51 protein-coding genes (2 of these 51 running past the window's edge) are annotated in these 57671 nt (G+C 67.5%); 29 read left to right on the forward strand and 22 right to left on the reverse strand.

Annotated features, from left to right (window positions below; all coding sequences use genetic code 11):
* The 3 genes from Q8T13_09320 to Q8T13_09330 all read left to right on the forward strand — a co-directional run.
* Positions 1–1519, forward strand: partial view of an ABC transporter permease gene (locus Q8T13_09320; protein ID MDP3717947.1) — the 3' portion only. It extends 1205 nt beyond the left edge of the window; only the last 1519 of its 2724 coding nucleotides appear in the window; its start codon lies off the left edge, out of view; its stop codon occupies positions 1517–1519.
* 69 nt (positions 1520–1588) lie between these two features.
* Entirely contained in the window at positions 1589–2242 is a 654-nt protein-coding gene (locus Q8T13_09325) for a GntR family transcriptional regulator (GenBank protein ID MDP3717948.1), read from the forward strand.
* A 55-nt stretch (positions 2243–2297) separates the two neighbouring features.
* Positions 2298–5234 (forward strand): carboxypeptidase regulatory-like domain-containing protein, encoded by a 2937-nt coding sequence (locus Q8T13_09330; GenBank protein MDP3717949.1) that lies wholly within the window; start codon positions 2298–2300, stop codon positions 5232–5234.
* Between the two features lie 204 nt (positions 5235–5438).
* On the opposite strand, the gene Q8T13_09335 is transcribed toward Q8T13_09330, so the two are convergent.
* Both Q8T13_09335 and pgeF read right to left on the reverse strand, forming a co-directional pair.
* Positions 5439–5894, reverse strand: a complete 456-nt coding sequence (locus tag Q8T13_09335) for a DUF697 domain-containing protein (protein MDP3717950.1) — start codon at positions 5892–5894, stop codon at positions 5439–5441.
* 16 nt (positions 5895–5910) lie between these two features.
* Positions 5911–6612 carry a peptidoglycan editing factor PgeF gene (gene pgeF, locus Q8T13_09340; GenBank protein MDP3717951.1) on the reverse strand — a complete coding sequence of 234 codons (702 nt, stop codon included), beginning with the start codon at positions 6610–6612 and terminating at the stop codon, positions 5911–5913.
* Positions 6613–6822: 210 nt separating this feature from the next.
* On the opposite strand from pgeF, the gene Q8T13_09345 reads away from it, so the two are divergent.
* Positions 6823–7191: a hypothetical protein gene (locus Q8T13_09345; GenBank protein ID MDP3717952.1), complete on the forward strand. Its 369-nt coding sequence runs from the start codon at positions 6823–6825 to the stop codon at positions 7189–7191.
* 37 nt (positions 7192–7228) lie between these two features.
* On the opposite strand, the gene Q8T13_09350 is transcribed toward Q8T13_09345, so the two are convergent.
* The 15 genes from Q8T13_09350 to Q8T13_09420 all read right to left on the reverse strand — a co-directional run bounded on the left by Q8T13_09350 (position 7229) and on the right by Q8T13_09420 (position 25747).
* Complete coding sequence (locus Q8T13_09350) at positions 7229–8971, reverse strand: radical SAM protein (GenBank protein ID MDP3717953.1); 1743 nt, start codon at positions 8969–8971, stop codon at positions 7229–7231.
* Between the two features lie 79 nt (positions 8972–9050).
* Complete coding sequence (gene ftsZ, locus Q8T13_09355; protein MDP3717954.1) at positions 9051–10319, reverse strand: cell division protein FtsZ; 1269 nt, start codon at positions 10317–10319, stop codon at positions 9051–9053.
* Between the two features lie 111 nt (positions 10320–10430).
* Positions 10431–11663 carry a cell division protein FtsA gene (gene ftsA, locus Q8T13_09360; protein MDP3717955.1) on the reverse strand — a complete coding sequence of 411 codons (1233 nt, stop codon included), beginning with the start codon at positions 11661–11663 and terminating at the stop codon, positions 10431–10433.
* Between the two features lie 16 nt (positions 11664–11679).
* On the reverse strand, positions 11680–12549 hold the full coding sequence (locus Q8T13_09365) for an FtsQ-type POTRA domain-containing protein (GenBank protein ID MDP3717956.1): 870 nt from the start codon (positions 12547–12549) through the stop codon (positions 11680–11682).
* A complete protein-coding gene (murC, locus tag Q8T13_09370; protein ID MDP3717957.1) occupies positions 12549–14042 on the reverse strand; it encodes a UDP-N-acetylmuramate--L-alanine ligase in 1494 nt (497 codons plus the stop codon). Before murC ends, Q8T13_09365 begins: the two co-directional genes overlap by 1 nt.
* Positions 14043–14045: 3 nt before the next feature.
* Positions 14046–15143 (reverse strand): undecaprenyldiphospho-muramoylpentapeptide beta-N-acetylglucosaminyltransferase, encoded by a 1098-nt coding sequence (gene murG / locus Q8T13_09375; GenBank protein MDP3717958.1) that lies wholly within the window; start codon positions 15141–15143, stop codon positions 14046–14048.
* Between the two features lie 3 nt (positions 15144–15146).
* On the reverse strand, positions 15147–16256 hold the full coding sequence (ftsW, locus tag Q8T13_09380) for a putative lipid II flippase FtsW (protein MDP3717959.1): 1110 nt from the start codon (positions 16254–16256) through the stop codon (positions 15147–15149).
* Between the two features lie 352 nt (positions 16257–16608).
* A complete protein-coding gene (gene murD, locus Q8T13_09385) occupies positions 16609–17967 on the reverse strand; it encodes a UDP-N-acetylmuramoyl-L-alanine--D-glutamate ligase (GenBank protein ID MDP3717960.1) in 1359 nt (452 codons plus the stop codon).
* Positions 17964–19049 carry a phospho-N-acetylmuramoyl-pentapeptide-transferase gene (gene mraY, locus Q8T13_09390; GenBank protein MDP3717961.1) on the reverse strand — a complete coding sequence of 362 codons (1086 nt, stop codon included), beginning with the start codon at positions 19047–19049 and terminating at the stop codon, positions 17964–17966. The genes murD and mraY overlap by 4 nt, the downstream gene beginning before the upstream one ends.
* Positions 19049–20446: a UDP-N-acetylmuramoyl-tripeptide--D-alanyl-D-alanine ligase gene (gene murF, locus Q8T13_09395; protein ID MDP3717962.1), complete on the reverse strand. Its 1398-nt coding sequence runs from the start codon at positions 20444–20446 to the stop codon at positions 19049–19051. Before murF ends, mraY begins: the two co-directional genes overlap by 1 nt.
* Positions 20446–21957, reverse strand: a complete 1512-nt coding sequence (locus Q8T13_09400; protein MDP3717963.1) for a UDP-N-acetylmuramoyl-L-alanyl-D-glutamate--2,6-diaminopimelate ligase — start codon at positions 21955–21957, stop codon at positions 20446–20448. The genes murF and Q8T13_09400 overlap by 1 nt, the downstream gene beginning before the upstream one ends.
* Positions 21954–23990 (reverse strand): penicillin-binding protein, encoded by a 2037-nt coding sequence (locus tag Q8T13_09405; GenBank protein MDP3717964.1) that lies wholly within the window; start codon positions 23988–23990, stop codon positions 21954–21956. Before Q8T13_09405 ends, Q8T13_09400 begins: the two co-directional genes overlap by 4 nt.
* 14 nt (positions 23991–24004) lie before the next feature.
* Positions 24005–24400, reverse strand: coding sequence for a cell division protein FtsL (locus Q8T13_09410; protein ID MDP3717965.1), 396 nt, complete (start codon positions 24398–24400; stop codon positions 24005–24007).
* Positions 24401–24412: 12 nt separating this feature from the next.
* A complete protein-coding gene (rsmH, locus tag Q8T13_09415; protein MDP3717966.1) occupies positions 24413–25306 on the reverse strand; it encodes a 16S rRNA (cytosine(1402)-N(4))-methyltransferase RsmH in 894 nt (297 codons plus the stop codon).
* On the reverse strand, positions 25307–25747 hold the full coding sequence (locus Q8T13_09420; GenBank protein MDP3717967.1) for a division/cell wall cluster transcriptional repressor MraZ: 441 nt from the start codon (positions 25745–25747) through the stop codon (positions 25307–25309).
* A gap of 232 nt (positions 25748–25979) precedes the next feature.
* Between Q8T13_09420 and Q8T13_09425 the strand changes: the two genes are divergently transcribed.
* The 11 genes from Q8T13_09425 (at position 25980) to Q8T13_09475 (ending at position 36706) form a co-directional block, all read left to right on the forward strand.
* Entirely contained in the window at positions 25980–26840 is an 861-nt protein-coding gene (locus Q8T13_09425; protein ID MDP3717968.1) for a glycosyltransferase family 2 protein, read from the forward strand.
* Positions 26841–26844: 4 nt separating this feature from the next.
* Positions 26845–27579: a polyprenol monophosphomannose synthase gene (locus tag Q8T13_09430; GenBank protein MDP3717969.1), complete on the forward strand. Its 735-nt coding sequence runs from the start codon at positions 26845–26847 to the stop codon at positions 27577–27579.
* The gene (locus Q8T13_09435) at positions 27522–28313 is read left to right on the forward strand and encodes a glycosyltransferase family 2 protein (GenBank protein ID MDP3717970.1); all 792 of its coding nucleotides are present in this window, start codon (positions 27522–27524) and stop codon (positions 28311–28313) included. Before Q8T13_09430 ends, Q8T13_09435 begins: the two co-directional genes overlap by 58 nt.
* Positions 28310–29317 (forward strand): NAD-dependent epimerase/dehydratase family protein, encoded by a 1008-nt coding sequence (locus Q8T13_09440; GenBank protein ID MDP3717971.1) that lies wholly within the window; start codon positions 28310–28312, stop codon positions 29315–29317. Before Q8T13_09435 ends, Q8T13_09440 begins: the two co-directional genes overlap by 4 nt.
* Positions 29295–30407, forward strand: a complete 1113-nt coding sequence (locus Q8T13_09445; protein ID MDP3717972.1) for a DegT/DnrJ/EryC1/StrS family aminotransferase — start codon at positions 29295–29297, stop codon at positions 30405–30407. The genes Q8T13_09440 and Q8T13_09445 overlap by 23 nt, the downstream gene beginning before the upstream one ends.
* A gap of 36 nt (positions 30408–30443) precedes the next feature.
* The gene (locus Q8T13_09450; GenBank protein MDP3717973.1) at positions 30444–31208 is read left to right on the forward strand and encodes a hypothetical protein; all 765 of its coding nucleotides are present in this window, start codon (positions 30444–30446) and stop codon (positions 31206–31208) included.
* 181 nt (positions 31209–31389) lie between these two features.
* Entirely contained in the window at positions 31390–32427 is a 1038-nt protein-coding gene (locus tag Q8T13_09455; protein MDP3717974.1) for a hypothetical protein, read from the forward strand.
* Positions 32428–32480: 53 nt separating this feature from the next.
* Positions 32481–32927 carry a GatB/YqeY domain-containing protein gene (locus Q8T13_09460; GenBank protein MDP3717975.1) on the forward strand — a complete coding sequence of 149 codons (447 nt, stop codon included), beginning with the start codon at positions 32481–32483 and terminating at the stop codon, positions 32925–32927.
* 222 nt (positions 32928–33149) lie between these two features.
* Positions 33150–34742 carry a murein biosynthesis integral membrane protein MurJ gene (gene murJ, locus Q8T13_09465; protein ID MDP3717976.1) on the forward strand — a complete coding sequence of 531 codons (1593 nt, stop codon included), beginning with the start codon at positions 33150–33152 and terminating at the stop codon, positions 34740–34742.
* A complete protein-coding gene (locus tag Q8T13_09470) occupies positions 34739–35929 on the forward strand; it encodes an MFS transporter (GenBank protein ID MDP3717977.1) in 1191 nt (396 codons plus the stop codon). Before murJ ends, Q8T13_09470 begins: the two co-directional genes overlap by 4 nt.
* An 18-nt stretch (positions 35930–35947) precedes the next feature.
* Positions 35948–36706, forward strand: a complete 759-nt coding sequence (locus Q8T13_09475; protein ID MDP3717978.1) for a rhomboid family intramembrane serine protease — start codon at positions 35948–35950, stop codon at positions 36704–36706.
* A gap of 42 nt (positions 36707–36748) precedes the next feature.
* On the opposite strand, the gene Q8T13_09480 is transcribed toward Q8T13_09475, so the two are convergent.
* On the reverse strand, positions 36749–37021 hold the full coding sequence (locus Q8T13_09480) for a hypothetical protein (protein MDP3717979.1): 273 nt from the start codon (positions 37019–37021) through the stop codon (positions 36749–36751).
* 16 nt (positions 37022–37037) lie between these two features.
* Entirely contained in the window at positions 37038–37406 is a 369-nt protein-coding gene (locus Q8T13_09485) for a cupin domain-containing protein (GenBank protein ID MDP3717980.1), read from the reverse strand.
* A gap of 51 nt (positions 37407–37457) precedes the next feature.
* Here Q8T13_09485 and Q8T13_09490 point away from each other — a divergent pair, with 51 nt between their 5' ends.
* Together Q8T13_09490 and Q8T13_09495 are read left to right on the forward strand one after the other, a co-directional pair.
* On the forward strand, positions 37458–39611 hold the full coding sequence (locus Q8T13_09490) for a dehydrogenase E1 component subunit alpha/beta (GenBank protein MDP3717981.1): 2154 nt from the start codon (positions 37458–37460) through the stop codon (positions 39609–39611).
* Complete coding sequence (locus Q8T13_09495) at positions 39598–40635, forward strand: hypothetical protein (protein MDP3717982.1); 1038 nt, start codon at positions 39598–39600, stop codon at positions 40633–40635. Before Q8T13_09490 ends, Q8T13_09495 begins: the two co-directional genes overlap by 14 nt.
* Here the strand turns inward: Q8T13_09495 and Q8T13_09500 are convergent.
* Positions 40632–41132 (reverse strand): hypothetical protein, encoded by a 501-nt coding sequence (locus Q8T13_09500; GenBank protein MDP3717983.1) that lies wholly within the window; start codon positions 41130–41132, stop codon positions 40632–40634. The genes Q8T13_09495 and Q8T13_09500 overlap by 4 nt on opposite strands.
* Here Q8T13_09500 and Q8T13_09505 point away from each other — a divergent pair.
* From Q8T13_09505 to Q8T13_09535, 7 genes are all read left to right on the forward strand, one after another.
* Complete coding sequence (locus Q8T13_09505; protein ID MDP3717984.1) at positions 41107–41703, forward strand: SGNH/GDSL hydrolase family protein; 597 nt, start codon at positions 41107–41109, stop codon at positions 41701–41703. The two genes, Q8T13_09500 and Q8T13_09505, sit on opposite strands and share 26 nt — an antisense overlap.
* Positions 41704–41749: 46 nt before the next feature.
* Complete coding sequence (locus Q8T13_09510; GenBank protein MDP3717985.1) at positions 41750–42403, forward strand: TetR/AcrR family transcriptional regulator; 654 nt, start codon at positions 41750–41752, stop codon at positions 42401–42403.
* A complete protein-coding gene (locus tag Q8T13_09515) occupies positions 42400–44712 on the forward strand; it encodes a 3-hydroxyacyl-CoA dehydrogenase NAD-binding domain-containing protein (protein ID MDP3717986.1) in 2313 nt (770 codons plus the stop codon). Before Q8T13_09510 ends, Q8T13_09515 begins: the two co-directional genes overlap by 4 nt.
* Positions 44713–44714: 2 nt before the next feature.
* Positions 44715–45497 carry an alpha/beta hydrolase gene (locus Q8T13_09520; protein MDP3717987.1) on the forward strand — a complete coding sequence of 261 codons (783 nt, stop codon included), beginning with the start codon at positions 44715–44717 and terminating at the stop codon, positions 45495–45497.
* The gene (locus Q8T13_09525) at positions 45475–46116 is read left to right on the forward strand and encodes an alpha/beta hydrolase (protein MDP3717988.1); all 642 of its coding nucleotides are present in this window, start codon (positions 45475–45477) and stop codon (positions 46114–46116) included. The genes Q8T13_09520 and Q8T13_09525 overlap by 23 nt, the downstream gene beginning before the upstream one ends.
* A gap of 8 nt (positions 46117–46124) precedes the next feature.
* The gene (locus Q8T13_09530) at positions 46125–47303 is read left to right on the forward strand and encodes an acetyl-CoA C-acyltransferase (GenBank protein MDP3717989.1); all 1179 of its coding nucleotides are present in this window, start codon (positions 46125–46127) and stop codon (positions 47301–47303) included.
* A 76-nt stretch (positions 47304–47379) separates the two neighbouring features.
* Complete coding sequence (locus Q8T13_09535; GenBank protein MDP3717990.1) at positions 47380–49170, forward strand: acyl-CoA dehydrogenase family protein; 1791 nt, start codon at positions 47380–47382, stop codon at positions 49168–49170.
* Positions 49171–49181: 11 nt separating this feature from the next.
* Here the strand turns inward: Q8T13_09535 and Q8T13_09540 are convergent, their stop codons facing one another.
* Positions 49182–51665, reverse strand: coding sequence for a sulfatase-like hydrolase/transferase (locus Q8T13_09540; GenBank protein MDP3717991.1), 2484 nt, complete (start codon positions 51663–51665; stop codon positions 49182–49184).
* Positions 51662–51979, reverse strand: a complete 318-nt coding sequence (locus Q8T13_09545; protein ID MDP3717992.1) for a hypothetical protein — start codon at positions 51977–51979, stop codon at positions 51662–51664. Before Q8T13_09545 ends, Q8T13_09540 begins: the two co-directional genes overlap by 4 nt.
* A 169-nt stretch (positions 51980–52148) precedes the next feature.
* On the opposite strand from Q8T13_09545, the gene Q8T13_09550 reads away from it, so the two are divergent.
* The 5 genes in view from Q8T13_09550 to Q8T13_09570 are tightly spaced (at most 14 nt apart) and all read left to right on the forward strand, a layout consistent with a single transcriptional unit that may run on beyond the window.
* The gene (locus tag Q8T13_09550; GenBank protein ID MDP3717993.1) at positions 52149–53237 is read left to right on the forward strand and encodes a glycosyltransferase; all 1089 of its coding nucleotides are present in this window, start codon (positions 52149–52151) and stop codon (positions 53235–53237) included.
* Positions 53234–54520, forward strand: a complete 1287-nt coding sequence (locus Q8T13_09555) for a polysaccharide pyruvyl transferase family protein (protein ID MDP3717994.1) — start codon at positions 53234–53236, stop codon at positions 54518–54520. Before Q8T13_09550 ends, Q8T13_09555 begins: the two co-directional genes overlap by 4 nt.
* Positions 54517–56409 carry an asparagine synthase-related protein gene (locus Q8T13_09560; GenBank protein ID MDP3717995.1) on the forward strand — a complete coding sequence of 631 codons (1893 nt, stop codon included), beginning with the start codon at positions 54517–54519 and terminating at the stop codon, positions 56407–56409. Before Q8T13_09555 ends, Q8T13_09560 begins: the two co-directional genes overlap by 4 nt.
* Positions 56410–56423: 14 nt before the next feature.
* The gene (locus tag Q8T13_09565; protein MDP3717996.1) at positions 56424–57356 is read left to right on the forward strand and encodes a hypothetical protein; all 933 of its coding nucleotides are present in this window, start codon (positions 56424–56426) and stop codon (positions 57354–57356) included.
* 4 nt (positions 57357–57360) lie between these two features.
* On the forward strand, positions 57361–57671 hold the 5' end (the start) of the coding sequence (locus Q8T13_09570; GenBank protein MDP3717997.1) for a class I SAM-dependent methyltransferase. The gene runs 466 nt beyond the window's last position; only the first 311 of its 777 coding nucleotides appear in the window; the start codon lies at positions 57361–57363; the stop codon falls past the right edge of the window.

Raw genomic sequence — 57671 nt, forward strand, 5'->3', positions numbered from 1 at the left:
ACTGTTTGCCGAGGCCCTGGTGCTGACGTCGATGGCGGCGGTCATCGGCCTGGCCGTGGCCTATTTCGGCCTGCTGTGGGTGATGCAGGTCGTGGCCGAGGGCCAGGGGCAGCGCACCTGGTTCTGGTGGAATGACCAGCTGTCGCCGGAGACCTTCGCATATGCCGCGCTGCTGGCGATCGTCGCGGCGGTGATGATCGGCGTGGTGCCGGCGCTCAAGGCCACGGGCCCACGGGTGCAGGATCGGCTGAAGCACGCCACCGGCGGCTCGGCCCCCGGACTGAAGTTCGGCGGCATCTGGACGGGAGTGATCGTCTCGCAGGTCGCGCTGACGGTGGTCTTCCTCGCCGTGACCGGCACGCTCGGCTGGGGCCTGTTCTTCCAGAATGCCGGCGACCGGGAGCTGACCTTCTGCGCCGACCAGTACGTAGTCATGCGTCTCAACATGGACCGGGAGGTGCCGAATGGGCCGGCGACTGATCCCGAGGAAGACGCGCGTTTCCGGCGCCGATTGGGTGCACGGTACGACGACTTCGCGCGGCGCGCGACCGCGGAACCGGCGGTCCGGGGCATTTCATATGGGTCGCGCGTGCCAGGGATGAATCACCTTTCGCTGCCGATCGAAGTGGAAGGTCTCGCAGTGCCTGACGAGGGCGTGATCGTGAAAACCGCGGCGACGGGCGTGCGCTTGTTGACCACGTTCAACGCGACCGTGGTCGCCGGGCGGGCGTTTACGGAAGCGGACCTCGCCCCTGGGCGCGAAGTGGCCGTGGTTGACCAGAGTTTTGTTCGCCACGTGCTGGGCGGCGGAAACGCCGTTGGCCGCCGCTACCGCAAGGCGGCAGGCCGGGAGCACGGCGCCGAGGCGGGCCCCTGGGTCGAAATCGTCGGCGTCGTCGGCGACCTGACCTCCGAGACGCACAAGAAGGCGAGCGATGCGGTGGTCTATCGACCGACGCCGGCTGACGCGACCTACCCCCTGTATGTCGCCGTTCATGTCGCTGGCGACACCACACCGGTGATGTGGCGGCTCAGGGTGCTCGGGGCGGAGGTTGACCCTTCACTCCGGCTCGACGAGGTCCAGACCCTCGACCAGCTGAAAGTGGCGGATCGCGTGGCAATCGATTTCTTTCTCCGTTTGTTGGGTGGCATCGGATTGGTGGCCCTCGTGCTGGCGACCGCCGGTGTCTATGCCCTGATGGCCTTCACCGTGTCGAGGCGGACCACGGAGATTGGTATTCGCCTCGCGCTCGGCGCCTCGTCCGGACGCATCGTGATGACGACATTCTCCCGGGCACTGGCGCAGGTCGGCCTGGGCGTGTTGGTGGGCAGCGTGCCAGCGGTCGCGATTGCGGCGTCGCTCGGGCCGGAGGTGGCGGTCAGCGCCAGTGCGACGACGACCGCCGTGATCTGCATCACGGCCGCAGGGGTGGTGGCGGTTGTGACGCTGCTCGCCTGCTACGTTCCTGCTCGCCGCGCGCTCGATATTCAGCCCACCGACGCCCTCAAGACGACCTGAGTGCGATTGCACGTTTTCTGGAACCAATGGCGAAATCAAGCCTGAATCAGCCTGTATACTGGCTGCATTCTGGCTGATACCTCCCAGGTCGACCGCGCCTACGCCAGCATCAAGGCCGCCATTATTGACGGGCGCTACCCGCCGGGTGCGCCGCTTTCGGAACCGGTGCTGGCCGGCAGCCACGGCATGTCGCGCACACCAATCCGAGAAGGCCTGTCCCGCCTGTGGCAGGAGGGGTATCTCGATCGCATCCAGGGACGCGGATACTTTGTCGCGCGGGTCACGCTGCAGACTGTCCACGACAACTTCGATGTGCGCCGCCTGCTCGAAGGCGCGGCGGCCGCCCGGGCGGCCGAACTGGCCACGCCCGATGAGATTGCGCTCTTGCGCGAGCTCGCGGCGCTGCCGGCCCGGGACTACCGCGAGGCGGAAGCGGCCAACGCCCGGTTCCATCTCGCGATCGCCCGCGCGGCCCGCAACACGCTGGCCACCGAACTGATCGAGCGGTGCCTCGGACAAATCGATCGCTTCCTGTCGCTCGGCGTCTCGCCCGGCCAGTTTCAGTCGGGCGCCGCCGAAGCGCACCTCCAGATTGTCCATGCCATCGCCGGCCGCGACGCAGCGGCCGCGAAGGCGTTGATGGAAGACCACCTCGACTGCGGCAGCGATCGCATGAAGCACGCGTTGCTGCGGGGCGAGATTTCCGGCGTCGGCGTGAAGTAGCAGTTTGGATTGTTGTTCTTGGTTGTCCTCCTGGAGGCTTCAAATGAGATCACGAATGTGGATAGGGCTGGCCGTGCTGGTGCTCACGGCAACGACAGCAGCGGCCCAGCAAGGCACGTCCGAACTGCGCGGACGGGTCGTCGATGACCAGGGCGGCGTGCTGCCCGGCGTGACGGTCACGGTCACCAACCAGGCGACCGGCATGTTCCGCGAAACCGTGTCCGCCGGCGACGGCTCGTTCATCGCCAGCGGCCTGGTGCCCGGCACCTACCGCGCCACGGCGGAGCTGCAAGGCTTCAAGAAGTTCGACCGCCAAGATTTGCGACTCGAAGTCGGCCGGACCACCAGCATCGAGGTCACCATGTCGGTGGGCGGGCTCGAAGAGACCGTCAACGTCACTGCGGTCTCGCCGATTGTCGACCTGACCTCGAAGGAACTGGGCGGCAACATCACCAGCGACACGCTGGTCAAGCTGCCCAGCGTCAACGGCAACTTCGTCGGCTTTGTCGGCCTGCTGCCGGGCATCGTGCCCTCGGTCAGCACCGAATCGTTCGGCAGCGACTCGATCTCGGCGAACGGCCAGGATCCGCGCAACAACAACTACATGCTCGACGGCAGCAACAACAACGACGACGTGATCGGGCAGCGAGCGGGCACGCAGGCGCGCACCCCGATCGAGGCGATCCAGGAGTTCCAGGTGATCACCGGCCAGTACGACGCGCAGTACGGCCGTACCTCGGGCGCGGTTGTCAATGCCGTAACCAAGGCCGGCACCAACAACTTCCGCGGCGTGGTGTTCGGGTTCGTGCAGGACACCAAGCTCACCAGCAACCACTTCTTCGCGAAGCAGAACAACCTGCCCAAGCCGGAAACCAAGTACGAGCGCTGGGGCGGCACCTACGGCGGCCCGATCGTGAAGAACAAGGTCCACTTTTTTTCTAGCGTGGAGCGATTCTCGATCGACCGGCCGAACGCCATCAATATCCCCGCACGCCCGGAGTTCAACGGCACCCAGGTGACGGCCGACCGGGTGTGGAACACCATCATTCGCGGCGACCACCAGGTCAGCAACAACACGACCTACAGCATCCGCTGGCTCCGCGAGCAGTCGCCGCAGGTGAACCAGATCATTGGCGCCGTCACGCCGGCAGCCAACCGCGAGGAGTCGGACGTCGACCAGACGGTAGCGGGCAGCCTGAACATGGTGCTATCGAACACCAGGGTCAACACCCTCCGCATCAGCTGGACCCGCGAGAACGTCACCTTCGCCAACAACTGCTTCAACACCAACGGCCGCGACATGACGAAGTGCCCGGTCACGTTGCAGTTCCAGGACTACACCGACCAGCAGAGCAACACCGCTTCGTCGCGGATCAACGACGCCATCCAGGTCGAGAACACCCTCGCCTGGTTTATTCCGGGCCGGGGCGGCGACCACGATTTGAAGCTCGGCGCGCAGTATTCGTACTCGACCGCCTACAACACCAACGATGGCAACCTGAACGGGACCTTCCAGTTCCAGCGCAGCAATGTGCCGTTCAATCCGGGTATTCCGTCAACCTATCCTGATCGGCTGCAGGTTCGCGTCGGGGGGGCCAACATCTTCTACCAGAAGGCGCATTACATCTCGGGGTTCGTCCAGGACAAGTGGCGCCTCGGCAACAACGTGACGCTGAACCTCGGCGCCCGCTACGACGTCGAGTTGATCCCGTTTCCCGATGAAGACGACGACCCGCTGGTCGACAAGCACCCTGTCGACAAGAACAACCTGGCACCCCGCCTCGGCTTCACCTACGACATCGGCGGCAAGAGCGTGGTCCGCGTTGGCCTCGGCCGCTTCTACGACAAGACGCACTTCGAGGTGATTGGCGGCCTCTACACCGGGACACCGTTCACCAGCTCATTCCTCGTGAACTTCCCGACCGCGGCGGCCGACAACGGCCCGCGCAACGGACAGCTGCCGACTGACCCGTTCCTCGTCAACGGCCCGGTGCTCAACCGGGCGCTGCTCGACCAGCTCTACCCTGGCGGACAGCGCCTGCGAAATACCGGCGCCACCTGGGACAACCCCGACCGCCGGACCCCCTACACGGACGAGGTCAGTATCGGCTACGAGCGCCAGCTGCGCGCGGAACTGAGCGTGAGCGCCGACTACATCTACTCGCGCGGCCGCGACCTGCTGATGCAGCGCGTCCTCAATCCGCAGATCCGCTCGAACGCCACGGTGGCGGCCTCGACCCTGACGCGCGTGCCGAGCGCCGACCTCACCGCCGCGGTCGCCGACCTGGCCGCCAAGTACCCCGGCTTCGCCCCGTTCACCACCAACGTGATTCAGTACGTGAACGTCGGCGAGCTCGATTACAACGCGTTGATGCTCCAGTTGAAGAAACGCTTCAGCAACAATTACAGCGCGCAAGTGTCGTACACGCTGGCCAAGTCGAACGGCAACACCTCGGGCAACGGCGCGCCGCAGAGCGGCTTCCAGGTGCGCGACGACTTGCGGCTCGACTTGAACGAGGGTCCCACCGACTTCGACAACCGCCACAACCTCACGATCAGCGGCACTGCTCTCATCCCGCGGACCGGCGGCCTCAACATCAGCTGGGTGGCGCGCGCGTTGAGCGGACGGCCCTTCTCGCTGACCAATGCCAACGTCGATCCCGACCTCAACGGCGTGCAGGCCGAGCCGCTGCCGGCCGGTGACTACAAGGGCAACGGCAACAATGCCTACACGGTCAGCGGCTACACGCCGACGCGCAACGGCGCCCGCGGTCCGGGGTTCTTCGGCCTCGACATGCGCGTCGGCTATGCCTTCAAGGTGGGGGGCCAGCGCAAGCTCGAGATCTCCGCCGACCTGTTCAACCTGACCGATCGCACGAACTTCGCCAACCCGACCGGGAACCAGGCGTCGCCGCAGTTCCTCCTCCTCACGGCGTATAGCACCAGCTATTCGCCCCGGAAAGCACAGCTCGGCGTGCGCCTGGAATTCTAGGGGCCACCGATTAGTCAGTGAACCGCAGAAGGCCGGGATCATTCCGGCCTTCTCAATTTTCATGGCGGGCCCGGAGTTCAAGCTCATCGCTACCAATTCGATGAGTGAGATGTTGATGGCGACGCCAGCCCTGTCGGAGGGCGTGATGTACGTCCGCGCCTTGTCGACGCTGTTGGCGACCGGCAGACGCTGATCGCCCGTCAGTTACGCGGCCGGAGTGTCATGGGCGGCGTGCTGCGCCCAGAAGGCATGGCGCCATGCGCGGTGTAGCTTCTCCATGTCGACATCTGTCAAGGTGCCGCCCGACTCGAAGTGCTCGATCAGGGTTCGGCCCAGGCCGTAGGTGACGACCGCCGACCCCCCCGCCATGGCGACCCACCCAACCAGGCCGGTCATCACGGGAAGGCGCTTGAGAATGGTGTTCTGCAAGCCGAACCCCAGCCACCCGGGCACGAACGCCGCGCCCAGGGCGAGCAGGATGCCGCGCGCGCTTTCCTTCGAGAACTCGACGCCGTACAAGTGCGACAGTTCCCGAATCAGGGCGAGATGCAAGGCCGTGAGGGCCGCCATGCCCAGGAACGGGGCGGTGATCAGTCCCGCGCCACCGGAGGTGAGTGCGTACCTCTTCAGAATGGACGAGGCCGTGGCAGCGCGCGACATGGTGCTGGCACAAACTTTACAACGGAACCGGAACCGCAACCACCGCAGCCATGCGGCCGGCCCGCTCGCCGACCAGCCGGTACGAGTCGAAGATCTCCGGGTGGGCCAGGGTGCTGAGACCGCAAACGAAGATGCGCCCGGCCGCGACCCCAGCATCGATCAGCTGGTCGCGGTTGGCCGCCCATAGGTCCAGGGTCAGCCGCGCATCGCCACGATTGAACCATCGCGCCAGGTCGCTGGCGCGGTGCCCGGCCTGCTGGAACATCTCGATCAGCGACTCACCCACGTCGTAATCGCCAGGCCCGATGCTGGGGCCGATCGCGACCGTCAGGTCCGACGGCTCGGTCCCGAAGTGGTGGCGCATGGCCTCGACCGCGGCCGGTCCCACGCGCGCGCAGGTGCCACGCCAGCCGGCGTGAATGGCGCCGGCGGCGCCGCTTGCGCGATCGGCCACGATCATGGGTACACAGTCGGCGACCATCACCGCCAGCACGAGACCCGGCACGTTCGAGACGACGGCATCGCCATCGGGCTTCACGTCGCCATCGGGCTTCGCCGTGGCATCGGCCCCGGTCGTGCTGCCCCGCGCCAGCACGCGGACCACGTTGCCGTGGACTTGCTTGACGCGGCGCACGTGTTCTGGTGCTCCGCCTACCGACGCCGCGGCCGCCGCCCACCCCTCAGGGTTCGGCAACTGCAGTTGCTTTGATGTGAACACGTGTTGCGCGCTCGTCTCGAGCGGCGTGCACCTGAGCGCGTGCCCCCAAGGCTCGACAGTCCAACGAAATGCGGGCGCGGGCGGCGGCAGGCTCATTGGACGACCGCCGGCCACGCGCAACTGACGTTACCGTCGGCGCCGCGATGATCACGATCTTGCGCCTGATTCGATGCCTTTCGCCTTGGCATCGCCCTTGATAGCTCCCATTGCGTGAACGAACACAACAAGACGGGCCGCTCGCCACTGGTGGCCGCTGCCCGCGAACTGGAGAGAACCATGGTGGTCAAGATCATGCCGAACGACAAGGGAACACCGTCAGGGAAACTGGCCGATGCGGAAGTGCACTTCACCGATGGCGAGATGCAGGGGCTCAGGCTGCTCGGGTTCGCGGTGTGGGAACGCCGCACCGGCGTGGGCCGCAACGTCACCTTTCCCTCCCGCACCTATTCGGTCAACGGCGAGCGGCGCAGCTTCTCGCTGCTGCGGCCGGTCACCGACCAGACCGCGCAAGACAAGGTGCGCGACCTGGTGCTGCAGGCGTACTCCGAGTTCGAGTCGCAGGCGGCCGTCGCCAGTTGAAGGACGCCGCACCGCCGCCGGCTGTCGTGCCGGGTGATCAACTGATCACCGGCAGCAGGCGCGCGTTGTCCTTGGCGCGCTTTGGCGGCAGGGTCCACTCGGCGCGCGTGCTCTTCTCGAACTCGGCGCGGAAGAAGGGCTCCTTCATGCCGCCGTCGATGATGTTCCAGGGCAGCACCGCGTCGTTGGTGCGGTCGCGGTAGATATAGAAGTCGCCGTCGAGGCCGGCGTCGGCCAGGGCCTTGCGCCATTGGCCGCCGTTGGCTTCGGCCTGCTCGATGGCCGCGGCAATGCGCCGGTCGCCGAGCGAGAGCAGGGCCTGGTAGTACGAGTGCCGCTCGCTCTTGATGTTGAAGTAGACGTTGTCGACATCGGCCACCAGGGCGCGCAGCCGCTTCATCTTGGCCTCGATGACGTCGGTGCGTTCCATGGGCAGCCACTGGTAGGCGGTGCCCGGCTTCGGGACGAGCGGGTTGACGCTGGCGACAATGCGGCCAATCCGGCCGCGCGGCCGGGCGTGCTTCAGCATGATCTCGTGGATTTGCAGCGTCAGGTCACGAATCGCCACCAGGTCGTCATCGTCTTCGGTGGGCAGGCCGATCATGTAATAGAGCTTGAGGCTCTCGATGCCGCTCGAAAAGATCAGCTCGGCGCTGTCGAGGATCTCGGCGTTGGTCACCGTCTTGTTGATGACGCGGCGCAGGCGATCGGATCCGGTTTCCGGCGCGATGGTCAGGGTGCGCTCGCCGCTCTCCTTGAGCAGCGACACAATCGTCGGCGTCAGGTCGTCGAGGCGCAGCGACGCCGGGCTGATCGAGTAGCCCATGTCGCGAAGACTGCGCAGGATGTGTTCGATGTCGGGGTGATCGCACAGCGCGATCGACACCAGGCCGGCCTTCGACGAATGGGCGCGGGCGGCCTGGGCCAGGGCCAGGATCCGCTCGGTCGGGAACGCGCGCACCGGCAGGTAGTTGTAGCCGGCCCAGCAGAACCGGCACAGGTTCGCGCACCCGCGCACCACCTCGATGAGGAAGCGCGATCCGAACTCGGTGTCGGGCGTAAAGATGGTGGTCGATGGCGGGTCCACCGCCTCGGTGGTCTTCAGTGCCGCCTTGCGCACGACTGGCGGCGCGCCGGTGCCCTCGCGCGGCACGTAGCGGGCAATGGTGCCGTCGGCGGCGTACTCGACGTCGTAAAACGACGGGATGTAGTAACCACGCGCTTGCGCCAGCCGCTTCAGCTGTTCGCTGCGCGACGAGGTCGACATGGCGTCCACCAGTGCCGGGACCAGCGCCTCGCCTTCGCCGGCGGCAATCACGTCGGCGAACAGCGCGAGCGGCTCCGGGTTGACGAACGTCACCGCCCCGCCGATCACGACCAGCGGGTGCGTGTAATCACGGTCGGCCGCGCGCAACGGCACGCCGGCCAGCCGCAGCATGGTGAGGACGTTGGTGTAGTCCCACTCGAACGACACCGAGAAGGCAATGACATCGAAGTCCGCCACCGGCGTCTGCGACTCGAGCGTGACGATGCGCGTGCCGGCTTCGCGCAGCGCGGCCAGTTCCTGCTTGGGCGGCAGGAACGCGCGCTCGCACACGATGTCGGGCTGGTCGTTGAACAGGCGGTAGATGGTCTGGAAACCGAGGTTCGACATCCCCACGAAGTAGCTGTTGGGGAAGATCAGGGCAACCCGCAGCCGGTTGGCGTGCGGCTTGCGCACGTAGCCAACTTCCTTGGAAAGGATCTCCTGTGCGATCTCGCGTTGCTGTCGAGGCTTCATTCAGAAACGGGGGAGTCGCCGAGCTGGCGTTACGCCGGCGCCGCTCGCGGCTCCCCTGGATCTGTCTACTGTATCAGCCCTACCCCTCGCTCCGGCGGAGGAAGGCCGGCACGTCGAGGTCGAGGTTCAGGTCGAATTCGCCCGGCGGACCCTCCGGTGCCGCCAGCGGCATATCCCCGCCGTTCTGCCCCACCGCCACCGGCCGCGCCACCGCGGCCGGCATGTCGAGCGCCGGCCGGCGGACGATCGAGGCCCGCGGCTGAGCTGCCGTCGAGGTGTCGACACGAATCGGCTGCGAATAGGCCGACATGTCGGTCGGCGTCTGCATCGGGGCATGGGCCGGTGTCGAGCGGTCGGTCTTGACGTGATCGAAACCGGTCGCAATCACCGTGATCTTGACCTTGTTGGTCAGCGCCTTGTCGACGACCGCGCCGAAGATGATGTTGGCGTCTTCGTGCGCCGACTCCTGGATGATGGTGAGCGCCTCGTTCACCTCCATCAGCGACATGTCGGGGCCGCCGGTCACGTTGATGATTACGCCGCGCGCGCCCCGCACCGACGCGTCCTCGAGCAGCGGGCTCGAGATGGCGCGGTTGGCGGCGTCGACCGCACGCGACGGCCCCTCGGCCATGGCCGTGCCCATCATCGCCACGCCCATGCCCGACATGATGGTCTTGACGTCGGCGAAGTCGAGGTTGATCAGACCCGGCACCAAAATCAGGTCCGAGATGCCCTGAATCGCCTGCCGCAGCACATCGTCCGCGGTGACGAAAGCATCGAGCATCGAGGTGTCGCGGGCGATCACCGAGAGCAGCCGTTCGTTCGGAATGGTGATCACGGTGTCGACCGCGTCACGCAGCGACTCGAGGCCCAGCTCGGCTTGCCGATAGCGCTTCTTCCCCTCGAACTTGAACGGCTTGGTGACGACGGCAATGGTCAGCGCGCCGAGCTCGGTGGCGAGGCTGGCAATGACCGGCGCCGCGCCGGTGCCGGTGCCGCCGCCAAGGCCGGTGGTCACAAACACCATGTCGGCTCCCGACAGCGCCTGGATCAGCGCGTCGGTGTCCTCGAGCGCGGCCTGCCGGCCGACGTTCGGATCCGCGCCGGCGCCCAGCCCCTTGGTGAGCTTGCCGCCGATCTGGATCTTCACCGGCGCCGGGTTGGCCTTGAGGGCCTGGGCATCGGTGTTGGCGACCATGAACTCGACCCCGGAGATGCCGGCCTGCACCATCCGCGACACGGCATTGCTGCCGCCACCGCCCACCCCGACCACCTTGATTCGCGCGCCCATCCGCGCTTCTTCGTCGAGCGTGAGCCGCAGCGCCTCGAAGCCGTCTTGATCCGCCATCGTGCCTCCTCCGTCTATGTCGTTTCGCGTCGTCAAATCGCTGTATCCAGCAATCCCAAAATCCCTGGCCTCGATCGCCAAGTCACCAGATCACCACTTCACGAGATCCGGTTAGAAAAACTCTTTGAACACCGTCCGTAACCGTCCCATCACCCGCGTCAGCGCGCCGCCGCCGCTGGCGCCCGCTGCCGGCCCGCGATGGCGGGCGGCGTACAACACCAGGCCGACGGCCGTGGCAAACGCCGGGTTGCTCACGTGATCGGCCAGGCCGCCGACGCCGACCGGCGTGCCGCGCCGGATCGGCAGGTCGAAAATCTGCTCGGCAATCTCGGACATGCCCTCGAGCTGGGCGCCGCCGCCGGTCAGCACGAGGCCCGAGTTGAGCGACTTCTCGTAGCCGGCCTTGCTGATCTCGTCCCAGATCAAATGGAACATCTCCTCGGCGCGCGGCTGCAGGATGTCGGACAGGATGCGACGCGCCATCACTCGCGGCCGCCGGCCGCCGACGCTGGCCACCTCGATGGTTTCGTCTTCCTCGACCATCGACGACAACGCGCAGCCGGCCCGCCGCTTGACCTTCTCGGCGTCCGGGATGGGGGTGCGCAGGCCGACCGCGATGTCGTTGGTGAAGTGATCGCCGCCGACGGCAATCACCGCGGTGTGCCACAGGCTGCCGCGCTCGAAGATGGCCAGGTCGGCGGTGCCGCCGCCGATGTCGACTACCGCCACCCCCAGTTCCTTTTCGTCGGCGGTCAGCACGGTCTCGGACGCGGCCAGCTGACCGATCACCGTATCGATGACCTCCACGCCGGCGCGGTTGACGCAGGCGACCAGGTTCTGGGTGGCGGTCTGGCTGCCGGTGATGATGTGGACGTTGACCTCGAGCCGGGCGCCGGTCAGGCCCACCGGCGCGCCAATGCCCTCCTGCTCGTCGACCACGAAGTCCTGCGGCAGCACGTGCAGGATCTCGCGGCCTGCCGGCAGCGACACCGCCCGCGCCGCATCGATCGCACGCCGCACATCGTCGCGGGTCACCTCGCGGTTCTTGCCGGCCACCGCGACCACGCCGCGGCTGTTGAAGCCCTTGATGTGCGGACCGCTGATGGCGAGGTGCACCGAGCCGACCTCGACGCCGGCCATCAGCTCGGCTTCCTCGATCGACTTCTTGATCGATTCGACCGCCGCCTCGAGGTTGACGACCACCCCGCGCTTGAGGCCCTTCGATTCGGCCATGCCGATGCCGATGACATCGGCGCCGCCGTCTTCGAGCAGCTCGCCGACCACGGTGCACACCTTGGTCGTGCCGATGTCGAGCCCCACTACGTAGCGTTCCTGTCGTGCCACGAATCCTCCCCGTCCTCTACCGTCTCGCCGTCGCCGGCAACGCCTTGACCGGACGCACGTACAACCGTTCATCGAACCGCAAATCCACGTAGTCGATACTCGCCAGCCGCTCGCGCAGCGTCGGCTGCAGGTCGACGTACTGCTGCAGGCGGGCGGCGAAGTCGCCGTCGCCCAGCCGCAGCAGCGCCGTGTCGTCGTCGAGAATCACGACTGCGTCGTGCAGGTCCGAGACGTCGATCTGCGAGACCCGCTTGCCCAGTTCCGGCCGGGCCGCCAGCGCCGAGATGACCCGGCCGGCAAATTCAGTGCGCGCCACGTCGATCAGCGCGCCATCGCCGGACGGCGACGCGGCCAGCCCGTCGATGATCGGCAAGTCGATGTCGGCGTATGCCGGGCCGTACTCGTCAACGATCACGCCCTGGTTGTCGACCAGGTAGAGCGCCGTGCCGATGCGGCCAATGCCCATGGGCTCGCGCTCGAGCACCGTGATCTCCAGCGTCGCCGGCAACACCCGGCGAATGGTGGCGCTCTCGACCCACGGCGAGGCGAGCAGCCGCCGCTGCCATTCGCCGATCCGAATGGTCAGGATGTTCTGGCCGCGCAGCCCATCGACGAGCGCCAGCACCTCGCCGGTCGACAAGCGGTGGTGGCCGCGAACCTGCAGGTGGCTCACCTGCAAGGCCTGGGCGGCGGCCATCAGGTTCACGCCGCGGTAACCGCCGTAGCCCAGCACCGCGATCATCACCAGCAGGCGAATCGCCAGCCACGCGTGGCGCCCGGCGGACGGACGCTTGCGCGACGGCTTCACGTGGGCCCGCTTGAACCGCTTGTCGGTCTGGGCGGCGCCGGCGGCGGCGCCGGTGCCGGGTCTGGGGAGTCCCGCCATTACCGGGCCTCCCGCGGGCGGTGCCGCCGTTCGAGTTCTGCCAGTAACGCCGTTGCGAGGCCGCCAATCGACCCGGCACCCAGCGTCAACACGAGGTCGCCCGGACGCGCGAGATCGGCGACTGCGGCCGCCACGTCCTCGAGCCGCCTGACTACGTGAGCCGCCCTGGCGCGACCCGTGCTGACCGCCGCGGCCAGTGCCTCGACGGTGATGCCTGGGATCGGTTCTTCGCTGGCGGCGTAGATGTCGGTCAGCACCACTTCGTCGGCCGCCGCCAGGGCGGCACCGAACTCGGCCATCAAGTCGCGGGTGCGCGTGTAACGGTGCGGCTGGAACGCCACGACAATGCGCGCCGGACGGGCCGCGCGCGCCGCCGACAGCACGGCCGCGATCTCGGTGGGATGATGACCGTAGTCGTCAACCACACTGATGCCGTTGACGATGCCGCGCCGCTCGAAGCGCCGCTCGGCGCCGTGAAACTCCGCCAGCGCCGAGGCGATCTGCGGGAACGGCACGTCCAGCTCGAGGCCCACCGCCACGGCCGCGAGCGCGTTGCGCACGGAGTGCAGCCCGGGCACCGCCAGCGTCATCGGCCCAAGTTCAGTGGCGCGATTGGTGTGCAGGTCGCGCTGGACGACGGTGCACCGCGATCCGAAGCCTTCCAGCATGACGCCGACTGCGCTGATGTCGAATGGTCCGGCTGAAGCCGGACGCCACATGGCACCAGTGCCGGACGCATCCCCACCAATGTGGTGTCCGGCTTTAGCCGGACCATCAGCAATACCGTAGGTCACGACGCGGCGAGTGAACCGCGGCAGGACGTGCGCCAGCTCCGCATCGTCGGCGCACGCCACCACGGCGCCGTAAAACGGCACCTTGTTGGCGAAGTCGACGAACGCTTGCTGCAGGTCGGCGAAGCCGCCGTATGCGTCCATGTGCTCGCGATCGATATTCGTAATCACCGCCACCGCCGGCGAAAGCTTGAGAAACGACCGGTCGCTCTCGTCGGCCTCCGCCACCATGTATTCGCCGCGGCCCAGCCGCGCATTGCTGCCAAAGGCGCTCAGGCGCCCACCAATCACCGCCGTCGGATCCAGTCCCGCCCGCTCGAGCACCAGCGCGATCATCGAGGTCGTGCTGGTCTTGCCGTGGGCGCCGGCCACCGCGATCCCGAAGCGCAGCCGCATCAGCTCGGCCAGCATTTCGGCCCGGGGAATTACCGGGATTCGCCGCGCCTTGGCTTCGACGACCTCAGCGTTGTCCGGTCGCACCGCGGACGAGTAAACGACGACATCGGCGTTGCCGACATTGGCCGCCGCATGCCCCGCGGTCGCGACCGTCACGCCCAGCGATGCCAGCCGGTCGGTGACGCTCGAGCGCCTGGCATCCGATCCCGAGACCGCGTAGCCGAGATTGGCGAGCAGCTCGGCGATGCCGCTCATGCCAATTCCGCCGACGCCGATGAAGTGAATGCGCCGCGTCTTACCCAGCACGGTTCACTTCTTTCCCTGCCCCAACTGCTCCACCCGATCCGCAATCCGTGCCGCGGCATCGGGCCGCGCCAGCCGCCGCGCGGCCGCCGACATCCGCTGCCGCTTCGCGGGGTCGCCGATCAGCCCCGCGATCGCCGCGGCGAGCCGCGTCCCGTCCAGCTCGCGTTCTTCCAGCACCACGGCCGCTCCGGCGCGCCCGAGCACCTCGGCGTTCTTCCGCTGGTGGTCGTCGGTCGCGGTCGGCAGCGGCACCAGGACCGCCGGCCGACCCGACGCGGTCAGCTCGGCGAGGGTGGTCGCCCCGGCGCGGCAGATGACCAGGTCGGCGGCCTTCATCGCTCCGTCGATTTGGTCGATGAATGCTTCGACTCGGGCCGCGAGGCCGGCGCGGCCGTACGCGGTCCGCACCAGATCCAGATCGCGCTCACCGGTCTGGTGGGTGATCGCAAGTTCGAGCCCGGTGGCTGCCAGCCGCGACGCTGCCTCCACCATGGCCACGTTGATCGCGTGCGCGCCCTGAGAACCGCCAAAGATCAGAACCCGTGCCGCTGCGTGCGGCCTGTTGGTGAGATCATTCGCCTCCTCGTTCTGCGCCGGGAAAAATTCCGGTCGCACGGGGTTGCCGGCCACAAATCCCGTGCGGGGGAAGTACGACAGCGAGTCCTCGAAGTTCACGGCCGCGGCGCGCACCAGGCGCGCCAGCAGGCGATTGGTGATGCCCGGCACGGCGTTCTGCTCGAGCAGCATGGTCGGATAGCCGCGCACGGCCGCCAGCGCCAGCACCGGCCCCGAAGCAAATCCGCCGACGCCGATCACCACGTCGGGCCGGCGGCGCGACAACACGCGCCAGGCGTCGGCCGCGGCCGTCGGCAACAGCAGGAACCCCTGCAACCGCTCGGCGCGGCCCTTGCCCTTCAGCCCGGCGACCCGAATCAGGTCCAGGTCGAAGCCCTCGCGTGGCACCACTCTCGACTCGATGCCCTGCGCGGTCCCGACAAACGACACCTGCACCGACGGGTCGCGGCGCTGCAGCTCGCGCGCCAGCGCGATTCCCGGGTACAAGTGCCCGCCCGTCCCCCCGCCCGCGATCAGGATGCGCACCGGTCACGCCGCTCCCGTCTCCATCTGCTGGTGCTGCGAGATGTTCAGCAGCACGCCGACCGCCAGCAGGTTGATCAGCATCGACGAGCCGCCGTTGCTGACGAGCGGCAGCGGGATGCCCTTGGTCGGCACCAGGCCGAGCACGACGCTGATGTTCACGAACGCCTGCAGGACCAGCATCATCGTGATGCCCAGCGCGAGGTACGCGCCAAAGCTGTCGGGTGCGCGCAACGCCGTGCGCATGCCGCGCCAGGCGATCACGCAGAACGCTAGCACCACCATCGAGGCGCCGAGCAGGCCGGTCTCCTCGGAGATCACGGCAAAGATGAAATCGGTAAACGGTTCGGGCAGGTAGAACAGCTTCTGCACGCCGCTCATCAGGCCCTTGCCGAACACGCCGCCGGTGCCGACGGCGATCAGCGACTGGATGATCTGGAAGCCGTCGCCAAGCGGGTCGGCCCACGGGTCCATGAAGGTCAGCAGGCGGCGCCGGCGATAGTCGGCCTGCATCAGGATCACGTACAGGGCGGGCAGCGCCAGCAGCAGCCCTCCGGCAAGATACCGGTAACTGAAGCCGGCGGCGAAGATCATCACCCCCACCACCGCCAGCACCGAGACCGCGGTGCCGAAGTCGGGCTGCAGCAGGATCAGTCCGACAATGCCGCCGACTATCAGCCCGATCGGCACCAGCGAATAGCTGATCTCGTTGATCCGGTGACGGCGCCGTTCGAGCACGAGCGCGGTAAAGAAGATGGCCGCCAGCTTGGCTAGTTCCGACGGCTGAATGCCGAAGCCGCCGACGCCGAACCAGCGCCGGGTCCCATTGATCGGCCGCGAGAACAGCACCGCGACCAGCATCAGCCCGACCACGCCGAGCCCCACCCACACCAGCTTGTCGTTCTTGTAGGTGCGGTAGTCGATGCGCATCACGATCGACAGCACCGCAATACCGACGCACGCCCACATCAACTGGCGGGTCACGAACAAGTACGGCTGTTGAAAGCGCTCCAGCGCGACGAGCGCGGAGGCGCTGTAGACCATGACCACGCTGGCGCAAATCAGCGCCAACGTCGCCAGGAACAACCACTTGTCAGATTGCAGCTTCCTTGCCATACTCGCGCCCCCTCCTTTTCCGGGGGCGCCCCTGAGCGGGCCGGCTTCGCTTGCGAAGCGGGCCCAGTCGAAGGGCACTAAAGTTCGACGTTCTCGGTTCGATAACTAGCTTGCACGTCGCCTGTCCGCCGCAGTCCACGAGTTCCGCGGACGAAGGTGGAAAGCAGTCAGTAGTCGCCAGTCGTTCAGGGAATTGAGACACCAGCCTCGCAGACCGGGGCAGCCTGCGCTCCCAGCGACCAGCTCTCAATTGCCGCCAACCGGCTGACGACTACTCACCGCTCCCGCCTTCGCGCTTCGCGCTTCGGCGGGGCAAGCCCACTGAACGCGAACAATCGGCGGCGGTGCACACCTACCCTTCGGTAATCAGCCGCTGCACCTCCTCCTTGAACCGCGCGCCGCGGTCGGCGTAATCGCGAAACATGTCGAAGCTCGAACAGGCCGGCGCCAGCAGCACCACGCCGTCGGGCACCGCCAGGTCCCAGGCCCGCCGCACTGCGTCGGCAAAGTCGTCGACCTCCACCACCGGCACGACCCCGGCCAGCGCCGCGGTCACCATCGGCCGCGCCTCGCCAATTGCGACGACCGCCCGGCCGTGCGCCCGGAGCGGCGCCGCAAGATCGGCGAAATCGCCGCCCTTGTACTTGCCGCCGACAATCGCCACGACCTTGTCAAAACTTTCAATCGAGCGCGCCGCGGCCTCGACGTTGGTCGCCTTCGAGTCGTTGACGAACCGCACGCCGCCACGATGGCCCACCGGTTCCATCACGTGCTCGAGACCGGTGAACCCGTCGAGCGCCTGCGCCAGCGACGCCTCGGTGGCGCCGGCGAGGTGGCTGATCGCGGTGGCGGCGACGACGTTGCTCAACATGTGGTGGCCGGCGAGCTGCACGGCCGCCAGCGGCAGCAGCGGCACGTCGCCCTCCGAGGTGCGGTGCCAGACGAACCCGCGATCGGCATGGACCTCGGCGCCATCGGGATGGTCAACGGCGTAGCGCACCACCTGCGCCCGTGTCTCGGCCATCGCCAGCGCCGCGGCGTTGTCGGCGTTCACGACCGCCCAGTCGTGCGGCTGCTGGTTGGCGAAGATCCGCGCCTTGGCCGCGGCGTAAGACGCCTCGTCCGGATGGCGATCGAGGTGGTCGGGCGAGAAGTTCAGCAGCGCCGCAATCCACGGCCGGAACGTGTCGGTCGCCTCGAGCTGGAAGCTGCTGGCTTCAATCACGTGGACGGTGTCTGCGGTCGAGTCCTCGACCTGCGCGCTCACCGGGTAGCCGATGTTGCCGCCCACGAGCACCCGCCGGCCCGCCGCCGCGAGCATGCGGCCGACCAGCGTGGTCGTGGTCGACTTGCCCTTGGTGCCGGTGATGGCGACGATCGGTCCGCGCAGCCAGCGCGAGGCCAGCTCGAGCTCGCCGATGACCGGGATGCCGAGCGAGCGGGCGCGCCGCACTTCCGGCAGGTCGAGCGGCACGCCCGGGCTCATGACCACAAGGGTCGCGGCTTCGAACGACCGCAGCAGGTGCCCGCCAAGCTCCAGGCGCACCCCGGCCGCAGCGAGGTCGGCGGCCGCGGGAATGTCCGGCTTGCGATCGGTCAGCGTGACCGTGGCGCCGCGGCGCGCGAGCAGGCGGGCGGCGGCGACACCGCTCCTGGCGGCGCCCACGACCAGCACCGGTAAGCCGCTCACCGAAAAAGCAGGCGTCGTCATCTCAGCTTCAACGTCGTCAGGCTGAACAGGGCGAACAGGATGGCGATGATCAGGAACCGGGTGATCACTTTGGGCTCCGCCCATCCGCTCAGCTCGAAGTGGTGGTGCAGCGGCGCCATCTTGAAGACGCGCTTGCCGCGCAGCTTGAACGACGCCACCTGGATCACGACCGAGGCGGCCTCGATTACGAAGACGCCGCCGACGATCACTAGCAGCAGCTCCTGCTTGATCAGGATCGCGACGGTGGCGATCGCGCCACCGAGGGCCAGCGAGCCCACGTCGCCCATGAAGATCTCGGCTGGGTGCGCGTTGTACCAGAGGAAGCCGAGGCTGGCGCCGACCAGCGCGCCGCAGAAGATGGTCAACTCGCCCGCCGGCGCGAAGCGCACCAGCAGCAGGTACTCAGCAAACACGCGATGGCCGGTGATGTACGCCAGCGCCGTGAACGCCGCCGCCGCCACCGCGAACGTGCTGATGGCCAGGCCGTCGAGACCGTCGGTCAGGTTCACGGCGTTGCTCCAGGCCACCAGCACGAAGGCGGCGAAGGGCACGTAGAACCAGCCGAGATCGGGAATCAGCTGCTTGAAGAACGGGAAGATCAAGCGCGTGTTGTAGAGGTTGCGATCGGCCAGCCACATCAGCACCAGGCCGACGATCACGCCGACCAGCACCTGCAGGCCGAACTTGTAGCGCGGCGCCAGGCCGCCCGAGGAACGGCGGGTGACCTTGAGGTAGTCGTCGAGAAAGCCAATGCCGCCGAAGGCCGCGGTCGTGACGACGGCGATCCAGATGTAGATATTGGTGAGATCGGCCCACAGCAAGGTGGGCACGAGCGCCGCCGCGAGGATCAACAGGCCGCCCATGGTCGGCGTGCCGGCCTTCGCGCGGTGCGATTCCGGTCCCTCCTGGCGGATGACCTGACCGATCTGAAACTCACGCAGCCGGCGGATCAGCCACGGCCCCAGCACCAGGCTGACGACCAGCGCGGTCATGCTCGCCGCCGCCGTCCGGAACGTGATGTAGCGCGCCACGTTGAAGACGGGAATCTCCGGGTAGAACGAGAGGAGGAGGTGATACAGCATTAGCTGAACACCGCCTTGAGCTGGTCGACCACGAGATCGGTGCGGGTGCCCCGCGACCCCTTGACGAGCACCACGTCACCGGCCGCGATCTGACCCGGGATCGCCGCGGCGGCATCGGTGCTGTTGTCGAAATGCATCACCGTGCCCGCCGCCAGGCCGGCGGCGACCGCCGCCTCGCCGAGCGCGCGGGCGGACGGGCCGCCGACGGTGAACAGGCGCGCCAGCCGGCTGGCGGCCGCGACGCGGCCGCACTCCTGGTGCAGCGTCGCCGACAGATCGCCAAGTTCCAGCATCTCGCCGACCACCGCAATCCGGCGCGTCGCCCACGAGCGCGACACCACCTCCAGCGACTGCGTGAGCGCCGACGGGCTCGAGTTGTAGGAATCGTCGATGACAGTAACGCCCTTCGGCAGCTTCACCAGCGCGCCCCGCTTCGACGAGGGCGTCAGCCGTGACGCGGTGTCGACGATGTGATCGAGATCGACGTGCATGTGCAGCGCCACCGCCGCACCCGCCAGCACGTTCATCAGGTTGCCGCGGCCGAGCAACGGCACGCGCAGGTCGCGCTCGCCGGCCGGCGTAATCAGGCGGCTCCTGGTGCCGTCGAGCCCGAGGTCTTCGACGTCAACCGCGCGCACGTCGGCCCGCGGCGACAGCCCGAATCGGATCTGGCGGCCGGGGAATGCGCCGCTGCGCGCCATCACGCGCTCGTCGTCGGCGTTGGCCACCAGCACGGTCTGCTCGCCGGCGCCTTCGAGGATTTCGGCCTTGGCGTCGGCAATGCGATCGGCTGAGCCGAAATGACCGATGTGGGCTTCGCCGACATTGGTCCACACGCGCACCTCCGGCGTGGCCACGTCGACCAGCACCCGGATTTCGCCCGCGTGATTCATGCCCAGCTCCATCACCGCCACATCCGCCCCATGCCTCAGTTCCAGCAACGACAGCGGCAACCCCAGGTGGTTGTTGAGGTTGCCCTGGTTCTTCACCACCCGGTGCGTGCTGCCGAGCAGCTCCGCGATCACGTCCTTGGTCGTGGTCTTCCCGGCACTGCCGGTAATGGCCACGACCGTCGCTCCCGACTCGCGCCGCACGTGCCGCGCGAGGTCCTGCAATCCGCGCGTGGTGTCGGCCACCTCGATGACGAACGACTCGCTGTCGTCCGGCAAAGTCACGGGCCGGCTGACCACCACGCCGGCCGCGCGCCGCCGCGCCGCCGCACCGACAAACTCGTGACCGTCGCGCGCCGCACCAATCGCGAAGAACAGGTCACCGGTCGCCAGCGTGCGGCTGTCGATCGAGAACCCGGTCACGTAGTGGTCGCTGTCGCCAGCCACCAGGCGGCCGCTCATCGCCGCCGCCAACGTGCCGGCCGCGAGCGGTATGGCTGCCGCCACTAATTGCCCTTCGCGCCGGCGCGCCGCTTCGCCAACGCCGCTCGCGCCACCTCGCCGTCGTCGAACGGCAGCACCCGGTCGCCGATCTGCTGGTACTTCTCGTGCCCCTTGCCGGCGATCAGCACGACGTCACCGGACTCGGCCATGGCGATCGCGCGGTCGATGGCCTCGGCGCGGTCGACCACCGACACCACGGTCGGCGTCCGCGACTGGCTGCCGGCAGAAATGCCGCGCTCGATCTCCTCGATGATTCGCTTCGGGTCTTCACTTCGCGGGTTGTCCGACGTGATCACCACGACGTCGCTCAACCGGGCGGCGACCATGCCCATCAGCGGCCGCTTGGAACGATCGCGATCGCCCCCGCAGCCAAACACCGTGACCAGGCGCCGCGCGCCCAGCGGGCGCGCGGTCTCGAGCAGGTTGCGCAGCGCGTCGTCGGTATGGGCGTAGTCGACCACCGCGGTCACGTCGTCGCCGGCCGCCGAGACCACTTCGAAACGGCCCGGCACGCCGGCCAGCCCGGCGACGCCGCGTTCGATGGCGTCGATCGGCACGTCCAGCGAGAGCGCGGTGGCGGTGGCGGCGAGGATGTTGTAAACGTTCGGCCGGCCGACCAGCTTCGACTGGATGTGGACCGTGCCTTGGGGAGTGGTCACGTCGAAGCGCAGACCGGTGAGCGTCATTGCCACCGGGCCGGGACGCACGTCGGCGGCCGCGGTGATTGCGTACGTCACCGGACGGCCGCAGATCTCGACCAGCGAGGCGCCGCGCGGGTCGTCCAGGTTGACGACGCCGGGGGCATCGCGCGGCAGCATCTCGAACAGCCGCCGCTTGGCGGCGAAGTACGCCTCCATGTCTTCGTGGAAGTCGAGGTGATCGCGGGTGAGGTTACTGAACACGCCGGCCGCGAATCGCATGCCGTCCACCCGCTTCAGTGACAGCGCATGTGACGACACCTCCATGACCGCCGAGCGGTTGCCGTGGCTCAGCATCTCGCTCAGCAGCTGCTGGACGTCGGGCGCCTCGGGAGTGGTCCGCGAGGCCTCGCGGTCTTCGCCGCCGATGCGATAGGCGACCGTGCCCAGCATGCCGGCGCGCAGGCCCGCTTCGTCGAGCATCGCGGTGAGCAGGTAGGCCGTGGTGGTCTTGCCGTTGGTGCCGGTGACCCCGATCACCGGCATGCGGCGGCTCGGGTGGTCGAAGCAGCGATCCGCGAGCAAGGCCAGCGCCAGGCGCGCATCGCGCACCACGATCCACGGCACGGCGATGCCGGCCGGCGCGGCGGCTTCGGCGACCACGGCTTGCGCGCCCCTGGCGATGGCTTGCTCGGCGAAAGCGACCCCGTCGGCCTTCTGTCCCTTGAGCGCTACGAACAACGCCGCCGGCGCGACCCGCCGCGAGTCGTAGGCAATGGCCGAGAGCGGCCGGGCCACGGCGGCGCCGGCCAGCCCGGCCGGCAGTGGCTCGACCAGCAACGGCCGCAAGGTGTCGATCGCGTCAGTGAGGGTCACCGCGGATCTCCAATGACCGAAGCCGGTCGCGGGGGCGGGCGGCGATTGAGGATTAGGGAGCAGGCGCCGCCTGGCTCGATCGGCGAGCCCGGGGCGGGGTCCTGTTCGATGACAACGCCGGCGCCTTCCATGCGCGCGGTCAGGCCCAGGCGGGCCAGTTCGCGAAGCGCGTCACGGGCGCTCAGGCCGCGCAGGTCGGGCAGACCACCGCCGTCGGTCATGTTGGCCGTCATGGTCACGATCGACCGGGCCATCGGCGCCGCGGTGGCCGTCACCGGGTTGTCGCCGCGGCGGGCAATCAGCACCGGCGGCGGCTGGTTGACGGTCGGGGTCACGCCCAGAATGCGCAGGCTGGCGTCGGCAATGCGCTTGAAGATCGGCGCTGCGATCGCGCCACCGGTGTCGCCGCCAACGCGCGGCGAATCGACCATCACGATCAAGGTCATCACCGGGTTGCGCGACGGCACGAAGCCGACGAACGAGACGTTCTGCTGCGACGCCGAGTAGCGGCCGTTCACCAGCTTGTCGGCGGTGCCGGTCTTGCCGGCCACCGTGAAGTTGACCAGCCGGGCGGCCTTGGCGGTGCCGGCGCTGACGACGCCTTCCATGATCGAGGTGAGCGTCGCGGCCGTTTCGGGAAGAATGGCGCGCCGCACGGCCTTGGGCCGCACCGGCGTGCGCACACCGCCCTTGACGGTGGCGCGCACGACGTGCGGTTCGTACAACGTGCCGCCGTTGGCGATCACGCTCGCGGCCGCCGCCATCTGCAGCGGCGTCACTCCGATCTGGTAGCCCATCGACACCGACGCCAGCGCGCTGTCGTTCAGCTTCGAGGCGCTCCAGACAATGCCCGGGCTCTCGCTTGGAAAGTCGGGCGACGACGGCCGGCCGAAACCAAAGCGGCGGATATACAGGCCCATCCGCTCGGGCCCGACCTTGAGGCCGACCTTGATCGCGCCGACGTTGCTCGACTTGACGATCACGTCGTTGAACGACAGTGGCCCGTAGCGGTACATGTCTTTGATCACGCGGCTGCCGAACCGGATCATCCCGGCGCTCACGTCGATGACCTCGTCGGGCGTCACCACCTTCTCTTCAATGGCCGCCGACGCGGTCACCAGCTTGAAGGTCGAGCCGGGCTCGTACAGGTCCTGCACGCCGCGATTACGCAGCGCGTCGCCGGCGCCGGCCCACTGGTTCGGGTTGAACGTCGGCCAGCTCGCCATGGCCAGGATCTCGCCGGTGTGCGGGTCCATCGCCACCACGGTGCCGCCATCGGCGCGGGCTGCCTGGACGCCGTCCCGCAACTCGCGCTCGACGATGAACTGCAGCTGTTCATCGATGGTGAGTTCCAGCGAGCCGCCGGTCGTGGGCGGGCGATCGAGCCGGCTGAAGGCCCGGCCGCGCGCGTCGGTCTGCACCAGCATGGTGCCCTCGCGGCCGCGCACGGTCTTGTCGTAGGTGGCTTCGAGACCGTGCAGGCCGGCATTGTCGGTGCCGACGTAGCCGAGCAAGTGGGCGGCGAGCTCGCGGTTCGGATAGAACCGCTTGCTCTCTTTCATGAAGCCGATGCCCTTCATCGCGAGCGCGGCCACCCGCTTGGCCTCGAGTGGAGTGGCCCGGCGCTTGACGTATTGGAACGAGGTGAGTGAGCCGTTCTTGCGCTTGCGGCCGAGGCGGTCGACCAGTTGCTCGCGTTCAGGCTTGCCGCATTGATCGAAGGCCGCGCACAACTGCGCGGCCGCGGCGGCGTGGTCGGCGATATCGGTCGGGACGGCGTAGATAGTGTCGGCATCGACACTGTAGGCGAGCAGGCGGCCGTGGCGGTCGACGATCTCGCCGCGCTTGCCGGGCGTCTTCTGGGTCTCCGACTGCTGGCGTTCGGCGCGCGCCGACAGCTCCTCGAACTGCACCACCTGGAGCACGATCAGGCGGACTTCAATGGCCACCACCCAGCACGCCAGCACGACGGCCGCCACCATGAGGCGGCGCCTGAGCACCGGACGCCAATTGAGGTCAGGCTGGACGGCCACGGCTGTTTACGTCCTTACCGGCTGGCCACGACGGAACGGTCGGGCGCCGGCGCGGGCAACACCCGTTCCAGGACCACGGCTTCAGTCTCGCCGGGGCTCACCATGCCGAGACGCTCGGTCGCGAGTTTCTCGATGCGCTGCGGCGCGCGCAGCGTTTCCATCTCGAGCCGCAGGTGCCGGTTGATGTCGTTCTCGGCAGCGCGGTCGCGCTGCATCTGTTCGAGCCGGTAGCCGTGGCGCAGCAGCTCGAAGTGCTGCCAGGCCGAGAACAGCAGCACCATGACCAGGACCACGCCGACGCCGAGCGACATCCACAGGTCGCGGAGGCGCCGTTCGTCCACCTCGCGCACGATCTGGTTGTTGCGGAAGTCCTTGCGAATTTCGTATTCGAAGGTTCCTTTCTTGTCCATCGCCCCTCCCCGTTACCTGATTCGCACCGCCGCGCGCAGCTTGGCGCTGCGCGCCCGCGGGTTGACGGCCGCCTCGGCGTCGCCCGCGATGACCGGGTGCTTGGTCAGCACCTTGATCGCGGCGTCGTCGCCCCGTGCCAGGTCGCGCAACGTGTGCTTCACCACCCGGTCTTCCAGTGAGTGAAACGAGATCATCGCGAGTCGCCCCCCGACCTGCAGCCGCGAGGCCGCCCGGCCGATAAACGCATCGAGTTCATCCAGCTCGCGGTTGACCCAGATGCGTAGCGCCTGGAAGGTGCGCGTCGCCGGGTCGATCCGCTGCCAGCCGCGTGCCGCCACTCCGCGCCGCACGATCTCCGCCAGCCGCCCGGTGGTCGTGATCGGCGACTGCCCGCGCGCCATGACGATGGCGCGCGCCACTTGCCGCGACCGCCGTTCCTCGCCGAAGCGATAGATCACGTCGGCCAGTTCCGTTTCGTCGACCCGGTCGAGCAGGTCGGCGGCGGTCTCGCCGCGGCTGCGGTCCATCCGCATGTCCAGCGGCTCGTCGCGCTTGAAGCTGAAACCGCGGCCGTCCGCGTCCAGCTGCATCGACGACACGCCGAGGTCGGCGAGCAGGCCCGCCACCTCGATGAGTCCCTGCGCGTCGAGCACCTCGGCCACCTCGCGGTAGTCGGCGTGCACGAACGTGACGCGGTCGCCGAACTCCGCCAGCGACTCCTTCGCGATCGCGATCGCATCCGTGTCGCGATCGATCCCAATCACGCGGGTCGCGCCGCTCTCGAGCAGCATGCGCGAGTGCCCGCCGAGACCGAGCGTGCAGTCGACGAACGTGCCGCCGCGCCCGGGTTCGAGCAGCGTCCGCACCTCGTCGAGCAGAACCGGAACGTGCGTTGCTCGCTCCACCTAGATCCCGAAATCGGAAAGGGCACGCGCGTCGTCATCGGTGAACGGCTCGGTGAGCAGTCGGGCGACGAAGCGTTCGTGGTTCCAGACCTCGAGATAGTTTTGTTGCCCCAGCACGTCGACCTCGCCCGTCATGAGGGCGCTGTCGCGCAGCCGGGGCTGGATCAGGACGCGCCCTTGCGGGTCGAGTTCCGCGACCTGGCCGTAAAAGTTCACGCGGTCGAGGTACTTCTGCCGCGCGGGGTGGGTGGAGGGCATCTGCCCGATGCGGCGCTCGATGTCGAGCCATACCGGCATTGGATAGATGCGTACAGACTGCCCCGTCAGGCTCGTCACGAACAGTTCCGGGCCGTGATCCTTCTGGATCACGGCGCGAAAGCCGTTCGGGACCTTGAGCCGGCCCTTGTCGTCAATTTTCGCCGGCGAGTTACCCCGGAGCACGGTTATCTCTCCACTTCACTCCACAAAAATCCACTCGGATAGTAGACGGGCCTAACGGTCTTGTCAACGCGCAAGTGCTTCAAATGATTAGCTGTCTATCGTTTACGCCTTTGTTTCGCCAACAAGACGAAGGTGTGTCAAATTTTTGACTACCACCGAAAGCGGACAGGGGAGGGCGGGGGTCGCATGCTACGATTGCCGGTTCCTGACCGCAAATATTTTTCTTCATCCGATGGCCGAGCCCCAGAACGTCACCATCGTGGTCCCCGCCTTCAACGAGCGGGAGAGCATTGCTGCCGTCGTCACGAGCCTGCTCGCGGCAGCGCCCTGGCGCGAGGTGCTGGTGGTGGACGATGGCTCGACCGACGGGACGGGGACGGCGGCGGCGGCGGCCGGCGCCCGCGTCGTGACCCATCCCTACAACAAGGGCAACGGCGCCGCGGTGAAGTCGGCGATTCGCGCGGCCACCGGCGAGTGGCTGGTGATCGTCGACGGCGACGGCCAGCACCGCGCCGCCGACGCGATGCGGCTGGTCGCGCGACTGGGCGACTACGACCTGGTGATCGGCGCCCGCTCGGCCGACAGCCAGGCCACCACCGGCCGGCGGATCGGCAACGCGGTGCTCAACTGGCTGGCCACCTACCTGACCGAGCGGCCGATCCCCGATCTCACCTCGGGATTCCGGGCGGCGCGACGCGAATACCTGCTCGAGTTCATTCACCTGCTCCCGAACGGCTTCTCGACACCGACGACGACCACGCTCGCCTTCATCAAGGCCGGATACAATGTGGCGTTCGAGCCCGTCGGCGCGTTGCCGCGGGTCGGCACCTCGAAGATCCGGCTGGCCAGCGACGGCGCGAAGTTCCTGTTGATCTTGTTGAAGGTCATCACCATCTTCAGCCCGCTCAGGATTTTTGCCCCGGTCGGTGCGGCAGCGTTCGCGCTCGGCTTTGGGTACGGGCTCTGGAACTTTGCGTATCACGATCGCATTCCCAATGGCGCGGTGTTATTGCTGATGTTCTCGGTAATGGTCATGCTCGTCGGGCTGGTGTCGGAGCAGGTCGCGTCGTTGCGCTTCGAAGGGCGGCGATAGCGGGATGAAGACGCTGGTCCTGGTCCCGACCTACAACGAACGGGAGAACCTGCCAATCCTCGTTGCCGACATCCTGGCGGTGCCGGGCACCGAGGTCATGGTGCTCGACGATCAGTCGCCCGACGGCACCGGCGCGGTGGCCGACGCGCTGGCGGCGCAGTATCCCGGGCGGGTGCGCGTGCTGCATCGCCGCGGACCGCGGGGCCTGGGGGTCTCGTACCTGGAAGGGTTCCGCCACGCGATCGCCGGCGATGCCGACCTGGTCTGCCAGATGGACGCCGACCTGTCGCACGATCCGAAGTACCTGCAGGCAATGATCCAGCTGGCCACCGACGGCGCCGACCTCGTGATCGGCTCGCGCTACCTGAACGGCATCAGCGTCGTCAACTGGCCGCTGCGCCGCATCATCCTCAGCTCGTTCGCGAATTTCTACATCCGCACGGTGACCGGTCTCGGCCTTCGCGACATCACCACCGGCTATCGCTGCTGGCGCCGCACCTCGCTGGCCCGGTTGCCGCTCGATCAGATCGTGTCCGAGGGCTACGCCTTCCTGCTCGATGTCACGTTCATGGCGGCCAACGCCGGCCTGCGCATTGTCGAATCGCCGATCATCTTCATCGAACGCCGCCAGGGGGCGTCGAAGCTGTCGAGCGGCGTGCTGCTCGAGTCGTTGATCACGCCGTGGAAGCTGATCTTGCGGCACGGCCGGGTCGGACGACCTCCGGGGGGACCGCGCTAGTGGCGGCGCCGCCCAGCCTGAGCGTGTTCTTTCCCGCCTACAACGACGCCGGCACCATCGCGAGCCTGGTGATCAGCGCGGTGCAGGTCGCCGGCACGCTGACCCCTGATTTCGAAGTAATCGTCATCAACGACGGCAGCCAGGACGACACGCCGCGCATTCTCGACGAGCTGGCGCGGGTGTATCCGGAGCGCGTGCGCATCGTGCACCACGCCCACAACCGCGGCTACGGCGGCGCGCTGCGCTCGGGGTTCGCCGCGGCGACGAAGGACTGGGTGTTCTACACCGACGGCGATGCGCAGTACGATCCGGCGGAGATGGTCCTGCTCTGGCAGCAGATGCGCGACGGCGTGGACTGGGTCAACGGCTGGAAAATCAGCCGCTCGGACCCGCTGCACCGCATCGTGATCGGCCGTCTCTACCACCATTTCGTGAAGCTGCTGTTCGGGTTGAAGGTCCGCGACGTCGATTGCGACTTCCGGCTGATGCGGCGTAGCATCTTCGACGTGGTCCGGCTCGAAAAAGACAGCGGGGTGATCTGCCTGGAGATGATGAAGAAGTTCCAGGACGCCGGCTTCCGGGTCGCCGAAACGCCGGTGCGTCACTTCCATCGCGCCCACGGCAAGTCCCAGTTCTTCAACTTTCCGCGGATCGCCCGCACCCTCGCCGACGTGTTCAAGCTGTGGTGGGCGCTGGTGATTCGCCGCGAGCACCTCAAGGATCGGCCGCGATGACGCCGCCGGACTTCTACCGCGGCCGGCGGGTGATGATCACCGGCGGGCTCGGCTTCATCGGCAGCAACCTGGCGCACCGCCTGGTCGGGCTCGGCGCCGACGTGCTGCTGGTCGACTCGCTGATCCCCGATTACGGCGGCAACCTCTTCAACCTCAGCGGTATCGAGTCGAGGGTGCGCGTGAACGTGGCCGACGTGCGGCAGGCCAGCACCATGAACTACCTGGTCCGCGATCGCGAGGTGATCTTCAACCTCGCCGGCCAGGTGAGCCACATCGACAGCATGCGCGACCCGCACACGGATCTCGACATCAACTGCCGCAGCCAGCTGACGCTGCTCGAAGCGTGCCGCCATCACAACCCGGCGGCCAAGGTGGTCTACGCCAGCACCCGCCAGATCTACGGACGCCCCGACACCTTGCCGGTGACCGAACGGCAGCTCGTCAGGCCCACCGACGTCAACGGGATCAACAAGGCCGCCGGCGAGTACTACCACCTGGTCTACAACAATGTGTTCGGCGTGCGCGCGTGCGCCCTGCGCCTGACCAACGTCTACGGCCCGCGCCAGCTGCTGCGGCACAACCGCCAGGGATTCATCGGCTGGTTCATCCGCCTCGTGCTCGAGGACCGCGAAATCGAAGTGTTCGGCGACGGCTCGCAGGTGCGCGACTTCGTCTACGTGGACGATGCGGTGGAGGCGTTCGTCGCGGCCGGCGCCAGCGACGCCGTGAACGGCGAAGCCTTCAACGTGGGCGGCGACGAACACCTCGCGCATCGCGACCTGGTCGCCCTGCTCGTCGAGCTGGCGGGCCAGGGCCGCTACCGCTTCGTCGACTGGCCGCCGGAGAAGAAGGTGATCGACATCGGCAGCTTCTACGCCGACTCGACGCTGTTCATGACCCGCACCGGCTGGGCGCCGACGGTGCGGCTGCGTGACGGCTTCGCGCGGACACTGGCGTACTACCGCGCGCACATGGCCCACTATGTCGACCCTGGTTCCGTTTAACGCGCTCCGTCCAGGCGCCGACGCCGCCGTCGTCCGGGCCGCGATCGATCGCGTGATTGCGAGCGGCTGGTTCGTGCTGGGACCGGAGGTCGAGGCGTTCGAGGCCGAGTTCGCCGCTGCCAGCCAGGCGCCTTACGCGGTCGGCGTCGGCACGGGCACCGACGCGATCACCCTGATCCTGCGCGCACTCGACATCGGGCCCGGCGATGAAGTGATCACGCCGCCGCTGTCGGCCGCGTATTCGGCGCTCGCGGTGATGATGGCCGGCGCCCGGCCGGTGTTCGCCGACATCGATCCCGAGCGCCTGACCCTGGATCCGCGCGCCGCGGAAGCGGCCATCACCTCGCGCACGAAGGCGATCATGCCGGTGCACCTGTACGGGCAGGCGGCGGACATGCTCGCGTTTGCGGCCATCGCTGCGCGGCATGGCCTCGCGCTCGTCGAGGACGCGGCGCAGGCACACCTCGCGACGGCCGGCGGCCAGCCGGTCGGCACCATCGGCATTGCCGGCGCGACCAGTTTTTATCCGACGAAGAATCTCGGCGCCCTCGGTGACGGTGGCGCCGTGCTCACGCGCGACGCGCAGCTCGCCGCGCGCATCAAGCGGCTGCGCAACGGCGGCCAGACGTCGCGCTATCACCACCTCGAAGCCGGCGCCAACAGCCGCCTCGACGAAATGCAGGCCGCCATCTTGCGAGCGCGCTTGCCACTGCTGCCGGGCTGGACGGCGCGGCGCCGCGCGATTGCGGCCGGCTATCGGGCCGCCGCCGTGCCGCAATCGCTGACGGTGCCGCGCCAGTTCGACGAAGGGCACGTCTACCACCTGTTCCCGGTACTGACGCCGGACCGCGATGCTTTCCAGGCCCACTGCACGGCCCAAGGCGTCGAAACGCTGATCCATTACCCGGTGCCCATCCCCCGGCAGCCGGCGCTTGCCCCAACCAGCCCAGCCATGTGCCCGGTGGCCGACCGCATTTGCCACGAAGTCGTGTCGTTGCCGATGTATCCGGGCCTGTCAGACGACCAGGTGGCGGCGGTTGCGCAGGCGTTTTCGTCGTTTAACGGCCGAGACGGCCGCACCGGCGTCTGAATCAGCAAGGGCGTATACTCAAGTCAGGCGTTTTTCATGCGTCGCATCCTTCTCACCTTTGCGCTGTCGCTCGTGGCGGTTCTGCCTGCCTCGGCGCAGCAATTGAAGCTGGCCTTCAATGACGGCCTGGTCTCGCTCGACGCGACCAGCGTGCCGGTGCGCACCATTCTCGGAGAGTGGGCCAAGCTCGGCGGCACGAAGGTGATCGGTGGCGAACGCATCACCGGAGGCCCGCTCACGCTCAAGCTCGAGAACGTGCCTGAGGCGCGAGCGCTCGAAATCGTGCTGCGCAGCGTCGCGGGCTACATGGCCGCGCCACGCAGCGCCACCGCCGCGCCCGGTGCCTCGATGTACGACCGCATTCTCGTCCTAGCCACAAGCGCGGCCCCGGCGCCCGCAGCCGCCGCCCGTCCGGCGCCAAACCAGGGCGGGGGCACCAGCAACCGGTTTGTGCCGCCGCGTCAGCCCGTGCGCCAGGTGGAGAACGACGTCGAACCGGAAGAAGAGCTGGATCCCAATCCGCCCGACGCCCCGGTCTTTACGTTTCCGCAGCCGGGTCAACAGAACGGCGCGCAGCCGGGCATGTTCCAAAACCCGGGCGCCAACGTGCAGCCGCCATTCATCAACGGCAACCCGAACACGGGCACGCCACAGAACATCACCATCAGCCCGGCGGCTCCGGGCACGGCGCCGTCGTTCGGCGCGCCGTCTCCGGGCATGATCGTCACGCCACCGGGGCAACCAAGCACAGGCCCGCCCGGACAACCGGGCCCCATGGTCCGGCCCCCCGGGGGGGCCTAGCCCACTCTCATGCGGTGTCGGGCCATTCCTACGGAATGGCCCCCGTCTTCTCCGGTAACGCAAACCCTCAGTTTCACGGCCTCGAAGCGCCGACCACATTGAATGGTCAGCGTCTCGTCGCGTCCCTCGCTTACAATTGAAACTTCCCTCGCAGCACTAACTGGCGCGGCTTGTTTTGCCCATGGCAGAAATCGAACGCTACACCCCTGACGATCGACGGGGCATAGAACAGCTCTATCGGCGGACGCTCGGCAACGAGGCGGCGGATCGCCTTCGCTTGCGTTGGGACTGGGTCCGCCGCAATCCGGCCGGCAGCCTGGAGCCGCCGTACTGGGTCGTCCGTGAGGGACCGACGCTGATCGCCGCGATTCCGCTGCTGCCCGTGCTCGTTACGGTCGGCGGACAGGAGGCGGCGGGTACGTGGAGCACCGACCCGCTCGTGGTCGCCGAACGCCAGCGCCAGGGCCTGGGCGGGTCGCTGCTGCGGGCCTGGGATCGCGGCACCGGTGTGGCGCTTGGCGCGGGGCTGTCGCCGGCGACGCGGGCGCGGCTCGACGAAATGCGCTGGCCGAAGGCACAGGCGCTGTCGTGCCTGGTCAAGCCCATCAGCCGACGCGCGCTGCGCATTCCGACCTGGCCGGTCGCCATCAACCGCCTGGTCTCGGCGCTGGCCTTACCGGTGGTGCGGCTGGTCTCGCGCGCGCAGCCGCTGCGCGAAGAGGTGGAGGTCGTGCGGCGGTTCGACGAGCGCTCGGATCGGCTCTGGGAGCGCATGGCGGGCCGGTTCGCGATTGCCGTCAAGCGCGACGCGCGCTACCTGAATTGGAAATACATCGAGCCGCCCCACGTGCGCTACACCGCCGCGCTGCTGCGGCGCGGCGACGAGGTGGACGGCTACGTCGTCTACCGGCACCTGCGCGAGCCGCAGGGACGCGTGACGCAGATTGTCGACCTGCTTGCCGACCCGGGCGACGAACGCGGGTTGAAGACGCTGGCGCGGTGGGTGGACCGCGAGGCCCGGGTGGCTGATTCCGACAAGATTCGCTGCTATGCCACGCACGCCGCGTTCCGGCGCGTGCTGCGGCGCTCGGGCTACTTCATGGTGAAGTCGGGCATCGACCTCACGCTGAAGGTCAATGCCGTGCCGGCGACGAAGGGCTTCACCCAGTCCACCGACGACTGGCATTTCACGCTTGGCGACGGCGAGCTCGATCACTAGCGGGTTCGCGGGTTCACAGGTTCACAGGTTCAGAGGTTCAGAGGTCCAAGAAGATGTCGTTAGAACAAACGCTCAGTGCCGACATCGTGACGGCGATGCGGGCGAAAGATGCGACGCGGCTCACGGCCCTGCGCATGCTGAAGACCGCGCTCACCAACAAGAGCATCGAGAAAGGGCGTGCGCTCGAGGCTGCCGAGGAGCTGCAGGTCGTGTCGATGCTGGTCAAGCAACGGCGCGACTCGATCGAGCAGTTCACCAAGGGCGGACGGGTCGACCTCGCCGACAAGGAGCAGGCCGAAATCGCCGTGCTCGACGCCTACCTGCCGGCCGCGGCCAGCGACGACGAGATTGCGGCAGCGGTGGCCGCGGCGGTCGTTGAGACCGGCGCCAGCACCGCGAAGGACATGGGCAAGGTGATGAAGGCGGCGATCGCGGCGCTCGCGGGCAAGACCGTCGACGGCAAGAAGGTCAATGACGCCGTGCGCCGGTCCCTCGGTTAGTCACAACAACCGTGCAGATTCCCGGGCCGGGTGCAAACATTTTCCCAGGGTGAGCCGTCTATATATTTGAAAGGCCTAGTCAGCCTCTCACCATCCTCCTGAGGGCTCGAGCCGAACGGCTTGAGCCCTACTTTTTTGTGCCGGCACGCTGGTAAGTCGTCAGCCGGCAGAACGCCGTTTCACCAGCGCACACTAACCGCCATGCTACGCTTGCGCTGACTGATGCCCGACTCCCAACCACGCCTGGCCAGGTCTGCCGGGGTCTTCGGGCTGGCCACTTTCGCAAGCCGTATACTCGGGCTGGTTCGGGATCAGGTTCTCGCCTTCTACTTCGGCGCCGAAAGCACGGCCGACGCGTTTCGGGTGGCGGGCCGCATTCCCAACCTGGTCCGCGACCTGTTTGCCGAAGGCGCCATGAGCGCGGCGTTTGTGCCGACTTTCACAAGGCAGCTGACGCTTCATGGGCGCGAGCGGGCCTGGACCCTGTCCAGTTCGGTCATCAACTCCCTGATCCTGGTCACCAGCGTCCTCGTCCTGGCCGGCATCGTCTTCGCCGAACCGCTGGTACGGACCTTCGCGCCGGAGTTCAGCAAGGTGCCCGGCCAGGTCGAGCTGACCGTTCACCTGACGCGCATCATGCTGCCGTTCCTGACGCTGGTGGCCGTGGCCGCGGCGTTGATGGGCATGCTCAACTCGCTCGGACACTTCTTCGTCCCGGCGTTGTCGCCGGCGATGTTCAATGTTGCGGTCGTCGCCATCGCGATCGTGTTCATCCCGCTGGCACCGTCGTTCGGCATCGAACCGATCACCATGGTCGCGATCGCCACGCTCGTCGGCGGCATCGGCCAGTTGCTGATCCAATGGCCGCCCCTTCGCAAGGAGGGTTTCCGCTACCGCCCGATCATCGACGTCCGCGATGAAGGCCTGCACCGCGTGTTGCTGCTGATGGGGCCCGGCACCATCGGCATGGCGACGACACAGATCAATGTGTTCGTCAACACCATGCTGGCGACCAGCGCGGGCACCGGCGCGGTGACCTACCTGGATCTCGCGTTCCGGCTGATGTACCTGCCGATCGGCCTGTTCGGCGTGTCGATTGCCGCCGCGTCCACGCCGGCGGTGTCGCGGCTGGTGGCGGAAGGCAACTTCGCCCGCATCCGCTCCACGCTGGCCGGCGCGATCTCGTTGATGCTGCTGCTGAACGTGCCGGCGACGGTCGGCCTGATCGTGCTGGCACAGCCGATCGTCGCGGTCATCTTCGAGCGCGGCCGGTTCACCGCGGCCGACACGATGGCGACCGCCGCGGCCCTGCAGTTCTACGCGCTGGGACTGGTGGGCTACTCGATCGTGCGCATTGTCACGCCGACCTTCTACTCGTTGCAGAAGAGCCGCATCCCGGTGATGGTGAGCATGGCCTCCGTGGTCGTGAACGTCGCCCTCAACTGGTGGCTGGTCGGCGTGCTCGGCTTCCGCGGCCTGGCGCTCGGCACCGCCACGACCGCCCTGCTGAACGCGGGCGTGCAGTTGTGGCTCGTGCGCCGCGAGTTGAGCGGCATCGACGGTCACCGCATCATCGGTTCGCTGGTCCGGATCGTCGCCGCGGCCGCCGCGATGGGGGGAGGCGCGTGGGGCGCGAACGAGCTGCTGACCCAGTGGCTGCCGGGCCAATCGTTGGCGCTGCAGGTCATCCGCTTGACCCTCAGCATCGGGTTCGCCCTGCTGACGCTGGCGACCGCATCGCAGGTGCTGCGCATCCCCGAGTTCGGCGAGGCACGAGACCTCGTGATCGGACGCTTCAAGAGGATGGCCAGGTGAAGGACCGCGGCTGGCTGGGTCTGCACACCTCGATCTGGAAGATCGCCTCGACCCACGTCGTCGTCGACGGCTACACGAACATCTACGCGCCGCTGTTGCCGTTGCTGATCCCGCACCTGGGCATGTCGCTCGCGACCGCCGGTACGGTCGCGATGTGTTTCCAGCTGGCCAACTCGGTGTCGCAGCTGGGCTTCGGCGCGCTGGCCGATCGCTGGCGCCCGCGGCTGCTGGTGATGGCCGGCCCACTGGTCGCAGTCGTCCTGTTGAGCTTCATCGGGCTGGCGACGTCGCCGTTCATGCTGGGCGTGATCCTGGTGGCGGGGGGCCTCGGCGGCGCGGCGTTCCACCCGCCGGCGGCGGCGCTGGTCTACCGTTTGTCCGACCATCGCAAGGGTCTCGCGATGTCGACGCACCTGTCGGGTGGCTCGCTTGGTTTCTCCGCGGCGCCGATCCTGTTCGCGCCGTTCATCGCCTTCATGGGCCTGCAATGGTCGCCGCTGATCATGATTCCCGGCCTGCTCGCGCTGGCGTGGACCCTGCGGCACGTGCCCACGTTTACGCTGCCCGCCGCGCACGAACGCTCGACCTGGAAGTCGCTGCGCCCGGCGGCGGTGCCGCTGTCACTGCTCTATTTCACGATCGTGCTCCGCACGGCGACCAGCTACGGCTTCATGACGTTTACGCCGACGCTGCTGACGCAGCAGGGGTACTCGATCGGCGAAGCCAGCCTGGCGGTGTCGCTGTACCTGTTTGCCAGCGGCATCGGCGGGTTCATCGGCGGTCCGCTCGCCGACCGTGTCGGGCCACGGCGGGTGATCGTGTGGTCGCTCGTGGCCGCGGTCCCATTCATGGCCACGGCGCCGTGGCTGTCGCCGCTCGGCTTCACCGTCATGCTGGCGATCGGCGGCCTGCTGCTGCAGTCGACGCTGCCGATCAGCGTGACCTTCGCGCAAAGCTTCGTGAAGGGCGGCGCCGCCACGGTGTCGTCGTTGATGATGGGGTTTGCGTGGGGTGTCGGCAGCCTCGCCGTCCCGCTGATCGGAGCCGGCGCCGACCGGTTCGGGATCGAGCGGACCCTGGCCACGCTGGCCTTCCTGCCGCTGGTGGCGGCGGCGCTGGCGGCCGGGCTGCCGGCGACCGGCGCGGCGCGCCGCGCCCCGGGAACGCCGCTCGAGGCGCTCCCGTAGTACGATTCGAGGACGCGCATGGCTCGTTATCCCTCTGCTTCGGGCGCTTCGTTCTCGTTCGGGCCGGGCCGCATGACGCCGGCGGTCAAGCTGCTCGTCATCATCAACGTGGTGATGTTCGTGCTCAACCTGATCGTGCCGGCCATGACCTTGCGGCTCGGCCTCGAACCACGCGCGGTGTTCGAGGACTTCGCCGTCTGGCAACCCGTCACCTACATGTTCCTGCACAGCACCGGCGGGGTCGGCCACGTGCTGATCAACATGCTCTCGCTGTGGATGTTCGGGACCGAGCTCGAGCGCACGTGGGGCACGCGGTTCTTCACGAAGTACTACTTCGTGACCGGCATTGGGGCGGCGGTCACCAGCCTGCTGCTGTCGCTGTTCGTCGACGGCATCTACTACTCGGTCACCGTTGGCGCCTCGGGCGCCATCTACGGGCTGCTGCTCGGCTACGGCATGTATTTTCCGAACCGGCCGATCTATCTCTATTTCATCTTTCCGATCCCGGCGAAGTACTTCGTCATGATCGTCGGCGCGATCGCCTTCTTCTCGGCGCTCGGCGGGCCGGGCGGCGGGGTCGCCCACGCCGCGCACCTGGGCGGGCTGGTGGTCGGCTACCTGTACTTGAAGGGGCTGCGGGTCCGCCCGCTGGATGGATTGAAGTACCGGTGGCTGCGGTGGAAGATGGGCCGCGCGCGCAGCAAGTTCGACGTCTATTCCGGCGGCCGCGCGTCAGACGACGACTGGAAGAGCGACTGGAAGAAGCACATCCACTAACTGCGCCTGGAAGTTGATAGTTGAAGAGTGGACAGTTGGCAGTTACGGTTTGGTGCTGACGAACTTCTGCGCGGCGCGAAAGCCGGCGAGCCCGGCGATCACGTTGTCGGGGAAGGCTTCGAGGGCCGCGTTGTACGCCGTGGCGAGCTGGTTATAACGCGAGCCGTCGAGGCCGGTCTCCCCGGCTTTCTCGCGGGCGTCCAGGGCCTTCCACTCGAGCAGGATCGCCCGGCGCAGGCGGTGCAGGCGGCGATAGACCGCCAGCCCCCACAGCGCCAGGCCCGCGAGCAGCGCGAGAGTGAAAAGAACGTTCACGGTTCGTGAATTCTTGTCATTTCTTGTCGTGGAAGTAGCTGTCGGTGCCGTCCAGCCAGTCCTGGCGGATGGGGCTGAAGATGTCCATCTCGAACGTGTCGTCGATGGCCTCGGCCTGGTGCGGCAGCCATGACGGAATGTGCAGCACCTCGCCCTCGCGCACGGTGATCTCCTCACCGTTAATCACGAATCGCAGCCCGCCCTGCAGGACGTAGGTCATTTGCTCGCTTTCGTGCGAGTGCATGGGCACGAGCGCGCCACGCTTGAGGTAGATCTGGGTAACCATCTCGCGTTCGCCGGTGATGATCTTGCGGGAGATCATTTCGGTGACTTTTTCGAGCGCGATCTCGTCCCAGCGATAGAGGCGTACGGATGGTGAAGGCATGCGTTTGCCGCGGATTATAGCATTCGGCCGGATGGTATAATTTTCGACGACATGAAGGCTTCGACGCTGGCATCCAGACCCGATGCGCGCACGGCCCCGGCCGCCGGCGCCGACGCGCAATGGGGCGGTCTCACACGCGATCAGCTGGTGCGGGCCTACCGCACGATGCTGTTGTCGCGCCGCATCGACGACAAGGAGATTCAGCTCAAGAACCAGAGCCTGATCTTCTTCCAGATCAGCGGTGCCGGCCACGAGGCGGTGCTGGTGGCGGCGGGCCTGCACCTGCGCCCAGGCTACGACTGGTTTTATCCGTACTATCGCGACCGCGCGCTGTGCCTGCAGCTCGGCATGACGCCGCTCGAGATGCTGCTGAGCGCGGTCGGCGCGAAGGACGATCCCAACTCCGGCGGCCGCCAGATGCCGTCGCACTGGGGTCACACCGCGCTCAACATCCCATCGCAAGGCAGCCCGACCGGCACCCAGTGCCTCCAGGCCGTCGGCGCCGGCGAGGCCGGGATGCTCTACGAGCGACTGACCGACATCCCCGATCGCGACGAGCACTACCACGCCGACGAGATCACCTACATGTCGATCGGCGAAGGCGCCACCAGTGAAGGCGAGTTCTGGGAAGCGCTGAACACCGCCTGCACCCGCAACGTGCCGGTGCTGTTCCTCGTCGAGGACAACGGTTACGCGATTTCGGTGCCGGTCGAAGTGCAGACCGCCGGCGGCGACATCTCGAAGCTGGTCGAGTCGTTCCCCAACCTCGAAATCTTCCGCTGCGACGGCACCGACTTCGTCGATAGCTATCGCACCCTCGGCGAGGCCGTCGCGCGGGTGCGCCGCGACCGCAAGCCGGCCTTCGTGCATGCGAAGGTGATCCGGCCGTACTCGCACTCGCTGTCGGACGACGAGCGGTTGTACAAGACGCCGGACGAGCGCACGGCCGAGGCGCTGCGCGACCCGCTGACCAGGATGCGGGCGTTCCTGCTGGCAGGGAAGCTGGCCACCGATGCCGACCTTGATGAGATCGCGGCGTCGGTCGATCGCGAGATCGCCGAAGCGACCGAGGCGGCGCTCAAGGCGCCCAAGCCGTCGGTCGAGACCGCCGATCACTTCGTGTTCTCGCCCGACGTGGATCCGACCTCGGCCGACTTCGAGACGCCGGCCCATTCGGAGGGCAAGCCCGACACCATGGTGGCGGCCATCAACCGGACGCTCAAGGACGAGATGACGAAGAACCCGCGCATTGTCGTGTTCGGCGAGGACGTCGCCGACGCGAGCCGGGCGGCGGCGCTGGCGCACGTGCCCGGCAAGGGCGGCGTGTTCAAGGTCACCCACGGCCTGCAGAAGGCCCACGGCCCCGAGCGGGTCTTCAACTCGCCCCTCGCCGAGGCCAACATCGTCGGCCGCGCGGTCGGCATGGCGACCCGCGGCATCAAGCCGGTGGTCGAGATCCAGTTCTTCGACTACATCTGGCCGGCGATGATGCAGATCAAGGACGAGATGTCGATGCTGCGCTACCGCTCGGGCAATCACTGGTCGTGCCCGATGGTGCTGCGCGTGCCGATTGGCGGCTACCTGCGCGGCGGCGCGCCGTACCACAGCCAGTCGGGGGTCAGCATCTTCGCGCACTGCCCGGGCGTCCGGATTGTCTTTCCGAGCAACGCCGTGGATGCGGCGGGCCTGTTGCGCACGGCGATCCGCTGCGACGACCCGGTGCTGTACCTCGAGCACAAGCACCTCTATCGCCAGACCTACAACAAGGGCGCCTATCCAGGCGCCGAGTTCATGATTCCGTTCGGCAAGGGCTCGCTGCGCCGCGAAGGCACCGACATGGTGGTGCTGACGTGGGGCGCGCTCGTGCAGCGCTCGCTGCTGGCGGCCCAGCAGGCCGAGAAGGACGGCATCAGCGTCGCGGTGTTCGACCTGCGCACGATCATGCCGTACGACTGGGACGGGATTGCCGAGCTCGTGCGCAAGACCAGCAGGGTGATCATCGCGCACGAAGACACCCTGACGTGCGGCTTTGGCGCCGAGATCGCCGCCCGCATCAGCGACGAGTTGTTCGAGCACCTGGATGCGCCCGTCAAGCGGGTCGCCGCCATGGACTGCCCGGTGGCGTACTGCCCGGAACTCGAGGAGGTCATCCTGCCGCAGTCGGCGGATGTGCTCGCCGCGATCAAGGCCCTTGCGGCGTATTAGCGCGGCGTTACTCGTCTTTCTTTCGGCCACCACGGCGGCACTGGGCGACCAGGCCGCCGTTCGTGTTTCGCCTGGCCGCCTCGAGGTGCTGAGGTCCGTGAACACGCTGGCCCCCGACGTGGTCGGCCAGTTCCGCGAACCCCTCGGCTTCAAGCAAATCGCCAGCGGCGACTACTACGTCTTCGATCGGCGCGCACATGCCGTGTACACCGTCGACGAAAAGGGCCGGACCAGCCGCAAGCTCGTGCAGATCGGCGCCGAGGACGGCCGCGTGATCGAACCAAGCGCGTTCGATGTCGCCATCAACGGCAGCTTCGCGGTGGCCGATGCCCCCAATGGCCGTGAACGGGTGCAGTTGTTCGACGCCACGGGTGTCCGGACCGGCGGGTTTCTGCTGCCGGGCCGAGGCGCGGCGCGCGTCGTACTGGGCTCGCTCAGCCTCAACGGCGTCGGGACGCTGACCTACACCGGCCGGTCGCTCGTGATGAGCCAGCCCGACTCGGGGTGGCTGATTACCGAGTACGGTCTCGCCGGCACACCAACCCGGACCATCGGCCAGCTACGCCGCACCGGCCACGAGGCCGATCGCCAGGTGCACCTGGCGCTGAACGCGGGCATACCCATTCCCGATCCTGCCGGCGGCTTCTTCTTCGTCTTCATGGCCGGGGCGCCGGCGTTCCGCAAGTACGACGCGGCGGGCGAGCTGGTCTATGAGCGTTCAATCCAGGGCCGCGAGATCGATCCTGTGGTCCAGGCGCTCCCTACCCGCTGGCCCCGCCGGGCGGCCGGCGATGGCGAGTTGCCAATGGTGACGCCGACCGTGCGCACGGCGGCGGCGGATGGGGCGGGCCGTCTGTGGGTGTCGTTCGTGGTGCCGTTTACCTACGTCTACGATTCTGACGGCGAGAAGGTACGCACGGTGCAATTTCGCGGCGCCGGCATCATCGCACCGTCGAGCTTGTCCTTCACCGCAAGCGGCCGGCTGCTGGTTACGCCGGGCTGCTACGAGTTCCTTCCCGGCTAGCGGGGATACAATCGACGGTCAATGAGATACGTGAAATCGAGGCGCCGGAGGGGCGCCCGTTGGGTCCTGCAACTGGTCGGCGCGGCGGCGCTCACCTCTGCCATGGCGGCTGGGTGCGGCAGCCCGACCTCGCCGACATCGACGCCGACGCCAACCCCGACCCCGACGCCCATTCCTGATCCGCCGAGCCTGACGTGTCCGGCAGCGATCACGGCCAGCACCACGTCAGCCAGCGGCACCGCCGTTACCTTCACGACGCCGTCGGCGAGCGGCGGGCAGTCGCCGGTTACGGTGTCGTGCACGCCCGCGTCGGGTACGACGTTCGCGCTTGGCACCACGTCGGTCTCGTGCACCGCGAGCGATTCCCTGAGCCGCACGGCGACGTGCAGCTTCCCGGTCACGGTCAGCCGCATACCGCAACTCACGGCGACGAAGTTCCTGGCCTTTGGCGACAGCATCACCCAGGGCGAAGTGACGTCGCCGATTGCGGGAGTCACGGCGCAAGGGTTCCCGAACTTTGTCCTCCGGATCGTGCCGTCGGCGGCGTATCCGACGGTGCTGCAGGGCTTGATGGGCGCCCGCTACACCACGCAGACCTCGTCGATTATCGTGATCAACGAAGGCCTCGCCGGCGAGCGTGCGCGCGAATCGTCGTCGCTATTGCGGCTTGCCCAGGCGCTGTCGACGCATCGTCCCGACGTCCTCCTGCTGATGCACGGCTACAACGACATCGGCGACCCGTCGGCGCTGTCGACCACGGTCAGTGCCGTGGGGGCGATGGCCGCGGAAGGGCGCCACCGCGGTGCCCGGGTGTTCATCGCCAACCTGGCACCGTCGCGAAGCAGCGGCTCCAGCGCGCGGCCCTCGTCTTCGGTGATCGGGTTCAACGAGCGCCTGCTGCCGGTGGTTCGCGGCGAGGGCGCCACGCTGGTGGACATCTACGGGGCCTTGCTGCCGGCGGTGAATACCTACATCGGCATCGACGGGCTGCACCCGAACGAAGCCGGTTACCGGAAAATCGCCGAGACCTTCATGGCCACCATCCAGGCCACGCTCGAGGTCCGGTAATCCCCAATCGCCGGTTGACAGCCGCCGGGCCCGGGCGTGACAATGAATGAATGTTCATTCATTTACGGCTATGGCGGTAGCGGCGCGGCGGCTCACCGCCGTCAAGCCGGCCGGTACCACCGACAAGCGCGACCTGATTCTGCGGGCGGCCACCCGCGTGTTTGCGCAGAACGGCTTCTTCCAGTCGCAGGTCGCCGATGTCGCCAAGGTGGCCGGCGTGGCGGCCGGCACCGTCTACCTGTATTTCAAGGGCAAGGACGACCTGCTCGTGTCGATCTTCGAGCGCTCGATGAGCGAGGTGATTGCCGAGGGCCGCGCCGCTGTCGACGGCGTCACCGACCCGGCCGCCCGTCTGCGGCGCATCGCCCACTTGCACCTCGGACGGCTCGGCCGTAACCGGGACCTGGCGGTGGTCTTCCAGGTGGAACTGCGGCAATCGGTGAAGTTCATGGAGCGCTTCTCCGCCACCTTCCTGCAGGACTACCTGAAGCTGATTCGCGACGCGATTGCCGATGGCCAGCAGGCCGGCGTGTTCCGCAAGGACGTCAGCCCAACCACCGCCACCAAGATCTTCTTCGGGGCGCTCGACGAAATGGCCACCAACTGGATGTTGAGCCGCCGCAAATACGACCTCGCCGCGGAAGCTGACGCGGTCGTCGACTTGTTCATCAACGGGCTCGGGAGGCCGCACACGCGATGATCCCCATCAACTCCGTGACCGTGCTCGGCGCCGGCACCATGGGCGCCCAGATTGCCCTGCACTGTGCCAATGCCGGCATTCCCGTCCTGCTGCTGGACCTCACTCCCGAACTGGCGCGCCAGGGCCTCGACAAGGCCCGCAAGCTGAAGCCGGATCCGCAGTTCACGCCGGACGCCCACACGCTGGTGACCACCGGCGGCTTCGACACCGGCCTCGACCAGATCGGCACCTCCGACTGGATCATGGAAGCGGTGATCGAGCGGCTCGACGTCAAGCAGCAGCTGCTGGCGCGCGTCGACGAGAAGCGGCGGCCCGGCTCGATTGTCAGCACCAACACCTCGGGCATTCCCATCGCCGCGCTCGCCGAGGGCCGATCCGACGACTTCCGCCGGCATTGGCTCGGCACGCATTTCTTCAACCCGCCGCGCTACCTGCGGCTGCTCGAGATCATCCCCACCGCCGAGACCGATCCCGCGGTCGTGGCCGCGGTCACGCGGTTTGGCGACCACCGGCTCGGCAAGGGCGTGGTGGTGGCGAAGGACACGCCGAACTTCATCGGCAACCACATCGCGCTGTACGGCGTGGCGCGCACGCTCGAAGCGCTCGCCACAGGCAAGTACACGATCGAGGAGATCGATGCGATCACCGGCCCGGCGCTCGGCCGTCCAGGCAGCGCGACGTTCAGGACCATGGACATCGCCGGCATCGACATCCTCGCGCACGTGCTCCGCAACCTGAACGAACGGCTCGAGAGCGTTGCCGACCGCGCCGCGTTCGCGGTGCCCGGCCTGGTCGATGAATTGATCAAGCGTGGGCAGCTCGGCGAGAAGACCGGCAAGGGGTTTTACGAGCGCCGCAAGAACGCCAAGGGCGAAAGCGAAATCTGGACGCTCGATCCGGCGACCTTCGAGTACCGGGCCAAGCAGTCGGCGCGGATCGGGTCGATCGAAGCGGGCCGAGCGATCGACGACCTGTCGGAACGGGTGCGCGCGCTGTTCAACGCCAAGGACAAGGCCGGCGAGTTCCTGCGCGCAACCCTCGCGCCGACACTGGTCTACACGGCGCGGGTCACGCCGGCGATCGCCCATTCGATTGACGATGTCGATCGGGTGATGCGGTGGGGCTTTGGCTGGGACCTGGGCCCCTTCGAGCTGTTCGACATCATCGGCGTACGCGAAGTGCTCGCGGCGGCCGAGGCCGCCGGTGGCCATGCCATGGCCGGCGGCGTCCCGCCGCTGATCGCCAGCATGCTCGACGGCGGCCTGACCCGCTTCCGCGAGGGCGCCGTCAAGCCGGCCGCGGCCGACCTGCAGATCCTCCGGACGGCGAAGGAGCAGGGGCTCGTCATCAAGAAGAACGCCGGGGCCAGCCTGGTCGATCTCGGCGACGGTGTCATTGCGGTCGAGTTCCACTCGAAGATGAACGCGATCGGTGCCGACACGGTTCAGATGCTGCACGCCGGCGTGAAGGAAGCCGCCAAGAGCGGACAGGCGCTGGTCGTGGGCAACGACGCGCCGAACTTCTCGGCCGGCGCCAACCTCATGCTGGTGTTGCTCGAAGCCCAGGAAGGCAACTGGGACGAGATCGACATGATGGTCCGCGCCTTCCAGCAGGCCACCATGGCGCTGCGCTACAGCCCGGTGCCGGTGGTCGTCGCACCGGCGGGCCTGACGCTCGGTGGCGGCGCCGAAATCGCCTTGCACGGCGACCGCGTGCAGGCGGCGGCTGAAACGTACATGGGCCTGGTCGAGGTCGGGGTCGGGCTGATCCCCGGCGGCGGCGGCACCAAGGAGATGACGGCGCGGGCGATGGCCGAACTGCCGACGCCGCACAGCGATCCGTTGCCGTACATCCAGAAGGCCTTCGAGACGATGGCCCTGGGCAAGGTCTCGACGAGTGGTCCCGAGGCCCGGCGCCTCGGCTACCTGGCGGTGACCGATGGCATCTCGATGAACCGCGAACGGCTGATGGCCGATGCCAAGTCCAAGGCACTCGAGCGGGTGCGCGAAGGATACCGCGCGCCGGCGCCGCGCACCGCGATTCCGGTGGGCGGCGAATCGGTCACCGCGGCCCTCAACCTCGGCGTGCACTTGATGTGGCGCGCCGGCCGCGCCAGCGATCACGACGCCGTGGTCGGCCGCAAGCTCGCGCACATCATGGGCGGCGGCAACCTGCCGCATGCCACGACGGTCAGCGAGCACTATTTGCTGGACCTCGAGCGCGAGGCGTTCATGAGCCTGATCGGTGAACGCAAGACGCTGGAACGGATCCAGCACACGCTCAAGACCGGCAAGCCGCTGAGGAACTGAGGGTGATTGATGTCGGCACCGGCTCACCGATTGTGCTCATCCCCGGCCTGCAAGGCCGCTGGGAGTGGATGCGTCCGGCCGTCGAGGCGCTGGCGCGGCACCATCGCGTGATCTCGTTCTCGCTCTGCGACGAGAAGACCAGCCCGTTCCCGTGCGATCCGGCCAGGGCCTTCGACAACTACGTCGCCCAGGTCGGGACCGCCATGGATCGGGCCGGGCTGTCGCAGGCCGCCATCGTCGGTGTCTCGTACGGCGGGTTGATTGCGGCGGAGTTCAGCGCGCGATCTCCCGCGCGCGTCTCGTCGCTCGTGCTGGCCTCGGCGCTACACAGCGGATGGCAGCCGAACGAGAGCCAGCGGCGCTACCTGAGCGCACCGCGATTGATGAGCCCGATGTTCGTCGTCACGGCACCGGGGCGAATGAATCCGGAAGTGGCGGCGGCGATTCCGAAGATCGGCGCGCGGCTCAGGTTCATGGCTGGCCAGGGGGCGCGCATCGCGATGGCGCCGGCCTCGCCGACGCTCATGGCGCGGCGAGTGACATGGGCATCAGGCCACCAGTTTGCGGATCCGCGTACCATCCGGGCACGGGCGCTGGTCATGACCGGTGAGGCCGGACTCGACCAGGTGGTCCCGGTGCAGGTGACCGAGGAGTACATGCAAGAGCTGCAGTCGGCGCAACGGGTGGTGCTGGAACGCACCGGCCACATCGGCCTGGTGACGCGGCCCGACACGTTCGCGGAGATTCTTGGAAGGTTTGTGGATGACACCCGAATTCCTGCGTGAAATTCCCGGGCCCGCCGGCCCGCTCGAAGCGCTGCTGGACGAGCCCGAGGGCGAGCCGCGGGCGGTGGCCGTGTTCGGCCACCCGCATCCGCTGCACGGCGGCACCATGCACACCAAGGCGCTGTACCAGGCCGCCAAGGCCATGCCGCGCATTGGCGTCGCCGCCCTGCGCTTCAACTTTCGCGGGGTCGGACAGAGCGCCGGGACGTTCGACTCGGGCGCGGGCGAAAAGGCCGACTTCACGGCCGCCATCGATTTCGTGGCCGAACGCTTTCCGGGCCTCCCGATCTGGGCTGCGGGCATGTCGTTCGGGTCGTGGATTGCCATGACCGTCGGCGCCGAGGATCCACGCGTGTCGCTGCTGCTCGGCATTGCCCCACCGGTCGACCGCTACGACTTCGGCGTGCTGGCCACCTGCCCGCTGCCCAAGTTCATCGTCCACGGCGAAGACGATGAACTGATTTCGATCAAGGAGGTCCGCAAGTTCTACGGGCAGATCCCTGAACCGAAAGAGTTGATCACCATCGAAGATGCCAACCACTTGTTCGAGATGAAGACGTCGCTCGTCGGCGATGCCGTCGAAGGCCTGCTGGCCGACGTCATTGCCCCGGCGAAATAGGAATCACCATGCAGGATGCCGTCATCGTTTCCGCCGTTCGCACCGCCGTCGGCAAGGCGCCCAAGGGCACCCTCAGCGTGATGCGCCCAGACGAACTGGCCGCCGCCGCCATCACGGGCGCCCTCGCCCGCGTCCCCGGATTCGACGTCGCCGCGATCGACGATGTGATCCTCGGGTGCGCGATGCCGGAAGGCGAACAGGGCCTGAACGTGGCCCGCATTGCCAGCCTGCGCGCGGGCATTCCGGTCGAGGCCTCTGCCGTCACGGTGAATCGCTTCTGCTCGTCAGGCCTCCAGGCCATTGCCTATGGCGCCGAGCGCATCATGCTGGGCCAGGGGCAGGCGGCCGTGGCCGGCGGTACCGAATCCATGAGCATGGTGCCGATGGGCGGCAACAAGGTGTCGCCCAATCCGGCGCTGGTGGCGACCTACCCGGATGTCTACCTGAGCACCGGCCTCGTGGCCGAGAATCACGCGCGCGAATCGCAGGTCTCGCGCGAGGCGCAGGACCAGTTCGCGCTGCGCAGCCATCAGCGCGCGGTTGCCGCCATCGACGCGGGCCGGTTCAAGGACGAGATTGTTCCGCTGATGGTTCGGGTGGTGGACCACTCCGCCAAGGGCGGGCCCAAGACCAGGGAACTCGTGTTCGACACGGACGAGGGACCGCGTCGCGATACCTCGATCGAGGCGCTGGCCAAGCTGCGGCCGGCGTTTCACGTCAGCGGCACGGTCACGGCCGGCAACTCCTCGCAGATGAGCGACGGCGCGGCGGCCGTGATCGTCACCTCCGCAGCGTTGGCGAAGGAACGTGGACTCACGCCGCTCGCGCGATTCGTCGGCTACGCCACCGCCGGGGTCAAGCCCGAACTGTTCGGCATCGGGCCGGTGCCGGCGATTCGCAAGGTCTTGAAGCTGACCGGGCTGACGCTGGACCAGATTGACCTGATCGAATTGAACGAGGCGTTCGCCTCGCAGGCGCTGGCGTGCATGAACGAGCTGGGCATGGATCCCGACAAGGTCAACGTCAACGGCGGCGCCATTGCCCTGGGCCACCCGTTGGGATGCACCGGCGGCAAGCTGACAGCGACCCTGATCCACGAGTTGCATCGCCGCAAGGCGCGGTACGGACTGGTCACGATGTGCGTGGGCGGCGGCATGGGCGCCGCGGGGATCTTCGAACGGATGTAAGGTCCGGCTAAAGCCGGACACCACATTAGTCAGATGTAGCGTCCGGCTTTAGCCGGACCGGTTGGGGAGAGACAATATGGCAAGCGCGACGACGGGGACGATGGCACGGGGCGGTTCGTGGCTGATTGAAGAGACGGCGCCGGCTTCGGTGATGACACCCGAGAAGATCACCGAAGAACACCAGCTGATTCGCCAGGCCGCCTCGGAGTTCATCGCCGGCGAGGTGATGCCGGCCAACGAGCGCCTGGAACAGAAGGACTGGGCACTGCAACGAGAGCTCATCAAGAAGTGCGGCGGGCTGGGCCTGTTCGGCACCAACGTTCCCGAAACCTATGGCGGCGTCGACCTCGACAAGATCTCGACGTTGGTCGTGTCCGAGGAGATCGCCGTGCATGCCTCGTTTGGCGCCACTTTCGGGGCGCAGGCCAACCTCACCATTCTGCCGATCTTCATGTTCGGCACCGAAGCGCAGAAGCAGAAGTACCTGCCGGGGCTGATCTCGGGTGACATGGCCGGCGCCTACTGCCTGAGTGAGTCCGGGGCTGGCTCTGACGCGCTTGGCGCGAAAACGCGGGCCATGAAGCAGGCCGACGGCAGTTTCGTGATGTCCGGCGAGAAGATGTGGATCACCAACGGCGGCTTCGCCGACGTGTTTGTCGTGTTTGCCAAGGTCGACGGGGAACACTTCACCGCCTTCATCGTCGAACGCCAGTGGCCCGGCGTCTCGAGCGGCAAGGAAGAGCACAAGCTCGGCCTGCACGCCTCCTCGACGACCCCGGTCATCCTGCAGGACGTGAAGGTGCCGGCCGACGCGGTGCTCGGCGAGATCGGCAAGGGCCACAAGGTGGCCTTCAACGTGCTCAACTTCGGCCGCTTCAAGCTGGGCGCCATGTGCTCGGGCGGCGCGCGCGCGGCGATCGGCGAGGCCGCCAAGTACGCGGTGTCGCGCAAGCAGTTCGGGGTCTCGATCGCGACGTTCGGCGCGATCAAGCACAAGCTGGGCGAGATGACGGCGCGGCAGTACGCGCTCGAAAGCATGATGTACCGGACCGCCGGGCTGATCGACCAGCGCATGGCCGGCGCGGTCGACAAGAAGGCCGACGACCCGGCGCCGATGCTGCAGGCGCTCGAGGAGTTCGCGGTCGAAGCGTCGATCGCCAAGGTGCTCGGCAGCGAAACCGTGGATTACATCCTCGACGAGAACCTGCAGATTCACGGCGGCAACGGCTTCGTGCGCGACTATCCCGCCGAAGGCCACTACCGCGATGCCCGCGTCAACCGCATCTTCGAGGGCACCAACGAGATCAACCGCCTGCTGATCCCCGGCATGCTGATGAAGAAGGCGCTGAAGGGCGAGTTGCCGCTGCTGGCGGCCGCCAAGCAGCTGCAGGACGAGATCATGAGCCCGTCGATGGCGATTCCGGAGGCGTCGGACGAGCCGCTGACAGACGAGGCGCGCGCCTGCGGCGTCTTCAAGAAGGTGGTGCTGCTCGTGGCAGGCACCGCGATGCAGCGCTACGGCACCAAGCTCGAGCAGGAGCAGGAGGTGTTGAGCTACCTCGCCGACACCCTGATCGACACGTATGCGGCCGAGAGCGCGGTCCTGCGGGCACAGGACGCCGCCGCGCGCAAGGTCGCAAACGCCGACGCGCATGCCGATGCCGCGCGGATCACCACCAACGAAGCGGCCGGACGCATCGAGCTGGCGGCCCGCAGCTGCCTCGCGGCGATGGCCGAAGGCGACACCCTGCGCACGCAGCTGGCGGCGCTGCGCCGGTTGATGAAGGTGACGCCCGTGAACACCGTGACCATGCGCCGGCGCCTGGCCGATGCCACCGCCGCCAAGGGCGGGTACTTGTTCAGTTAGGGGAGTGTTGTTCAGGGTGCCGGGGTGAACCGGTACTCTGCCGCAATCTGGCCGATGTGATCGCGCATGAGCCGCCGGTTCACGGTGCGAATCACATCGGTCATCGTCTGCCGCTCCAGTCGCCCATCCGCCCGCATCTCGAACGCCAGGTCCATGCCTTGCACGGCATCGGCGATATAGAGCGATCGCCCGTTGTGGCGGAGCAGCGCGTAAACGGGGCCATAGCTGGACGACAACAGGAATGAGTCGCGGCGCCGCACTGGCGGGGCCTGGCCCGCCGGCGTGAACAGCGGCACGCCGTACAGGTCGCCGAGATCGCGAGGCGGCTGGCCGGCAAGGGCATACAACGTGGGGGTGACGTCGGTCGACAGCGAGACGGCTGATGGCTCGGCGGTCATGGCCGAACGCAGGGCCGGCGGCAGGTGGATGATCAGCGGGATCTGCACCACTTCCGGATAGAGCGTGTAGGCATGACCCCAGCGGCCGTCTTCGCCTAGTGACTCGCCGTGATCCGAGGTCAGGATCACCACGCTTCTGTCATACCGGCCGGTCTGCTTCAAATAGCCGATGAACCCGCCGAAACAGCGATCCATCGCCGACACCTGCGCCGCATAGCCCGGCACAAACCCGGGATAAGCCGAGGCCGGGGTTGCGGGATCGCGAATCAGGCGCGCCGTGTGCAACTGCAGCGGCCGCGTCATGGCGAAGATGGGCCGTGGGTCGCCGGTGGTCGCATCCAGGCGGGACTGCAGCTCGCTGACGGTGGCGCACACCGTGTGATCCATCTCGTCGATCTGCTGATCCAGGAGTGTCGTCGCCGGCGTGGGCCGGAACAGGTTCACCAGGTGGTCGTCGCTCATGAAGCGCCGGTAGCCGGCGCCATCGAGCAGCTTCTCGAGCGTGTTCATGGGCGAGAACGGCTCGATGTATTGCTTGTGCAGCATCATCCCGCCGGTCCACAAGGCGGGCACCGACAACCCGGTCGCGCCGTAGCGGCTGAAGGCGCGCTCGAACACCACCGACTCGGCGGCAAACGCCTGCGTGGCCGGCGTAAAGGTGACAGCGGCGTTGTAGGGCGACAGGTAGTCACGCCGCAGGCTGTCAACGATGAAGAGGAAGACGTGAGGGGGCGGGGTGGCCGTGGCGTGGAAGGCATCGACGAAGTTGACGTCAACCGGCGACGCCGAAATTCGGCCAAGCGTCGAGTGGGCCTTGAGAAAGCGGTACAGGTCCGCATCGGCACCCGCGTTGGTCTTGAGCAGGCTGCGCAGCAGCTGATACGAGCCGTCGAGGGCCGAGAATCGGTCGAGGACGAACTCCGGATCGAGGGTTGCCTCGCCGCTCCACCGGGCCACGCGCGTGGCGGCCGGCGCCGCAGCCAGGCCCACCAGCACCATGGCGACGGCCAGCCGATCGCAGGTGCGGCGGCTGAGCGGCGGGACGATCCTGGCCAGCCGTGGCAGGGCGAGGCTGGCCCAGCCAAGCGCCAGCGCCCAGACCAGCGTGACACCAAGCTTCTGCAACAGGAAGTTCCAGTCAAAATGCGCGACCGCGGTCCTGAGCGCCAACGCGATCAGCGGCAACAGGATGAGGCCAGGGACGACCAGGAAGCGGTTGGCGATCGGGCGGAACCACAGGTCCACCGCATCCGGGGAAGCATCGCCGCCCCGCACCGTCTGTTGCCAGGCCACGCCGGACCAGATGGCGACGAACAACCCGCTGAGACCGCCAGACAGCACCCACGACTCGGCCGACTGGAACGACAGCGCCGACGCGACCACGCGGTGAAACACGAAAGCCAATGCGCCGGCACAGAGCGCCGCCAGCGTCCAGTACTCCGCCTGCGGCCGTCGTAGCAGCGCCGCCAGCGCGACGGCGGCAGCCGCGATCAGGTAGATGAGCGCAAACACCATCAGGTGCGACAACAGCGAGACCACGACCGCCAGCAGCAGCGCGGCCCACGACAACTCCACGCCGACCGTTCGCGGAATGTACCAGGGAATCAACCACACGTATGCGAGCCAGACCGCGATGGCTGCGGTCGCGGCGCCCCTGAACAGCCGCGACGGCTCGATTGGCTGCAACGCCGGCCGGACCGCCGTGAGGTGGTCGACCACGGCGAGCGCGAATGGCGGGACCAGGCAGAGCATGGCCAGCAGCAGCGTGCGGGAATTGGGTCCTGCGAGCAGCAATACCGGGTTGACGAGCAGCCAGACGCCAAGACACACGTTTGCGCCAAGGTAGATCGCCGCCACCACCCGCTGGGTGGACGTGCCTCGCCGCAGGGCGGGAACCAGCGTTGGCGTGGTGATCAGCACCGTCAGCCAGAACCATTGGTGGTGCGTCGCGGCCACGTCCGGAATCCAGCCGACCAGTTGAGGCTTGATGAACTGCGCGTACGCAAACGAGCTGTAGCTCAGGAGGCAATAGACACAGGTGCCGACGAAGTAGGTGGCATTCAGCAAGCGTGCGATGCCGATCACTGCGCCCGTCATGGCTGCTGGTCGAGGCGCCGTCGCGCGTCGGCGTCGCGTGGATCAATCGCCGCGGCGCGCAGGTACTGCGCGCGCGCATCGGCCGGCCGCCCGGCGGCGTCGTAGGCGGCCGCCAGGTCCAGGACCAGTTCCACGTCGCGAGGCGAGCGCGCCAGGCAAGCCTCGAGTCCGGGGATGTCCCGTGGCGGGTCGAGCTCGCACCGGACACCATCCGCCGACGCCTCGTCAGACTGCGAACGGTTCACCAGCACCACGAGGCCAAGAATCCCCAGCGTGCAAAGGAGCCTGGAAACCGCTGCGATCGCCTGTTTCATGTGATCTTGCTGATTATCGGGCCGTCGTGGCAATTCCGTGAGCCGCGCGGAAGGGCGCGGAGCGCCTGGAACCTGATTCGCGGCTAATGTCAGGTACACGCCGAACCGAAAGAGAAGAGGTGCGGAACCAGCTGGACGCTCCACCCGGGATGGCCGCGTGACGGACTCGATGCGTCGTAGCCGCGTGCTCTACGTGACCAGCCGGGAACGGACCTACGCTCGCAACCAGACGCTCGTCCGCGCCCTCGAACACCATGCCGAGGTCGAGGTGATCGCGCCGGCTGGAGACGGGCGCGGCGCGCAACGGCGCGTGGCGTACGCCTGGGGGCTGGTCCGCGTCATCATCAGCGTCCTGGTCCGTGCCCTGCACCCGACCCGCCGCCGGGACACGCTGGTGGTCGGGTTTCTCGCCCAGCCACTGACCGTCGCCCTCAGGCCTTTCTGGCGTGGACGGTTCGTCGCCGATGCCATGGTCTCGGTGTACGACACGGTCTGTGGAGACAAGCAGCTGGCGGCCCCGGATTCCACCCTGGGCCGCCTCGCCCGCTGGCTTGACTCGTACCTCGTTCGCCATGCGGACGTGCTGATCTTCGATACGCAGGCTCACCGCGAGTACTTCCAGACGCTCCTCGGCGCCCTGCCGTCATCAGTCATCGTCCCGGTCGGGTCCCGGCGGCTCAGTCCCGCCCGCAGCGCCACGACCCCCTCGGATCGGCTGCAGGTCGTGTTCGCAGGCTCCTATGTGCCCCTGCAGGGGGCGCGCGTGATCGCCGCGGCGGCGCGGTTGCTGAAGAACGATCCGATCGACGTCACGATGATTGGCACCGGGCAGGAGTTCGACGAGGTGGTCGCCATGGCGCGGCAGGGTGACCTGCCGAACGTGCACTTCGTGGGGTGGATCACCCTGGCCGCCCTGGACGACTGGTATCACCGCGCGGACGTCATTCTCGGGATCTTCGGGCCCACGGACAAGGCGCAGCGCGTCATCCCCAACAAGGTCTTCGAAGCGCTGTCGATCGGACGGCCGGTCATTACGAGCGATACGGCGGCCATCCGGGAACTGTTCGTCCCGGGCCGCGACCTGATCTGCTGCGCCGCCAACGACCCGGCGTCGCTGGCCGATGCCATCCGGTGGGCGGCTGCGCACCGAGCGGAGCTGCAGGCGATCGCGGACGCGGGTCAGGCAGCCTTCGAGCAACGCGCGTCCGACTCCGCCCTGGCTGCGGCCCTTCAGCCGGTGTTTGGGCAGGCTGGATGACGACAGGGCCGGCCAAGCGGGTGCTGATCATCAACCAGCACGGCGACAACCGCGGCGACGAGGCCGCGATGCGCGCCACGATTCGGGCGATCGACGCGCGCTTCCCGGGATCGTCGTTCACCGTGCTGATCCAGGTGCGCGAGCTGCCGGCGGCGATGACGACCCCGGCCGTCACCTTTCGATCGATATACCTGTCGCTGGCCGACGCCGCCAGGCTGGCCATCTACGCCGCGCTTGCCACCTTCGGCATGCGAGTGCCAGTGCTCCTCTCGGACGCGACGGCGGCGATGGTCGAAGCCTACCGTTCGGCGGACGTGGTGATCACGGCGCCGGGCGGCCCCTACTTCGGCGATTCGTACGTCGACCATGAACTGGTGCACTGGTTCCATGTCTACCTGGCCCGTCTTCATGCCACCCCGGTCTTCCAGTACGCGCCGTCGTGCGGCCCGTTCCGGATCCGTGCGATGAACTGGTTCAGGCGCCGCGCCTACCGGTGGATGGGCGTGCTGGTCGTTCGCGAAGAGGTGTCGAAGGGCTACCTGCAGACGCTGCTGGGGCCGACAGCGCCGATTCACGTCACCACCGACGCAGCCATCCAGGACCGTGTCCCGCCGGCCTCGCGCGAGACGTACTTCGGCGCTGACCGTGCGCACCTGCGCAAACGCTTCATCGTCGCCGTCACCTTGCAGCGCTATCGTTTCCCCGGCGACGCCGATCGCCTGGGCCGGCAGGCCGCGTTCGAGCAGGCGGCGCTCGCGTGTCTCGAGCACGTCGCGTCGCGAACGTCGTGTCACTTCCTGCTGTTCCCCCAACTCTGTGGCGTGGCCAGTAACGACGTCGCGTTCCACCACTACCTGGGCAGCCGGCTTTCGACGGGAATCAGTTGGGAGATCGTTGACCCGGCTCTCGACTCGGACCAGCAGCGGGCGTTGTTCGGCCTGGCTGATTTCTGTATCGCCAGCCGCTATCACCCGCAAATTTTCGCGACGAGCCACGGTATTCCAGGGCTCTTCATCGTGTATGAACACAAGCAGGTGGGCTACCTGCGGCAACTGGGACTCGACCGTTACACGTTTGATATTCGCCAACTTGACGTGGTTGCCATGACGGCGGCTCTGGACGAGGCGCTCGACCGGCGGGCGGAGCTGTCCGAGGGCTTGCGGCAGCGCATCGAGCCGCTGCGAGCCCTTGCGGGCCTGACCACGGATCTTCTCGAGGACTTCGCGACGGGCCGGCCCCTGCGGCCCGCTGACGGCGTCGCGATGGGAGCGAGGCCGTCATGATGTTGCTGGCGGGCTCCACCGGTACCACCATCGAGCAACTGCACGCGTGGCTCGATCGGCTGGACATTCAGCTGCCTGCGGCGCGCTCGATGTTCGGGGGCTCCACGGCGGGCCCGGCAATTTCTCTGGTGTCAGACGGCGGACCAGTTGGCACTCTCACGACGTTCGCGAACGGGTGCCTGGCCTACTCGGGCGTGTTCCACGATCCGCTCCCAGAGGGAGAGCCCAGGGCCGACCTCACCAATCCCGTCGCCGTGTCGGAGTGGCTGATTGACCGCTACCGGCGCAAGGGACCCCGGTTCCTGGACGGCCTCCTCGGACACTACGTCGTGGTGCTGGTGGATGACGCCCAAGGCGAGGTGCTGCTGGCCGCAGACCCCTACGGCGCACGGAAGCTGTTCGTGGCCGAGCGAAACGGAACGCTCACGTTCTGTTCATCGCTGGCTGGCCTCGCACGAAGCAGCCCGGCCGGCATTCCGTTGGACCGCTCGCTCGAGGATTGCCTGCTGTCGCTCGAGTTCCTGCCGTGGGAGCGCACGCCGCTGGCCGGGGTGAAATACCTGAAGCCGGGCACGATTCTGCGGGTCTCGGGTGGCCGCATCGCGCGAGACGAGGTGAAGGTTGCGGGGTTTGCGGACGCCGCGGCGGCCGCCGGTCTGCAATCCGAAGACGCGCTGTGCGGGGCGCTCGACGAGCTCCTCCGGACCTCGGTCCTCGATCAGGCCCCGGCCGGCCAGAAGGTCGCGGTTCTCCTGGGTGGTGTCGACTCCGCGCTGATTGCTTCCTACCTGGCACGCGCGGGTCGCGAGGTGGAAACCTTCACGTTTCACTTCGACGACAACCGCTACAACCAGGCATTCTGCGACGAGCTGGCCGCGTTGCTCGGCATTCGCCACAACTGGGTGGCGATCACGCCGGACGTTATCCGCCAGGGTTTGACGGGGTACAGCACCGTCTTCAATCAGGTGTCCGCCATTCCTCACTACCTGATCCAGACCGCCCATGTCTGCCGAGCGATCAGGGCCAGGGGCTTCACCCGCTGTCTTACTGGGGATGGATGCGACGAGATCTTTCTCGGCTATCCGTCGGTGTACCGGCGCGCGCGGCTGTTCATGCGGCTCCCGTCGGTGCCGCGAGCCATCACGCGCACCGCGGAGACCCTGCTCGCCACTCCGCTGGTCGAAGACTACGCCGGCCACGTGGCTCGCTTCTCCCGGAACTACCTTCATATTCTCAGCCGGGCACAGCCCGCTCGAGGCCACATCTCGAATCGCATCTTCGACGAGTATTCCCTGCGGCGGCTGCGCGCGGAGCCGCCGCCGCCTCAGGACGACGAGCCTGAAGGGATCCTCGGCACGCTGGCGCACGGCCTGGAGGGGCTGTCTCCGTTGCGTCTTGCGTATCACGGGAAGGCCGCGGTCGGCCTGAACAAGATCAAGCTGGAGGGCAGTGCCGGGGACGCTGGTGTCACGCTTCTGTCGCCATATCAGCATCCCCGCATGACCGCGTTCGGGCGAGCGTTGCCCGAAGCATTGTTGCGCAACGCCAGTGATGCCGGCACCGCAGCAACCGGGAAGTACATCTTCTTTCGTACCATTGAGCGCAAGGACCATCTGCCGCGACACATGGTGTATCAGCGCAAGGCCTCGCCGGTGAACGCACCGGTCGACTACTGGTACATGGGCGAGCTGCGCCCGCTCATCCTCGACATGTTGAAGGACCTTCCGTTTCCCTACGATGCGGCCTACGTCGAGCGCATGCTGACCATGAAGGGACCGGAGGAGTGGTTCCGCTCGCGGATCTCCCTGGCGCGTTCCGTTCTGCATCCCGTGGCGATGCTGGCGACCTATGCCAACCTGAATCGCACCATCCGTTCGGGGATCCGGTGACGGCGAAGCTTCGAATGTTGGCCCAATGGGGGCTCGGCATCGCGCTGGCCGGCTACGTGGTGTGGTTTGTGCTGGACCATCGCGAGGTGTTCTCGCAGCGATTCGCCGGCACCACCCGGCATGCGGTCCTGCTCGCCCTTGGCATCGTCGCGACCTATACCGTGAATTCCCTGCAGACGCTCTTGCCGCTGCGAGAGCTCGGCGTGCGCGTCGGCTTCTGGGAGAACTGGCTGTTGACGCTGGCAGCGGGCTTCGGTAACTACCTGCCCCTGCGCGCCGGGACGGTGCTTCGGATGCACTACATCCGGTCGGTGCACGGCGTGGGGTACCTGCAATACGGCGGCATCCTTGGCACTCGCGCCCTGCTGTTGCTCTGGGCGGCGGGCGGCGTCGGCCTGGCCGGTGCCCTCGCGATGGCGCTGGCGCAGCAGGCGCTCCGCATCGAGATCGTGCTGCTGTTCGCGGCGATTCTCGCTACCGGCATCGCGCCCTTCCTGCTGCCGCTCGATCGAGTGCTGCCGACCGGCGGCGGAGGCGGGCAAGTCGCCAAGCATCTGGTCGACGCAATTGCCCTGGTCCGTCGGAACCGGCGCATGACGGCGTGGTACCTGGCGCTCATCGTGCTGCAGTTCGGGATTCTCACGGCCCGCCTCAGCGTGGCGTTCGACGTGATCCAGCACCGCCCGGCCTGGTGGACCTACTTCTTCCTGAGCCCGGTGGCGGCGATTCTGTCCTTCATCAACATCACGCCCGGCAATCTCGGCCTGCGCGAATGGCTCATCGGCGTGCTGACGGCGTGGCTGGGTGCCGACTATGCAGCCGGAATCTTCGCGGCCGCGGTGGACCGTGCGATGCTGGTGGCACTGACGCTTGGTTTTGGCGGCCTGGCCTTCGCGATTGTCGCGGTTCGCCTCGGTCGGCATACCTCCGACCCCGCATCATCTTGAGACCATGGCTGAGAGCGGACCGACGGTAACGGCGCGCGTCAGGGCGCCGCTCTCCCCAAGCGCCCGACTGCGGTCCGATGTGATCTTCCGGGTGCTTGGCGAGATTCCCGCCGCCCGCTCGTTTCTCGAGGTCGGGTGCGGCCAAGGGGCGCTGGCGACGCTGCTGGCCGAGCGATACGACTACGTCGGCTACGAACCGGACGAGGCTTCGTTCGCCGTTGCGCGAGCGCGGCTCGCCGCTGGCGCGCGCGGTGCAGTGTGGAACACGGTGCTTCCAGAGCGCCCTGACCGGACCTTCGACGTGGTCGCCGCCTT

The organism is Acidobacteriota bacterium, from assembly GCA_030697165.1.
Classification (GTDB): Bacteria; Acidobacteriota; Vicinamibacteria; order Vicinamibacterales; family UBA2999; genus 12-FULL-67-14b.

Excerpts from the sequence above, each read along its gene's own strand:
- Q8T13_09545 (MDP3717992.1), bottom strand. The coding sequence starts at position 51,979 with ATGAAACAGGCGATCGCAGCGGTTTCCAGGCTCCTTTGCACGCTGGGG.
- Q8T13_09330 (MDP3717949.1), top strand. The coding sequence starts at position 2,298 with ATGTGGATAGGGCTGGCCGTGCTGGTGCTCACGGCAACGACAGCAGCG.
- Q8T13_09475 (MDP3717978.1), top strand. The coding sequence starts at position 35,948 with ATGGCTCGTTATCCCTCTGCTTCGGGCGCTTCGTTCTCGTTCGGGCCG.
- Q8T13_09350 (MDP3717953.1), bottom strand. The coding sequence starts at position 8,971 with ATGAAGCCTCGACAGCAACGCGAGATCGCACAGGAGATCCTTTCCAAG.
- Q8T13_09365 (MDP3717956.1), bottom strand. The coding sequence starts at position 12,549 with ATGGCGGGACTCCCCAGACCCGGCACCGGCGCCGCCGCCGGCGCCGCC.
- Q8T13_09530 (MDP3717989.1), top strand. The coding sequence starts at position 46,125 with ATGCAGGATGCCGTCATCGTTTCCGCCGTTCGCACCGCCGTCGGCAAG.
- Q8T13_09425 (MDP3717968.1), top strand. The coding sequence starts at position 25,980 with ATGGCCGAGCCCCAGAACGTCACCATCGTGGTCCCCGCCTTCAACGAG.
- Q8T13_09525 (MDP3717988.1), top strand. The coding sequence starts at position 45,475 with ATGACACCCGAATTCCTGCGTGAAATTCCCGGGCCCGCCGGCCCGCTC.
- mraY (MDP3717961.1), bottom strand. The coding sequence starts at position 19,049 with ATGCTGTATCACCTCCTCCTCTCGTTCTACCCGGAGATTCCCGTCTTC.
- Q8T13_09410 (MDP3717965.1), bottom strand. The coding sequence starts at position 24,400 with ATGGACAAGAAAGGAACCTTCGAATACGAAATTCGCAAGGACTTCCGC.
- Q8T13_09485 (MDP3717980.1), bottom strand. The coding sequence starts at position 37,406 with ATGCCTTCACCATCCGTACGCCTCTATCGCTGGGACGAGATCGCGCTC.
- Q8T13_09455 (MDP3717974.1), top strand. The coding sequence starts at position 31,390 with ATGGCAGAAATCGAACGCTACACCCCTGACGATCGACGGGGCATAGAA.
- ftsW (MDP3717959.1), bottom strand. The coding sequence starts at position 16,256 with ATGGCAAGGAAGCTGCAATCTGACAAGTGGTTGTTCCTGGCGACGTTG.
- Q8T13_09445 (MDP3717972.1), top strand. The coding sequence starts at position 29,295 with ATGTCGACCCTGGTTCCGTTTAACGCGCTCCGTCCAGGCGCCGACGCC.
- Q8T13_09515 (MDP3717986.1), top strand. The coding sequence starts at position 42,400 with ATGATCCCCATCAACTCCGTGACCGTGCTCGGCGCCGGCACCATGGGC.
- Q8T13_09490 (MDP3717981.1), top strand. The coding sequence starts at position 37,458 with ATGAAGGCTTCGACGCTGGCATCCAGACCCGATGCGCGCACGGCCCCG.
- Q8T13_09560 (MDP3717995.1), top strand. The coding sequence starts at position 54,517 with ATGATGTTGCTGGCGGGCTCCACCGGTACCACCATCGAGCAACTGCAC.
- Q8T13_09510 (MDP3717985.1), top strand. The coding sequence starts at position 41,750 with ATGAATGTTCATTCATTTACGGCTATGGCGGTAGCGGCGCGGCGGCTC.
- murJ (MDP3717976.1), top strand. The coding sequence starts at position 33,150 with ATGCCCGACTCCCAACCACGCCTGGCCAGGTCTGCCGGGGTCTTCGGG.
- ftsZ (MDP3717954.1), bottom strand. The coding sequence starts at position 10,319 with ATGGCGGATCAAGACGGCTTCGAGGCGCTGCGGCTCACGCTCGACGAA.
- Q8T13_09450 (MDP3717973.1), top strand. The coding sequence starts at position 30,444 with ATGCGTCGCATCCTTCTCACCTTTGCGCTGTCGCTCGTGGCGGTTCTG.
- Q8T13_09540 (MDP3717991.1), bottom strand. The coding sequence starts at position 51,665 with ATGACGGGCGCAGTGATCGGCATCGCACGCTTGCTGAATGCCACCTAC.
- murD (MDP3717960.1), bottom strand. The coding sequence starts at position 17,967 with ATGACGACGCCTGCTTTTTCGGTGAGCGGCTTACCGGTGCTGGTCGTG.
- Q8T13_09335 (MDP3717950.1), bottom strand. The coding sequence starts at position 5,894 with ATGTCGCGCGCTGCCACGGCCTCGTCCATTCTGAAGAGGTACGCACTC.
- Q8T13_09555 (MDP3717994.1), top strand. The coding sequence starts at position 53,234 with ATGACGACAGGGCCGGCCAAGCGGGTGCTGATCATCAACCAGCACGGC.
- Q8T13_09550 (MDP3717993.1), top strand. The coding sequence starts at position 52,149 with ATGCGTCGTAGCCGCGTGCTCTACGTGACCAGCCGGGAACGGACCTAC.
- Q8T13_09430 (MDP3717969.1), top strand. The coding sequence starts at position 26,845 with ATGAAGACGCTGGTCCTGGTCCCGACCTACAACGAACGGGAGAACCTG.
- Q8T13_09460 (MDP3717975.1), top strand. The coding sequence starts at position 32,481 with ATGTCGTTAGAACAAACGCTCAGTGCCGACATCGTGACGGCGATGCGG.
- Q8T13_09565 (MDP3717996.1), top strand. The coding sequence starts at position 56,424 with ATGTTGGCCCAATGGGGGCTCGGCATCGCGCTGGCCGGCTACGTGGTG.
- Q8T13_09535 (MDP3717990.1), top strand. The coding sequence starts at position 47,380 with ATGGCAAGCGCGACGACGGGGACGATGGCACGGGGCGGTTCGTGGCTG.
- Q8T13_09440 (MDP3717971.1), top strand. The coding sequence starts at position 28,310 with ATGACGCCGCCGGACTTCTACCGCGGCCGGCGGGTGATGATCACCGGC.